This is a genomic window from Vibrio sp. B1Z05 (assembly GCF_052955985.1).
Window position 1 is genome coordinate 980,410 of sequence record NZ_CP130464.1, and the last position, 57,671, is coordinate 1,038,080.

General features: G+C 43.1%; 50 protein-coding genes and 2 pseudogenes (2 of these 52 only partly in view). 29 read left to right on the plus strand and 23 right to left on the minus strand.

Annotation, left to right across the window (positions count from 1 at the left end; genetic code table 11):
- Positions 1 to 297, plus strand: the final stretch of a protein-coding gene (locus tag QV280_RS16910; RefSeq protein ID WP_152820149.1) for a class I SAM-dependent methyltransferase. Its footprint begins 501 nt before the window's first position; 297 of the gene's 798 nt are visible here — the last part of the coding sequence; its start codon lies off the left edge, out of view; it ends in the stop codon at positions 295 to 297.
- Between the two features lie 146 nt (positions 298 to 443).
- Positions 444 to 1,040, plus strand: coding sequence for a class I SAM-dependent methyltransferase (locus QV280_RS16915; protein WP_152820150.1), 597 nt, complete (start codon positions 444 to 446; stop codon positions 1,038 to 1,040).
- Between the two features lie 25 nt (positions 1,041 to 1,065).
- Here the strand turns inward: QV280_RS16915 and QV280_RS16920 are convergent, their stop codons facing one another.
- Entirely contained in the window at positions 1,066 to 2,034 is a 969-nt protein-coding gene (locus tag QV280_RS16920) for an IS30-like element ISVa6 family transposase (RefSeq protein ID WP_152820151.1), read from the minus strand.
- 211 nt (positions 2,035 to 2,245) lie between these two features.
- Here QV280_RS16920 and QV280_RS16925 point away from each other — a divergent pair, with 211 nt between their 5' ends.
- The 3 genes from QV280_RS16925 (at position 2,246) to QV280_RS16935 (ending at position 3,900) form a co-directional block, all read left to right on the plus strand.
- The gene (locus QV280_RS16925; RefSeq protein ID WP_152820153.1) at positions 2,246 to 2,641 is read left to right on the plus strand and encodes a DUF3465 domain-containing protein; all 396 of its coding nucleotides are present in this window, start codon (positions 2,246 to 2,248) and stop codon (positions 2,639 to 2,641) included.
- 150 nt (positions 2,642 to 2,791) lie between these two features.
- Positions 2,792 to 3,277, plus strand: a complete 486-nt coding sequence (locus tag QV280_RS16930) for a GNAT family N-acetyltransferase (protein ID WP_152820154.1) — start codon at positions 2,792 to 2,794, stop codon at positions 3,275 to 3,277.
- 140 nt (positions 3,278 to 3,417) lie between these two features.
- The gene (locus tag QV280_RS16935) at positions 3,418 to 3,900 is read left to right on the plus strand and encodes a protein-tyrosine phosphatase family protein (RefSeq protein WP_152820155.1); all 483 of its coding nucleotides are present in this window, start codon (positions 3,418 to 3,420) and stop codon (positions 3,898 to 3,900) included.
- A 443-nt stretch (positions 3,901 to 4,343) separates the two neighbouring features.
- Here the strand turns inward: QV280_RS16935 and QV280_RS16940 are convergent, their stop codons facing one another.
- Both QV280_RS16940 and QV280_RS16945 read right to left on the minus strand, forming a co-directional pair.
- On the minus strand, positions 4,344 to 4,805 hold the full coding sequence (locus QV280_RS16940; RefSeq protein WP_152820156.1) for a hypothetical protein: 462 nt from the start codon (positions 4,803 to 4,805) through the stop codon (positions 4,344 to 4,346).
- Between the two features lie 9 nt (positions 4,806 to 4,814).
- Positions 4,815 to 6,740, minus strand: coding sequence for an alkyl/aryl-sulfatase (locus QV280_RS16945; RefSeq protein WP_447026286.1), 1,926 nt, complete (start codon positions 6,738 to 6,740; stop codon positions 4,815 to 4,817).
- 707 nt (positions 6,741 to 7,447) lie between these two features.
- On the opposite strand from QV280_RS16945, the gene QV280_RS16950 reads away from it, so the two are divergent.
- From QV280_RS16950 to QV280_RS16965, 4 genes and pseudogenes are all read left to right on the plus strand, one after another.
- Positions 7,448 to 8,485, plus strand: coding sequence for an IS110 family transposase (locus QV280_RS16950; protein WP_152820158.1), 1,038 nt, complete (start codon positions 7,448 to 7,450; stop codon positions 8,483 to 8,485).
- 268 nt (positions 8,486 to 8,753) lie between these two features.
- Positions 8,754 to 10,289: pseudogene (locus tag QV280_RS16955) on the plus strand (IS3 family transposase).
- A gap of 176 nt (positions 10,290 to 10,465) precedes the next feature.
- Positions 10,466 to 11,017: a YeeE/YedE thiosulfate transporter family protein gene (locus QV280_RS16960; protein ID WP_152820159.1), complete on the plus strand. Its 552-nt coding sequence runs from the start codon at positions 10,466 to 10,468 to the stop codon at positions 11,015 to 11,017.
- Positions 11,017 to 11,550 (plus strand): DUF6691 family protein, encoded by a 534-nt coding sequence (locus QV280_RS16965; protein WP_152820160.1) that lies wholly within the window; start codon positions 11,017 to 11,019, stop codon positions 11,548 to 11,550. Before QV280_RS16960 ends, QV280_RS16965 begins: the two co-directional genes overlap by 1 nt.
- A 233-nt stretch (positions 11,551 to 11,783) precedes the next feature.
- On the opposite strand, the gene QV280_RS16970 is transcribed toward QV280_RS16965, so the two are convergent.
- From QV280_RS16970 to QV280_RS16980, 3 genes are all read right to left on the minus strand, one after another.
- Complete coding sequence (locus QV280_RS16970) at positions 11,784 to 13,244, minus strand: alkaline phosphatase (RefSeq protein WP_152820161.1); 1,461 nt, start codon at positions 13,242 to 13,244, stop codon at positions 11,784 to 11,786.
- A gap of 199 nt (positions 13,245 to 13,443) precedes the next feature.
- Positions 13,444 to 13,824: a VOC family protein gene (locus tag QV280_RS16975; RefSeq protein ID WP_152820162.1), complete on the minus strand. Its 381-nt coding sequence runs from the start codon at positions 13,822 to 13,824 to the stop codon at positions 13,444 to 13,446.
- A gap of 78 nt (positions 13,825 to 13,902) precedes the next feature.
- Positions 13,903 to 14,802, minus strand: coding sequence for a LysR family transcriptional regulator (locus tag QV280_RS16980; protein ID WP_152820163.1), 900 nt, complete (start codon positions 14,800 to 14,802; stop codon positions 13,903 to 13,905).
- A gap of 120 nt (positions 14,803 to 14,922) precedes the next feature.
- Here QV280_RS16980 and QV280_RS16985 point away from each other — a divergent pair, with 120 nt between their 5' ends.
- Positions 14,923 to 15,867 carry an NAD(P)H-dependent oxidoreductase gene (locus QV280_RS16985; protein ID WP_152820164.1) on the plus strand — a complete coding sequence of 315 codons (945 nt, stop codon included), beginning with the start codon at positions 14,923 to 14,925 and terminating at the stop codon, positions 15,865 to 15,867.
- 122 nt (positions 15,868 to 15,989) lie between these two features.
- On the opposite strand, the gene cyoE is transcribed toward QV280_RS16985, so the two are convergent.
- From cyoE to QV280_RS17005, 4 genes are read right to left on the minus strand one after another with little or no spacing between them, the layout of a single operon-like run.
- A complete protein-coding gene (gene cyoE / locus QV280_RS16990; protein ID WP_152820165.1) occupies positions 15,990 to 16,886 on the minus strand; it encodes a heme o synthase in 897 nt (298 codons plus the stop codon).
- Positions 16,883 to 17,953 carry a COX15/CtaA family protein gene (locus QV280_RS16995; RefSeq protein ID WP_152820166.1) on the minus strand — a complete coding sequence of 357 codons (1,071 nt, stop codon included), beginning with the start codon at positions 17,951 to 17,953 and terminating at the stop codon, positions 16,883 to 16,885. The genes cyoE and QV280_RS16995 overlap by 4 nt, the downstream gene beginning before the upstream one ends.
- Positions 17,954 to 17,960: 7 nt before the next feature.
- Positions 17,961 to 18,581, minus strand: coding sequence for a hypothetical protein (locus QV280_RS17000; protein WP_253912535.1), 621 nt, complete (start codon positions 18,579 to 18,581; stop codon positions 17,961 to 17,963).
- A 2-nt stretch (positions 18,582 to 18,583) separates the two neighbouring features.
- Entirely contained in the window at positions 18,584 to 19,303 is a 720-nt protein-coding gene (locus QV280_RS17005) for an SURF1 family protein (protein WP_253912536.1), read from the minus strand.
- A gap of 76 nt (positions 19,304 to 19,379) precedes the next feature.
- Here QV280_RS17005 and QV280_RS17010 point away from each other — a divergent pair, with 76 nt between their 5' ends.
- Positions 19,380 to 19,601, plus strand: coding sequence for a DUF2909 domain-containing protein (locus QV280_RS17010; protein WP_152820168.1), 222 nt, complete (start codon positions 19,380 to 19,382; stop codon positions 19,599 to 19,601).
- Positions 19,602 to 19,608: 7 nt separating this feature from the next.
- Here QV280_RS17010 and QV280_RS17015 read toward each other — a convergent pair whose 3' ends face one another.
- From QV280_RS17015 to coxB, 4 genes are read right to left on the minus strand one after another with little or no spacing between them, the layout of a single operon-like run.
- Positions 19,609 to 20,484: a cytochrome c oxidase subunit 3 gene (locus tag QV280_RS17015; protein ID WP_152820169.1), complete on the minus strand. Its 876-nt coding sequence runs from the start codon at positions 20,482 to 20,484 to the stop codon at positions 19,609 to 19,611.
- On the minus strand, positions 20,481 to 21,107 hold the full coding sequence (locus QV280_RS17020; RefSeq protein WP_301539985.1) for a cytochrome c oxidase assembly protein: 627 nt from the start codon (positions 21,105 to 21,107) through the stop codon (positions 20,481 to 20,483). The genes QV280_RS17015 and QV280_RS17020 overlap by 4 nt, the downstream gene beginning before the upstream one ends.
- Before the next feature lie 7 nt (positions 21,108 to 21,114).
- The gene (gene ctaD, locus QV280_RS17025) at positions 21,115 to 22,761 is read right to left on the minus strand and encodes a cytochrome c oxidase subunit I (RefSeq protein ID WP_152820170.1); all 1,647 of its coding nucleotides are present in this window, start codon (positions 22,759 to 22,761) and stop codon (positions 21,115 to 21,117) included.
- Positions 22,761 to 23,906, minus strand: coding sequence for a cytochrome c oxidase subunit II (gene coxB, locus QV280_RS17030; protein ID WP_216643778.1), 1,146 nt, complete (start codon positions 23,904 to 23,906; stop codon positions 22,761 to 22,763). The genes ctaD and coxB overlap by 1 nt, the downstream gene beginning before the upstream one ends.
- Positions 23,907 to 24,292: 386 nt before the next feature.
- Here coxB and QV280_RS17035 point away from each other — a divergent pair, with 386 nt between their 5' ends.
- On the plus strand, positions 24,293 to 25,894 hold the full coding sequence (locus tag QV280_RS17035) for a mechanosensitive ion channel family protein (RefSeq protein WP_152820172.1): 1,602 nt from the start codon (positions 24,293 to 24,295) through the stop codon (positions 25,892 to 25,894).
- A gap of 1,102 nt (positions 25,895 to 26,996) precedes the next feature.
- On the plus strand, positions 26,997 to 28,382 hold the full coding sequence (locus QV280_RS17040) for a YjiH family protein (protein WP_152820173.1): 1,386 nt from the start codon (positions 26,997 to 26,999) through the stop codon (positions 28,380 to 28,382).
- A 66-nt stretch (positions 28,383 to 28,448) separates the two neighbouring features.
- Here QV280_RS17040 and QV280_RS17045 read toward each other — a convergent pair whose 3' ends face one another.
- Positions 28,449 to 29,282 carry a methylated-DNA--[protein]-cysteine S-methyltransferase gene (locus QV280_RS17045; RefSeq protein ID WP_023404275.1) on the minus strand — a complete coding sequence of 278 codons (834 nt, stop codon included), beginning with the start codon at positions 29,280 to 29,282 and terminating at the stop codon, positions 28,449 to 28,451.
- The gene (locus QV280_RS17050; protein ID WP_447026287.1) at positions 29,272 to 30,171 is read right to left on the minus strand and encodes a DMT family transporter; all 900 of its coding nucleotides are present in this window, start codon (positions 30,169 to 30,171) and stop codon (positions 29,272 to 29,274) included. Before QV280_RS17050 ends, QV280_RS17045 begins: the two co-directional genes overlap by 11 nt.
- A 414-nt stretch (positions 30,172 to 30,585) precedes the next feature.
- Here QV280_RS17050 and QV280_RS17055 point away from each other — a divergent pair, with 414 nt between their 5' ends.
- The 3 genes from QV280_RS17055 (at position 30,586) to QV280_RS17065 (ending at position 34,347) form a co-directional block, all read left to right on the plus strand.
- On the plus strand, positions 30,586 to 31,143 hold the full coding sequence (locus QV280_RS17055; protein WP_023404277.1) for an outer membrane beta-barrel protein: 558 nt from the start codon (positions 30,586 to 30,588) through the stop codon (positions 31,141 to 31,143).
- Positions 31,144 to 31,215: 72 nt separating this feature from the next.
- On the plus strand, positions 31,216 to 32,178 hold the full coding sequence (locus QV280_RS17060; protein ID WP_216643772.1) for a hypothetical protein: 963 nt from the start codon (positions 31,216 to 31,218) through the stop codon (positions 32,176 to 32,178).
- 87 nt (positions 32,179 to 32,265) lie between these two features.
- Positions 32,266 to 34,347, plus strand: a complete 2,082-nt coding sequence (locus tag QV280_RS17065) for a YjbH domain-containing protein (protein WP_152820174.1) — start codon at positions 32,266 to 32,268, stop codon at positions 34,345 to 34,347.
- Between the two features lie 133 nt (positions 34,348 to 34,480).
- Here QV280_RS17065 and QV280_RS17070 read toward each other — a convergent pair whose 3' ends face one another.
- From QV280_RS17070 to lamB, 3 genes and pseudogenes are all read right to left on the minus strand, one after another.
- Entirely contained in the window at positions 34,481 to 35,122 is a 642-nt protein-coding gene (locus QV280_RS17070) for a tetratricopeptide repeat protein (RefSeq protein ID WP_023405098.1), read from the minus strand.
- A 271-nt stretch (positions 35,123 to 35,393) separates the two neighbouring features.
- Positions 35,394 to 36,218, minus strand: a complete 825-nt coding sequence (locus QV280_RS17075; protein ID WP_152820175.1) for a MalM family protein — start codon at positions 36,216 to 36,218, stop codon at positions 35,394 to 35,396.
- A 140-nt stretch (positions 36,219 to 36,358) separates the two neighbouring features.
- Positions 36,359 to 37,598: pseudogene (gene lamB, locus QV280_RS17080) on the minus strand (maltoporin LamB).
- A 600-nt stretch (positions 37,599 to 38,198) separates the two neighbouring features.
- On the opposite strand from lamB, the gene glgX reads away from it, so the two are divergent.
- From glgX to QV280_RS17095, 3 genes are all read left to right on the plus strand, one after another.
- Positions 38,199 to 40,199 (plus strand): glycogen debranching protein GlgX, encoded by a 2,001-nt coding sequence (glgX, locus tag QV280_RS17085; RefSeq protein ID WP_152820176.1) that lies wholly within the window; start codon positions 38,199 to 38,201, stop codon positions 40,197 to 40,199.
- Between the two features lie 236 nt (positions 40,200 to 40,435).
- The gene (locus QV280_RS17090) at positions 40,436 to 42,316 is read left to right on the plus strand and encodes a sensor domain-containing diguanylate cyclase (protein ID WP_152820177.1); all 1,881 of its coding nucleotides are present in this window, start codon (positions 40,436 to 40,438) and stop codon (positions 42,314 to 42,316) included.
- 155 nt (positions 42,317 to 42,471) lie between these two features.
- Positions 42,472 to 44,298: an ABC transporter ATP-binding protein gene (locus QV280_RS17095; protein ID WP_152820178.1), complete on the plus strand. Its 1,827-nt coding sequence runs from the start codon at positions 42,472 to 42,474 to the stop codon at positions 44,296 to 44,298.
- A 101-nt stretch (positions 44,299 to 44,399) separates the two neighbouring features.
- Here the strand turns inward: QV280_RS17095 and QV280_RS17100 are convergent, their stop codons facing one another.
- Positions 44,400 to 45,140 carry a type 1 glutamine amidotransferase gene (locus tag QV280_RS17100; protein ID WP_152820179.1) on the minus strand — a complete coding sequence of 247 codons (741 nt, stop codon included), beginning with the start codon at positions 45,138 to 45,140 and terminating at the stop codon, positions 44,400 to 44,402.
- A gap of 387 nt (positions 45,141 to 45,527) precedes the next feature.
- On the opposite strand from QV280_RS17100, the gene astA reads away from it, so the two are divergent.
- From astA to QV280_RS17130, 6 genes are all read left to right on the plus strand, one after another.
- A complete protein-coding gene (gene astA / locus QV280_RS17105) occupies positions 45,528 to 46,565 on the plus strand; it encodes an arginine N-succinyltransferase (RefSeq protein WP_152820180.1) in 1,038 nt (345 codons plus the stop codon).
- A gap of 16 nt (positions 46,566 to 46,581) precedes the next feature.
- A complete protein-coding gene (gene astB, locus QV280_RS17110; RefSeq protein ID WP_152820181.1) occupies positions 46,582 to 47,937 on the plus strand; it encodes an N-succinylarginine dihydrolase in 1,356 nt (451 codons plus the stop codon).
- A gap of 289 nt (positions 47,938 to 48,226) precedes the next feature.
- Positions 48,227 to 48,781: a carboxymuconolactone decarboxylase family protein gene (locus QV280_RS17115; protein ID WP_023405107.1), complete on the plus strand. Its 555-nt coding sequence runs from the start codon at positions 48,227 to 48,229 to the stop codon at positions 48,779 to 48,781.
- A gap of 140 nt (positions 48,782 to 48,921) precedes the next feature.
- Positions 48,922 to 49,563 (plus strand): DsbA family oxidoreductase, encoded by a 642-nt coding sequence (locus QV280_RS17120; protein ID WP_152820182.1) that lies wholly within the window; start codon positions 48,922 to 48,924, stop codon positions 49,561 to 49,563.
- A gap of 41 nt (positions 49,564 to 49,604) precedes the next feature.
- A complete protein-coding gene (locus QV280_RS17125) occupies positions 49,605 to 50,285 on the plus strand; it encodes a haloacid dehalogenase type II (RefSeq protein ID WP_152820183.1) in 681 nt (226 codons plus the stop codon).
- A gap of 125 nt (positions 50,286 to 50,410) precedes the next feature.
- Complete coding sequence (locus QV280_RS17130) at positions 50,411 to 50,995, plus strand: TetR/AcrR family transcriptional regulator (protein WP_152820184.1); 585 nt, start codon at positions 50,411 to 50,413, stop codon at positions 50,993 to 50,995.
- A 326-nt stretch (positions 50,996 to 51,321) separates the two neighbouring features.
- Here QV280_RS17130 and QV280_RS17135 read toward each other — a convergent pair whose 3' ends face one another.
- Complete coding sequence (locus QV280_RS17135; protein ID WP_152820185.1) at positions 51,322 to 51,765, minus strand: carboxymuconolactone decarboxylase family protein; 444 nt, start codon at positions 51,763 to 51,765, stop codon at positions 51,322 to 51,324.
- Positions 51,766 to 51,906: 141 nt separating this feature from the next.
- Here QV280_RS17135 and QV280_RS17140 point away from each other — a divergent pair, with 141 nt between their 5' ends.
- Positions 51,907 to 53,511, plus strand: coding sequence for a sensor domain-containing diguanylate cyclase (locus tag QV280_RS17140; RefSeq protein ID WP_152820186.1), 1,605 nt, complete (start codon positions 51,907 to 51,909; stop codon positions 53,509 to 53,511).
- Positions 53,512 to 53,851: 340 nt separating this feature from the next.
- Positions 53,852 to 54,904, plus strand: a complete 1,053-nt coding sequence (gene aroG, locus QV280_RS17145; protein ID WP_023405113.1) for a 3-deoxy-7-phosphoheptulonate synthase AroG — start codon at positions 53,852 to 53,854, stop codon at positions 54,902 to 54,904.
- Positions 54,905 to 55,014: 110 nt separating this feature from the next.
- Here aroG and QV280_RS17150 read toward each other — a convergent pair whose 3' ends face one another.
- Together QV280_RS17150 and chrA are read right to left on the minus strand one after the other, a co-directional pair.
- Positions 55,015 to 55,206, minus strand: a complete 192-nt coding sequence (locus QV280_RS17150; RefSeq protein ID WP_023405114.1) for a hypothetical protein — start codon at positions 55,204 to 55,206, stop codon at positions 55,015 to 55,017.
- Positions 55,207 to 55,347: 141 nt separating this feature from the next.
- On the minus strand, positions 55,348 to 56,502 hold the full coding sequence (chrA, locus tag QV280_RS17155) for a chromate efflux transporter (protein ID WP_152820865.1): 1,155 nt from the start codon (positions 56,500 to 56,502) through the stop codon (positions 55,348 to 55,350).
- Between the two features lie 133 nt (positions 56,503 to 56,635).
- On the opposite strand from chrA, the gene QV280_RS17160 reads away from it, so the two are divergent.
- Both QV280_RS17160 and QV280_RS17165 read left to right on the plus strand, forming a co-directional pair.
- Positions 56,636 to 57,571, plus strand: coding sequence for a LysR family transcriptional regulator (locus QV280_RS17160; protein ID WP_023405116.1), 936 nt, complete (start codon positions 56,636 to 56,638; stop codon positions 57,569 to 57,571).
- On the plus strand, positions 57,571 to 57,671 hold the beginning of the coding sequence (locus tag QV280_RS17165) for a mechanosensitive ion channel family protein (RefSeq protein ID WP_152820187.1). It continues 982 nt past the right edge of the window; the window shows 101 of its 1,083 coding nt (coding positions 1–101); its start codon is at positions 57,571 to 57,573; its stop codon lies off the right edge, out of view. Before QV280_RS17160 ends, QV280_RS17165 begins: the two co-directional genes overlap by 1 nt.

Below are 57,671 nucleotides of genomic sequence, written 5' to 3' on the forward strand. Positions count from 1 at the left end.
GTGCTTATCGAATTAAATAAGCACGGCACAGTTTCAAATTCAAAAGCAGATAGTTTCTTTAATGTAGGGTACTTCGCCACACCAGCTGAAATTGAATGTTTGGTTCAAGACAATGGTTTTGGTGTTATCGGTCACTCCGCAACAGATGGTTTTGGACGTTATATTTCTAATGGTGTTAATGGCTTTACACCATCTCAATATCAAACTTGGTTAGATTATCACTTAATAAATTGTGATGAACCTAGTTTATTAGGTTCAAGTAATCATGGTTTAGTGATCGCTAGAAAAGCCAGTTAACAAAGCATTTAAGAGTGATTCCCAACGCATGGTATTTTTCATTCCATCGTTGGGTCTTGTGTTTACGGTGGTCTGGTTAAGTCTCATGGTAGCGTTGCTCACACCTTAATGCGGCGTTATGTACTTTTACGGAAAATTAGAAACTGATGGATGAAAATACTGAAATTTGGCGTCAGTACTACGAAAAGGCACTGTCTCGCCCACATTCAAAGCGTACTGAATTTGCAGCCCAACTAAATGAATCAAACCTCAAAGTAGCCACTGACTGTGGTTGTGGAACAGGCAGTGATATCGAATACCTAGAGCAACAGGGTTTTCAAGTTCATGGCTTCGATATTAATCCTGATTCGGTCGCTATTTGCAGAGACAGATTTGGGTCAAACTCATTAGTGGATATTGCAGAGTCTTCGTTTGAATCGTTCAACTATCCAAAATCTGGTGTAGTTATCGCAAATTCCAGTTTGTTCTTCGCTGACCCAAACCAATTTGAATCGACTTGGAGCAACATTAAATCTTCAATCGAAATTGGTGGGGTGTTTGCTGGTGACTTCATGGGTTTCAAAGACAGTTGGGCTCACAACTATCGTAGCCCTACAACACCGTTATCGGAATCAGAAGTAAAGGCTTTGTTCTCAGGTTTTGAAATAGTCAGGTTCTTTGAGCGTGATGAAAAAGCAAAAACTTCATTGGGTAGAATGAAGCACTGGCATACATATTCCGTGGTTGCGGTGAAACGTACTTAGTATCAAGTTTGAAGTGCGACACTTTTTACAGATGCGCATGAATATACTCCGTTGGTGTCCTATACCCAAGTCTTTTGCGTGGGCGCGTATTTAATTTGTGTGCAATTTCATTGCATAGCTTCTGTGTCACGTGTGACATAGAAGTTCGTTTTGGTAAGTATTGTCGTATCAAACCATTGGTGTTTTCATTAGTGCCTCGCTCCCATGAGTGGTATGGATTTGCAAAGTAAAACAGACAGTTATGATGTTTTTCTAATTGTGCATAACCATGAAATTCAGTGCCGTTATCCGCAGTTATCGTCTTAAAAGGTAAATCAGAGCGGGTCATTATTTTGCTCATTCTTACGTTGAGCGACTCGCTTGTTCTGTCGTCCATTTGCCCAATAAAAGTGTAGCCAGTCATTCTGTCGACTAAAGTCACGATACAGTGCTTGGTTCCGCGGCCAACGACGGTATCAATCTCCCAGTGACCAGGCTCTTTTCGATGCTCAGCATTCTCTGGTCTTTCGGTAATATGGCGCTTATTTGCCAGCCGTCCTCGGCTGTCTTTTGAGTTATACCTTTTACGCCTTTTCTTAGTGGATTGGCGTAGGTGTTTCCATAGGGTTCCACCGAGAGTTTTGTCGTTCCAAATATGCTGATAAATGAGCTCGTGGCTCATTGTTGGATAGCCTCTTACCCTTAGGTATCCGACGATTTGGTCAGGGCTCCAATCCAGTCGCAGCAGGGCCTCAGGTAACCTAAAGTCGATTTCGCTGTAGCGCTTATTCCTGCGCGAGCGACTCAGCCGGTTGCGAGCCATTTGTTGGGCTCTCCACGCCTGATAGGAGTACCTTTTAAAGTGTCTGTTGTATCGGGAATTGCGTTCAATTTCTCGATAGATGGTGGCTTTGTGACGACCCAGTTGTTTAGCTATTTTAGCGGTACTAATTCCTTGCTTTCTGAGCGCAGAAATCATATACCTTTCGTTCTCAGTGAGGTGCGTGTATTTCATGTTTTTTACTTCTTGGCGGGAGCAAAGTTCATGATTATCGCATCTCACTGTTTTTATGTTCAGAGGTGTCGCACTTCGTACTTGAATCCAAGGCGCATAACAAATTGTTCAAGAGTGATTCGCAACGCTTGGCAGTTTCGCTTCGCTCAAGTATAGCCAAGCGCTGCTCACACCTTAATGCGGCGTTATGTGAATTGGAGAAATTGAGTATATGAAGAAGTTCTTCGCAATATTTATAGCAGCTATTTACTTAGTTTCATTCAGTGCTCTAGCGAATGACTACGAGCTCGGACAGGCGTTTGAAAATCATCAAAGTGACTTTCAAGTTCGTGGTTCAGGAACAGTAATTCGCCTATTGCCAGATGACAACAAAGGAAGTCGACATCAAAAATTCATACTCAAATTAGATAGTAAGCAGACTTTACTTGTTGCTCATAACATCGACTTAGCACCAAGTATTCTCAATCTAAAAGTCGGCGACCGAGTTCAGTTTTACAGTGAATACGAATGGAATAAAAAGGGTGGTGTAATGCACTGGACACACCACGATCCCAACAATAGGCACCCACATGGTTGGTTAAAGCACAACGGTAAAAAATACGAGTAAAAATTCACATAACAAAGCGTTTAAGGCAGATTCCCAACGCTTGGCGGTTTCAGTTCAAGGTTTGGTTTAAGTGTTTATGGCACAATAGGTTAGGTATAGTGGTAGCGTTGCTCACTACTTAACGCGGCGTTATGTTCTAGGAGGAAATTCATGATTAGGGAAATCACAAAAGCCGATTTTGAGTCGTTTTGGCCAACATTTTCTGCGGTAATCCAGGCACAAGAAACTTATGCCTTTGACCCAAATATGACGCTAGAACAAGCATTTTCTTTATGGTGTGAATTTCCCCTGAAAGCTTTTGTTTTCGTAGAAAATGACGTTGTACTGGGCTCTTACTACATCAAGTCAAATGCAATGGGGCCAAGTAGCCATATATGTAATTGTGGATACATGGTTTCTAGCGAAGCTAGAGGTAAGGGCATTGCACGCCTTATGTGTGAACATTCTCAAGAAACTGCTCTAGAGCTTGGCTTTGATGCCATGCAATTTAACAGCGTGGTCTCTACCAATGAAGTTGCGGTGAAGCTTTGGGAGAAGCTAGGGTTTCAAATCATAGGTACAATTCCCAAGGCATATAAGCATGCTCATCTAGGGTTAGTTGATAGCCACGTCATGTACAAATGGCTACGAACATAACAAGCAATTTTAGAGGGATTCCCAACGCTTGGCATTTTTGTTTCTACTTCATTTTTAGTGGTTACGGTACAATGCGTTAGGTCGAGTGGTAGCGTTGCTCACCCCTTAATTGGGCGTTAGGTGTCTAATGGAGAACTATCTTGCAGCAGTTATTTTTTATCGAAAAATCAGTGGCTGGTAGGTGTGGTCCTGACAACTGTATGTGGGATCTTAATGAACTACACAATAACAACGTAGTTGCCATACTATCTGTGAATGATGGTGAGATGGTGCATGTTTCTCTTCTGGACTCATTGGGTATTGCCTACAAAAACGTTCCGCTTTCAAGTAATGCACCTCCTCTCGATGGTGATTTGGCTCTTTGCTTAAAGACTCTCCCACAAATACTCAATTTCATTAAACAGCACGAGCGCAATGGTGTGGTTGTTATTCACTGTAAATCAGGTAAAGATCGCACTAGTCTAGCTTTGGCTGCATATTTAATGAGCACCAAAAAACTGTCTCCTATAGAAGCCATTTATGCTGTTAAACAGGCAAGGAGTATTGCCTTTACTGCGCCTGGTTGGGACGAATTTGCGCTAAAGGTACTGAGCGCGTTGAGAGACACCCATACAAACGTTTAAGGTTTCAAGATATTTTTTCTAATCTGAACGAAATGGTTTAGAGCAGCACACCTAAAACGTTTGTGTCCAGAGGTGTGCCAGCGCCGATTACGGCAAACACACCTTTGCCCCATTCGTTGCTAGAGTAAAATAGCAGTAACTAGTTACTCATACGAATTTGCCTTACCAAAAATTATCCGAATCAGCATGTAAATTTGTACTGCTCATTCTATGCGATACTTCAAAATCAATAGGATGTAAGCAATGAATGACCGAAACGCTAAAGGTTTTAATTGGACATTAAAGGTTTGAGAGTACCAATCATATTCTTAGATTGAGTTTAAAGATGTATTAGGCTTGCTCGGAACAAGTCGATGGCTAAAGATATAAAGGCTTTCCAGTAAGATAAGAAAGCCTTGATATCACATTCAATTGAATAAACACCAAAGATTAGTTATCGGTGTTTAGGTTTCACTCAATACCCCAAGCTCGCGAGCTTGATCGATCGTTATCTGGTTTGATATCAGATTGTGCAGAGCGGCTTCGGATATTTGCAGTACTTTGACGTTATCGGTAGGAGGTGAGACGTGAACTTTAATTGAATTGTCTGTCTCACTAATGCGTGACCACAGCTGGCGATCAACCACGTAGACATAAGAACCTTTAGGTAAGTCTGGGTGTGCTTTGGTCATCAAGTTTAGCCACCAACTTGCTCTTCGTAGCCCTGCTTCACCATCTATGACTTCTAGAGGCTGCATGGATTGAGATCTAACGGCTAGCTGAGTGGCAATGGATACATCCAATGCTCCGGGGTAGCTCTCGCTAAATGGGTTGGTAAACAACCCATCATATGAGCAAGCCCAACCAGTTGGGCTTGCTAATGCGATAACACCAGAAGCGATGCAGGTTATTACTCGCTTCGTCATAATCACTCCCTAAGGTGTTACAATATTGAACCAGAAGTTGAAGTTATCCAACATTCCTACAAAGTCTTTCAATACCTCTGGGTCACCATCCAGTTTGATAGAGCCGTCTGCAATCGCCTTCTCTAAGGTGATGTTACCAAGCTGAACGTCATCTAACGTAGCTTTAGTCAGTTCCAGTGAAACGTCAGGCTTTTCAGCGAGCTTCTTCGTATGATTAAGGACTGAGTTTTCAACATACAAAGAGTATTTCTCGTCGAGATCGGTGAAATTCATATTCATTACAAATGCTTTACCAGCTGCTTTTTCTGGCAAGATTCGAACGGCTAAATAATCGAATAGCATTTCTGGTGGCATGTTTTTAATAATGTCTGGTGACGCAGTTGTCAGTCCACCACTACCAGGAACCCCGTTTCTCAACTCATAAGCCCCTTGTAAGTAGACCGAACGCCAAGGACCTGACTCGGCTTGATAACCCATTTGTTCATAGGCATCCGCTAATAGTGCTTTCCCTTTTTCACTTTCGGGGTTAGCGAACACAACATGTTTAAGCACTTCGGCTACCCAGCGATAATTACCTTTATCAAAGTCAGCTTGCGCCTTGTTGATGGTTGCTTCCTCACCTCCTATATACTCAACATACTTATCCGCAGCATCTGTTGGTGGTAGGTTGTTTAGATCAGAAGGGTTACCGTTATACCAACCCATGTAGCGCTGATACACTGCGCGACTATTGTGGCGTAAGGTGCCGTAGTAACCTCTTGAACTCCAAGTATTATTAATCTCGTTTGGAAACTCAATCATCTCTGAAATTTCTGAGCCAATGTAGCCTTGGTTCATCAAACGAACGGTTTGGTCGTGAGTGTATTTATACATATCACGTTGTGTCTTAAAGTACTTAACAATGTCTTCCTGACCCCACATTGGCCAGTGATGACTTTGGAATTTCACTTCGACATCATCACCCCACATATCAATGGTTTCTTGTAAGTAGCTTGACCATTTCAACGCATCTCGAACCTGTGCTCCACGGAGAGTGAGGATATTGTGCATCGTATTAGTGGTATTTTCCGCCATCCAAAGGGCTTTTTTATCTGGGAACCAGATGTTCATTTCGGTTGGCGCTTCGGTACCTGGCGTATATTGGAAAACCATTTTTACACCATCAATGGTACGCTCTTCACCGGTTTTCTCGATGATGTCTGTTGGCTTGATCATCGTAGCCATACCAGTAGAGGTTGTTTGACCCAAACCACCATTGACACCGCCTTTTTCATTTCTTGGTAGCATTGAGCCATACATATAAACGGCTCTGCGCCCCATTGCGTTACCCGCAATCACGTTCTCAGACACAGCATGTTCGGTAAAACCGAGAGAGGCAACAATAGGAACTTTACCTGAAATCACGTCTTTCTCATCAACAACACCTCGCACTCCGCCAAAGTGGTCAAGGTGACTGTGGCTGTAGAAAACGCCAGTAACCGGCCTTTCACCTAACTCTTTGTTGATAAAGTCAAGTGCCGCTTTGGCGGTTTCTTGTGAAATGAGAGGGTCAAATACAATCCACCCCGTATCGCCTTTAATAAATGTGATGTTGGATAAGTCGTAGCCACGAACCTGATAGATACCATCGGTAACTTCAAACAGGCCATTGATCATGTTTAATTGGGCGTTACGCCATAAGCTCGGATTAACAGTGTCAGGAGAAGGTTTGTCTAAGCCTATGTACTTTTTATACGCTTCAAGGTCCCAAACAACGTCGCCTTTTTCGTTTTTGATTGTTACCACATCTTGCTTGGCGATAAAGCCTTTTTGAGCGTTCTCAAAGTCCTTCTTATCACTAAACGGTAAGTCTTGTTTGACTTGGTTGTTTACATCTATTGTGGATTGAGTTGCGTCTTTAGGATCGGCGGCATTAGCACTCAGCACCACTAACATAGCAAGTCCCAGCGTTCCAAGTTGTCGCATGTCATTTCTCCTTATATAAAAACTACTTACTAAGGATAGACGAATAAAAAGATGTCAGACCATGAAAAAACGATGAACTATGCTGCGTACCTAGCAGGAGTGCGAATGGTTACTTTTATCCATTATAATTCATTGATTCATAAGATGTTATTTGGGTGTTGCTTGTCTATCAAAAAATCCATGATGACAGTAAAGATCGTTTTTGTGATTGAAGTCGTGATTTTTATCCAGTATCAACAATGACTTTGGATAAACAGCCTTGACCATCAGAACGTTGGCTAGCAGATATTAGGAAAGGTGAACTAGGTGTCGAAGTCTATCTAAATCGGGATAAGTAACGCTGATTAATAAATAAGCAAGTGATAAGAGCGCTCTTGAAAAGTTCAGCTGTTCATACTTAATTAAAGTTAACCTAGTCGCATAGCTATAACACTTCTACATAAATGTTGCGAAAAGCAGTGGCCTTGTAAGCCATAGACTCATTGAGGGAGAACATATGCAACCCCCAAAGATACCTTACAACGAAGCAGAACGCTTACATGCATTAAGAGCGCTTGAGGTATTAGATACCACGCATGAAAGAGGAGTGGATTCCACACATCAGGATAGATAATTGGACTCCCCTCCTCATAAGTCGTAGCCTCTATTTGCTGCTAGAAAAATATTCGGAGTTCAACATGATGAAGACAATTGCTGGTGTAGATTTGGCCAAGAAAGTGATTCAAGTTTGCGTTTATGCGAACAAAAAAGTGCATTCCAATACAGAAATGACACCGAACGAGTTTACTTGCTGGTTAGCTAACTCAGAGTCAGCGACCGTCATATTTGAAGCCTGTGGTACTTCGAACTACTGGAAGCAGCTTGCAGTCTCCCTGGGGCATGATGCTCGATTAATTTCCCCTAAATTAGTCGCTTCAGTGAGGCAAAATCAGAAAACAGACAAAAATGATGCTTTAGCCATTATTCAAGCGTCGTTGCTACCTGATGTTGCCTTCATTTCAGGGAAAACAATGGATCAGCAACAATTACAATCAGTCATGCGACTGAGGGAACTAAGCGTCAGGCAAAAAACAGCAGCAAAGAATCAATTAACAGCCCTGTTGACCGAGTTCAATATTAAAGTGTCTCACAAGTATGGTGGTTTGAGGGGAAGTATTGAGTCAACCTTAGAAGATGCAGAGAATGGATTGTCGAGTGAGTTTCGCATGGCTCTTTCTGTTGCATGGGAGCAGTATTTATCGCTTGTTAATGCTGTAGATACTTATGACATATGCCTGGAAAAATCATTACAGTCTCAGTCTGACTGTAAAAAGCTGCTAAAAATTGAAGGCGTTGGAATGTTAAATGCTGTTAGCTTGTACATTGCGCTAGGGTGTGCGGATATTGGTACGTTTACGAAAGGGAAAGATGCTGCGGCCTGTATAGGTCTAACCCCCATCCAACACTCCACTGGTGGCAAAGTGAAATTAGGCTCTATAGGCAGACGTGTAAAGAATAATATTTTAAGAAGTCAGTTAATCACAGGGGCAATGGCTGTTGTAAGCCACTTAGCTAACAGGCCAGCCAGAACTAAAAAAGAGCTATGGCTAAAAGCGTTAATAGAACGCCGTGGCAAAAAGTGTGCTGCTGTGGCATTGGCAAACAAAAATGTAAGAACGGCTTTCGCCATACTGACACAAGGTACAGAATATAAAGCTGAGCCTATTGTGGCTTGATTTGAAAAGTGTCAAAACAGTAAAAATGCATAAAGTAAGATGAAAAATCAGCTAGTCAAAGCAGCCGACAACGAAGAGTCTCGAACTCGCAGGATAGAATTGCCACTAGCTCGCGTAAATATCACTGAGTCTGAGTTAGCTACTCACTAGAACTCGTACATAAGTGCGCATTTATTTCTTATTTTGAATTTCTTGCTGTTGACAACGGGGAGTCCACATAAGTTGTCACTGTTAAAATTTAACCAGTTTGGGTGGTAATGAGTAAGCTTTGAATCGCATTCCAACAGAAAGAAAAGAAGCCATATTGAAGAAGCTACTACCTCCTTATTCAATGTCTGTAAGCCAAGTAGCAAAAGAGGAAGGTATTAGCACAGCAACCCTGTATCATTGGCGGCAGCAACTTAGACGTTCAGGAGCCGCTGTGCCGAATAGTAATACTTCATCAGAGCAGTGGTCTGCTCAAACTAAACTCGCCATTGTCGCTGAAACTTACTCGATGACGGAGAATGAACTCAGTCAGTATTGTCGAGAGAAAGGCTTGTTCCCTGAACAAGTGCAAGATTGGCGAAGTGAGTGTATGCAAGGGTTTATGTCTGCTAAAGAGCGTGAGGCTGAAGCAAAGAAACAAGCTAAAGCTGACAAGCTTGAAATTAAAGAGCTGAAAAAAGAGTTACGCTTTAAAGAAAAAGCCTTAGCTGAAACCGCAGCACTCTTGGTTCTGCGAAAAAAGCTGAGAGCCTTTTACGGGGAAGAGCCAGAGGACGACTAACCTCAACCGATGAAAGGCACTACTTGGTTACTCTTATCCACGATGCTAAGCAAAGTGGTTGCCGATTGGAGTACGCTTGTCATGAAGTTCAAATCGACTTGAGAACGTATCGACGCTGGTATCAGCAAGGTGAAATACAGGCAGATAAAAGACCGACATGCGTTAGGCCTGAGCCTGAGAACAAACTATCGCAACAAGAGCGAGACGCGATTATCGAGATGTGCAACCGCCCAGAATACGCGAGTTTACCACCAACTCAAATCGTTCCGACACTGCTTGATAAAGGTGAGTATATTGGTTCGGAGTCGAGTTACTATCGGGTTTTGAAAGCGAAAGGTCAGCTTCATACTCGAGGTCGTCAGCGAAGCCGACAGAAGCGATCAAAACCAACGAGTTATACGGCAACAGGTCCCAATCAAGTCTATACGTGGGACATCACATACTTGCCGTCTATGGTTAAAGGGCAGCACTACTATCTGTATGTCATTGAAGACATCTATAGTCGCAAAGTTGTCGGCTACGATGTGTATGAAAGAGAATGTGGAGAGCTAGCATCTGTTCTATTGCAGCGTACGCTGATGCGTGAGCAATGCTTTAATAAACCGTTGGTGCTTCACTCAGATAATGGGGCTCCAATGAAGTCTCTGACCTTCAAAGCAAAGATGGAGGAGTTAGGTATCACTTCATCGTACAGTCGTCCGAGAGTAAGTGATGATAACCCTTATGTAGAGTCTTTGTTCCGCACGGTGAAGTACATGCAGAATTGGCCCACAAAAAGGCTTTGAATGCGTTGAAGATAGTCGCTCTTGGGTAGAGGCGTTCGTGCGTTGGTACAACACCGAACATAAACACAGTCAGTTAAATTACGTCACGCCATCAGAGCGCCACAATGGTCAAGATAACGAGATATTACGACGCAGAGCGGGCGTGTTGTCGATAGCAAGAGAACGACACCCTGCACGTTGGTCAGGCAAGATTAGGAACTGTGAACCAGTTGGTGAGGTTCATCCAAATCCTGAAAGAGAAGCCGCTTAATAAGTAAGCGAATGATGACAACTACCTTGAAAAACGCCGATCTGGCTTAGTATATCTTCTGGTATATCTCTCGATTATAGACATGAATTAACAAGCTCTAAATTAGATGTTGCTAAATCAATAAGCACTGATATTATTCTTAGTGTCAAAACATTCACTCACCTAAGGAGATTGTTATGCCTCTGGATTGGAAAAAAGGAGCACTTGCATTAGCGGCAGTGTTTTTACTCGCCATCGTTTTAGTTAAACCAATTGGCGTCTCGACCCAATTTGTTATCTTTGATGGCGTGATTGCTAGCGCGATTGATGAAAACTTGATCGAACAAAATGCCGATACAAAAACGGGCTACAGCAGTACCAATGAGTATTTAGCAAAATCGGATGGTAAGTACGCAAAATCGATCGCAAACCCAGTTAATTATGGCTTGATCTTTGTGTTTAGTATGATTTTTGGTGGCTTCTTGGCATCGAGAAAACACAAAGAACCAGCGTTACCTAAAGCGCATGTACGTCGCTTTGGCAATAGTCCTGTCATTCGCTATACATTGACTTTTATTGGTGGCTTTATTGCCTTGTTTGGGGCTCGTTTGGCGGGTGGTTGTACCTCCGGTCATATGATGAGCGGTATGATGCAAACCTCAGTCAGTGGTTATCTATTCGCCTTGGCAGCATTTGCTGTGGCTATCCCGACTGCGATGATTATCTATGGTAAGAAAGGAGCAAAATAATGAGCATTATTTTATCAATTGTTCTAGGCACTTTATTTGGCTTTGCTCTTTATCGAGTAGGCGCAACGCATGCAGATAAAATTATCGATATGCTGACGCTCAGAGATCTAGGTTTGGCGAAAACTATCATGGCCGCGATTGGGTTGTCCTCTTCGCTCTTCTTTGCTGGGATCGCGCTAGGCATTTTTGACCCTTCACATATGAGCATTAAAGGTATGTACCTTGGGGTCATTATTGGTGGTTTGTTACTCGGCTTTGGCTGGGCATTATCAGGAATGTGCCCGGGTACTGGCGTTGCCAACCTAGGGGCAGGCCGTAAAGATGCTATGTTCTTTGTCGGCGGCGGGTTAATTGGTGCGTGGGCGTTTACCCTTGCGTATGAATGGCTAGCGACATTTGGTCTTTTTGAACCTATGCTTGGTGGAAAAGTGAGTTTAGCTTCTGGCGTTCATAACATCTGGCTAGCGATTGTTATTGGTGTTGCGATGATTGCGGCGGCGTTTGTATTACCAAAGCAGATCATCAAAGACTAATCTGCGCAGTATGTCTGATAACGGCTCTGTCGCAAATTTTGATCTGCTCCAGCCAAACTGGACTCTTACACTAAGCGATTTTCCGATACCAAAAGTTATCCGCACTTTTCTAATTTAAGTGATTACTCTAAGAAGGTTTTGTCCAAAAATCAGTTATACAGTCACAGTGCTCACCCCTAAAACAAAAAACGGGGCTACTAATAGCCCCGTTATAAACCAATTCCCGCTGATCTCTACTTCAAATTCACCGCATCAGCAATAACATGGTAGATGTAGTTCTGCTCTACAACGCCTTGGAATAACCATGCTTGTGGGCCACGGGCGAAGATGGCTACGTCTTCACCTGAGTGTGTTTCTGATTTTAGTTTAATCATGGCTTGCTGGATGTAATCAGGGCTTGCCACTTCTTTTGCAGTTACGTCTGGACGAGCGCCTTCGATGCCACCAGGGCCGTTACCGTACATTAATGTGGTGTATGACTTGCCTGTTAGATCTTTGTTTGGCTTGCCGCCAGACATAGATAAACCAAGGATGTCGTTACCACGTTCAGCGTAGCCATTCGCTACGAAGCTATGGGCGTGATCGGCAGTTACAATGATTAGCGTATCTTTAGGATCGGTTTTTTCGATTGCGGCTTGAACGGCTTTATCAAATGCGATGGTATCTTCTAGTGCACGTGCTGCGTTGCCTGCGTGGTGAGCGTGGTCAATACGTCCGCCTTCAACCATCAACAAGTAGCCGTCTTTGTTTTTTGATAGTACATCTAGCGCTTTGCTGGTCATTTCAGCAATGGAAGGTTCGATGTTTTCTTTTACGCGATCTAATTCCCACTCAAGGTGGTTTGAGTTAAATAAACCCATTACGCGAGATTTGTCGTCAAGCTTTTCAAAGCCTGCGCGGTCATAAACGTAGTTGGCTTCTGGGTAGCGTTTTTGCCACTCTTCGATTAGGTTTTTACCGTCGCTACGCTTACCTGCAAAGCCTTGCTCATCTTTCATGTCTTTGTCGATGAACTCTCTACGTCCACCAGCGAATACAACTTGGATGCCATCACCGTGGTCAAAATTAACCAGCTGATGTGCAATGTCTGTACAGCCGTTGTTTTTGTTGTAGCTTGAGATAGAAGAATCACTTTCCCAGTTACGGTCTGGGCTATGAGCGTAAGCGGCCGCTGGTGTTGCGTGCGTAATACGAGTTGTTGTTACAAAGCCAACTGACAAGCCTTTTTCTGCTGCTGATTGGAAAGCACTTTTTACTTTGTTCTCTTCAACGTTGTTACAGAAGCCACGTTTGATGCTCTCATTCACACCCAAAACGCCAGAGCTTGTTTTTACACCAGCAACCATAGCGGTTGATGTACCTGCTGAATCTGGGGTTTGCATGTTGGTGTTGTAGGTTTTAGACAGAGCCATGTGTGGAAGTGCTTCCATACTTAGTTTGTACTCTTCGCCTTTCAAACCTTGTTGCTGTCCCGCATAAATACGAGCCGCTGTGATTGTTCCGACACTCATACCGTCGCCAACAAATAAAATTACATTCTTTGCAGGACCTACAATTGGTTTAACTTTTTTTGCTTGCTCTAATGCTGATTGGCCTTCTTTAAACCATTGGTCAGCTTGCTGAGGCAATTGAGCATAAGCTGATAAAGAAGCGCAACCAGCGATGGTTGCCAAAACTAATCCACTGCGTTTCATTCTTATTTCTCCGTGAGATTGGGATATTTTAGGATTGATTTACGAGTTTTTAAAACAGTGGATAATCTATAGATTGCATATGACAACAAAAGGTTACTGCATGAAATATTTCTTAACTTTTAATGACCAAAAGATGACAAAAGCCCCAGTGGTAGGCTCCACTGGGGCTTTTGTCATCTTTTGGCTAGTTTCTACTCAACTAAGAGATAAGGTGAGTAGTACAGATTTTATTGCCAGACGGGTCTCTTAAATAAGCCATGTACAGTTGACGCTCTGTGTTTCCGCGAATACCCGGAGGATCTTCACACTCTACACCACCGTTTTCTAAGCCGACTTGATGCCACTTATCCACTAGCTCAGGGCTAGCTGCTCTAAAGCCGATGGTTGTGCCATTTCCATGTGTCGCCGCTTCACCATTGATGGGCTTGGTTAAACAAAAAACACCGCTATCTGAGAAATAAAAGCAGCGGCCCTTTTCATCAATAACACCAGCGTCATAGCCTAGCGTTGCCAGAACAGCATCATAAAATGCTTTAGATTCATCCATATTATTGGTGCCGATCATTACATGACTGAACATACAATTTCCTTTTTGGTTTTAGTGTATTCAATGTGCTAGATTCAGCCGTGATTGTCTAGTTATGTTGCCTTAAATCAGCTAATGCGACATTTTTTCTACTAAGTAATCTATCAGCACTTTAACTCGCCTGATTTTCTGGCTGTTTTGTACATAGTATAGGTATAGCCCAGGATAACTTGCCCATTGTTCTTGCATAACCGGCATTAATTCACCGCTATCAAAATAACCTTGTACGCACGGCTCAACAATACTGCCCATTCCGACACCTTTGATGGCTGCATCGATCTCTAGATCAGTATCATTCACAATCATGGTACAAGGCATTTCAACGATGACCCTTTCACCGTCCTGCATCAGCTCTAAAGGGGCTAATTGATTGGAGGTAATATAACGATACTGAACGTATTTATGCTGTTTTAAATCATCAATGGTCTTTGGCATGCCATGCTGTTGTAAGTACTCACTTGAGGCAAATAGTGCACCTCTTAGTGGTCCGGTGAGTTTTTTCGCCACCATGTCAGGAGAAACCCTATCGCCAAAGCGGATGCCCAGATCAAAGCCTTCTCTCACAATATCTACCGCAGCATCGGATACGGAGATCTCTAGTTGAATATCTGGATATTCGGCGCAAAAATCTGCGTAGATAGGACACAAATAAACCTGATACACAAAACGAGGCACGGTAATTCTTACTATCCCTGATGGGGTTTCACTCAGGTCGTTGACGCTCTCAAGGGCATTACTTAAAGAAGAAAGTGCCTCTTTGGTTCTTTCATACAACAGTAAACCTGCATCGGTTAAATCCATTCGTCTTGTCGAACGATTAAACAGTGTCAGCCCAACATTAGACTCTAGTAACTTCAAAGACTGGCTGACCGTAGGCGGGCTCATTTCTAGCTTTCGCGCCGCTGAGCGAATGCTCCCTTCTTCAACGATAGTCTGAAAAGCAACTAACTGATTGTATGTTGTTCCTTTCATTAATCACACCATTGTTAGGTTTATACTAATTAAAAAATAGCATAAGTGGCACTACTCACCTAACAATCTGAAGCCTAGAATACTCCTAAATCAAGCGTAACCCATTTACGGAGTAGAGCAATGAGCAAAGTTTTAGTTATTTCTGGCCACCCTAATCTAGATGAATCATTCACCAATAAGGTGATTTTAGAGCAGTTGGAAAGTCACATAGATGACGTTCAGGTTCGTCGTCTTGATACGCTATATCCAAACTATCAAATTGATGTCGCTACAGAACAACAAGCATTGTTGGATGCTGACATTATTGTTCTACAGTTCCCATTTTTCTGGTATTCAATCCCAGCGCTATTAAAGAAATGGATTGATGATGTATTTAGCTACAACTTCGCATACGGTTCTAAAGGCGACAAGCTAAAAGGCAAAGACTTTTTATTGTCGTTTACCATTGGTGGGCCAAGCGATTCTTATGATCCTCTAGGCTACAATCACTTTAGTATCGAACAATTAATCGCACCGCTGCAACAAACTTGTTATCTAACGGGAATGAATTTCCGTAAGCCATTATATTCGCATGGTATGGTCTTTATTCCGGGTGTTTACAATACCCAACAAGGCGTTGAGGCAAATGCAATGGAGCATAGCGTTAAGTTAATCTCCCGCATTAACACGCTAGCTCACTCCACCGAAAACCGCGTAAAAAAGCTGGTGAAGGAGTGGTTTGCCGGATTTGATAAGCTGCCCGAAAGTGGTGAGCAATTTTTACAATCACTATCGCATGATATTCAGTGGAGCTCTCCAGAGGGTGACTTCACCGGACATGCAGGCTTCAATAATTGGTATCAAGTGGTGCGTGGCCTCTTTAAAGCAGATTGCCAACACATAGTGGAAAATGTTGAGGTTATAGAAGGCGATGATGATATTAAAGCAAGCCTGCGCATTCGACTGATTGCAGATACGCTAGATGGACAATCGGTCAATATGCTCATTAATGAACAGTGGTCTCTGCTTGAACAAGACGGTCGTCTGTTAATCACACATTACAAGGTGACTCCAGTTCAAGGATAACCGTTCGTCAACAGACCACGCCAGCAAGAAGTGGCTTATTAAGTCACTTCTTGCTGGCGTGGTTTAAGTTTTTAGGGGCTTAAGTTTTTAGGGGCTTAGAAAAGCATTAAATTGCATCGCAACTAAACATAGTGATCCACCAGCAGAGCAATAAATAGCAACATTAAATGATAGATTGAAAACTTAAAGGTTTGCATGGCTTGTTTGGCATCGGCTCTGTATTTGAGCTTCCACGCATGATAAATAAATCCGGTACTCAATATGGTTGAGCTAGCCAAATAAATTTGCCCGCTCATGCCCACTAACACCGGCATAGCGCAGACCAAAGCCAATAAAATGGTATATAACAGAATGCTGGTTTTGGTGTATTCAACGCCATGGGTAACAGGCAACATCGGGATATCGGCTTTGGCATAATCGTCTCTGCGATGAATAGCTAGCGCCCAAAAATGCGGCGGCGTCCAAATAAAGATGATCATCACCAATAGCCAAGCGTTGGCATGCAACTCTCCTGTTACCGCCACCCAGCCCAGCAGTGGTGGCATTGCTCCGGCGATGCCTGCAATTACAATATTTTGCGGGGTGGCACGCTTTAGATATAGGGTATAGATCAGCGCATAACCTAGCAGACTGGCAAAAGTCAGCACCGCTGTTAGCCCATTTACTCCAACAAACAAAATGGCAAAACCCGCCAAACCAATACTAGTGGCAAACAAAAAGACGTTCGCCGAAGAGAGCTCTCCAGAGGGAAGTGGGCGCTTATATGTACGAGCCATAATCGCATCAATACGCTGATCAATAAGGTGGTTAAACGCGGCCGCCGAGCCTGCCATCAAGCCAATACCAAGTAGCCCTAGCAAAGATTGTTGCAGTGGCAACGCTCCCGGCATCGCCAGACACATCCCCACCACTGCGGTTAGCAACATCAGTGCTACGACTTTAGGTTTGGTCAGTTGGTAGTAGCTGTGTAATACCTGCTTACTGCTCACACGTGTTTGCGAACCGATAAGATGACTCATACCGAATACTCCCTTTTCGAATCATGAGCTTGCGTGCGACTAGATTGCACTTTGACCCACACAAAATGATTGGTGGCGATTAATGTCACCAGTAGCAACGCCGCACCAAGGTTGTGCATGACTGCGTTGAGCAGTGGCAGATGAAAGACGACATTCGCCGCGCCAAGTAATACTTGCACCATTAAGCCTAAGCCAATGACTTTCACGTACGCTTTCGCCGCAGGTAAGGCACTTTTATAAAGCAGTATCATTAATAGTAATAACACTAAGGTGGTGATGAGCGCCCCGACTCTATGGGTTACATGGATGGTCATTCTTGCGCCGTAATCCAATACGCCAAATTCATAATCATCAAATCCAGATTGGATCAAATTAAACGCATTGGCAAAATCGAGATGGCTTTGCCAGTCGCCCTGACAGATGGGTAAAGAGGTACACATTAAGGCGGCGTAGTTTGATGAAGTCCAGCCACCAAGCATGATTTGCAGTATAAGTACGGCGGTGGAAAAGACAGTAAAGCCGCGCAATACACTGAGCGATGAGGTCGATAAATAATCGATGTTTGCGGTGCGCTGTTTTGGAATAAAAGAAGCGCTGCGAAGATGGCACATCAGCCATGCCAGTAAGCTAAACAGGGTGAAACCGCCAAGTAAATGCAGCATGACAATCACTGGCATTAGCTTTAAGGTGACAGTCCACATGCCAAGGGCGGCTTGGGCAATAATGACGGTGCTAAGCACAACGGCAAATGGGCGATACGTCACCGAGCTTTTCCATATTAAATAGGACAGAGCGAACACCACAAGTCCGAGTGTCCCCGCAAAATAGCGATGTATCATTTCAAGCCACGCTTTACTTGGCTCAACCGCTCTTTGTGGAAACAATTGCTCCGCTTTGGCAATGTCTTCGGCTTGCATTGGCACGCCGATTTGCCCATAACATCCGGGCCAATCGGGGCAACCTAAGCCTGCATCGGCCAATCGGGTGTAGGCGCCAAGCGCTATCACCACTAGGGTCATAAACAGCGCAACCCAAGTTAATCGTTGTAATGAGATGCTTCCTTGCATAACAAAATTACCCCACTCTAGATAACTTTAAGATTTTTCGCACATCTGAGATAAGCCCTTTGTTTTGCGACACTTGCTGATCTGCCCCAATATTGGAATAACGCATCACCCACTGCCCTAAAGGATCGATAAGCACATAATCTTGCGCATGCACCGGAGCGCTTTTCTGGTCGATAAGTAAGGTTGGTCGCCCTTGCCTGTTTTGTGCAAGCCACGTTTGATCTGAGGTCGGCGTAGTGTAAAGAGAGACCACTACTCTTTCGCTATAGGCGCCAAGGGCGATGTAACTTTGATTCAGTAGATGCCATCTTTGATTACATGCGTCATCGCATTTATCTGGCACGATAAACACCAACTGCCAACGCTCAGAGACGGGGTTAACTAAATTGGCAGATTCAAAGGTAAACCTTGGCTCTATTAATACGCCTTTATTGGTTACGCCTGATTGATACCAGCCTTGATGTAAAATCAAATGCGCGGCAATAACCGGCACGGCAAAAATCAGAATCAAAGCCAGCAGTTTTGCTCGACCTTGTTTTTGCAGAGCCTTATTCTGCTTATCTTTATTCTGCTTAGTCTTATTCTGCCTGGCTTTTCCCTTTTGCGAACAAAGTGCTTGGCTTTGCATAGTCATTCCTTAACTTTTCTCTTTCTTAACACAAATAAAATCACCAGTAACGCATACACTCCAGCCATGCCAAACCACTGAAATGCGTAACCAAAGTGTTTCTGGGAGGTCATTGGATACGGCGACCACATCATAGGTAAATCACTATTGACAATCACCTCAGGCTGAAACACAAACGGTAATAGTGGCGCATCAAGCGCTGCCGCAAGTTGGCTTAAATTCAAGTTTTGAATGCGCATTCCTTCTGGCATATTTTCTAGCATCACATCCGAGCTTAAAGGGTTGGTGCTTTTTTGATATACCTTGCCCGTAAAGCGTTGCGCCTGCCCAATGGGTGTCACTTTAGGAAGCTCGTCTCGGGTTATGGATGCCACTACAAAACCGAGTTCCACCAACACTAGTTCAGAAGACAATAGGGATTTTTCTCGCTTCACAACCACCGCCATAGGTTGCAACACTCGATAGCCAACCTTGGAGTCATGGGTCACGTTATCTAAATACACCAAAGGTAACGGCTGCGGTTTTACGTCTATTTGTAATGGAAAGCCTGTGACATTGAGTTCGGCGTCCATAGCCGATAACTGCTGTACGCTAAGGGGCGACATTTGCTGTCTGTCCAACAACTGCTGTTCTAGCTGTTGCTTTTCTTCGCCTCTGGATAATTGCCAAAAACCCAATTTGACCAATACCACAAACACAACCACAGTTAATACTGATGCCATTAACCAAAACACTTTGCACGCTATCTTGTTAGAGACCGCGCTTTTAAGACTCAAAGACGAAGACTTAGGAGATTGAATGTCACCACTGCTTTTCAAATCCATCATCATCCTGTTGTTGCTGTTTATTATCTTCAACTTGGTTCTCGCAATGGTGCGTATGGTGCGAGAAAACGCTGATTCAAAAGTGCCAATGAGTCGCTATTTAGGACGCCGCGTAGCGTTATCTGCGATAGTGATCATCTTTCTCATCCTTGCCTTAAAAATGGGCTGGGTTATGCCTAATCCAAGGCCGTATTAGTGCACGGCTAAAGCACGTATACAAAGACAAATAAACACAGCCACACCACATCCACAAAGTGCCAATACCAACTGCCTGCTTGAAACCCAAAATGATCTTTAGCGGTAAAATGGTCTTTGCTGATCCTAAATAAAAGCACAATCAGAAAAATCGTACCAATAAACACATGCATGCCATGAAAGCCGGTCAGCAAGAAGAAGGTGTTGCCGTAAATTCCAGATTGCAGAGTCAGCCCCATATCTTGATAGGCATGGATGTACTCTTCTGCTTGGAAGAACAAAAAAAACCCTGCTAACACTATGGTGAGCTCTAGCCATACCACCAGCGCCATGCGTTTATTTTGTTCAAGGCTGACATGCGCCATGTGCAAAGTGACCGAAGAGAGTAATAAGATGATGGTGTTTTTTAATGGCAATCCTTGCCAGCCCATCGCTTGGGTGGTGTCCCCAGCAGGTGTTGTAGTTAAGGGCCAGATCGCCTCAAAGGTGGGCCACAATACTTCGTGAGTCATCACGTTATTATCGGCGCCGCCAAGCCAAGGCACGGATAACATTCGAGCGTAAAATAGCGCGCCAAAGAAAGCGCCAAAGAACATCACTTCCGAGAAGATAAACCAGCTCATTCCTTGTCGAAAAGAGCGAGTTATTTGCGCACTGTAATAGCCAGATAATGACTCTTGCACCACATTGGTAAACCAACCCGCCAATACCACCAAAAGAGCAATAGAACCTAAAGCCAACAGCCAAGGCCCTAACAAGCCTCCATCGTGCATGGTCTGTACGGTTAACCCCGCTCCCACGGCAATAAAAAACAGAGCAAATGCTGCCACAAGTGGCCATTGGCTTTGTGCTGGAACGTAATAAGCTTGGTGCTTGTCACTCATAACGCATCTCCTTGCGTGTCATATGACGACGTCAGTTGCCCCGATACAGCAGAGGACGCGAGTTTAGGATCATCAACGCTGTCACTGATGTCGTATAAGGTATAAGACAGAGTCAGCGTATGGATTGAATTAGGCAGTTCATGTTCTACATAAAAAATTAAAGGCAGCTCCGCTTGTTGCTGAGCATTGAGTGGTTGCTGATTAAAACAAAAACACTCAATTTTATTAAAATGGGTCGCCCCTAAACCAGGGCTGACTGACGGCACAGCTTGCGCCACTAGCGCCAGTTGCGATTGATTCGTCGCAATGTAGGCGGTGCGGATAATTTCACCCGGATGCACGTGCATCACTTTTTTCTGCGGCTCAAACGCAATCGGTAATCCCGGAGGAATATGCGATACAAACTCCACCTTGATTGTGCGCGACTCATCCACTTGCATCGTGGTCGGTTGCTCGGCAGCCAAGGTTGAAGTCTTACCGTTGATACCTAGTTGTTCACACAAAATGTCGTACAGCGGCACTAACGCAAAGCCAAAACCAAACATACCTAACGTAGCTGCGCACAGTATTAATGTGAGCTTTTTATTCGACATGCGTTGCTTGGTAGAGGCTCCCTTAGACATAAGCGCATCAATCCACTTTCGGAGGCGTAGAAAAGGTGTGGTGAGGCGCTGGGCTTGGCACTGTCCACTCCAAACCTTCGGCTCGCTCCCAAGGTTTGGCCGGCGCTTTTTCGCCGCCTCGTACACATTTGATCACTACCCATAAGAAAAGCAGTTGTGATAAACCAAAGGCAAATCCGCCAATTGACACTATCTGATTCACATCGGCAAATTGAATCGCATAATCAGGAATACGCCTTGGCATTCCCGCCAGTCCCAAGAAATGCATCGGGAAGAACAAGATATTGACCGACACCACTGATGTCCAAAAATGCCATAAGCTAAGGCGCTGGTTGTACATATTGCCGGTCCATTTTGGCAGCCAATAATATGCCGCCGCCATAATGGAGAATACCGCTCCTGAAACCAATACATAGTGGAAATGCGCCACCACAAAATAGGTATCGTGATACTGAAAATCCGCAGGCACAATCGCCAGCATCAACCCAGAAAAACCGCCAATGGTGAAAAGCACAATAAAGGCTATCGAAAATAGCATTGGGGTTTCAAAAGTGAGTGCACCGCGCCACATAGTTGCTACCCAGTTAAACACTTTTACCCCTGTCGGCACCGCAATCAGCATGGTGCAGTACATAAAGAACAGCTCGGCAAACACAGGCATACCTGTGGTAAACATATGGTGCGCCCATACCAAAAATGACAGCAAAGCGATGGAACAAGTGGCGTACACCATAGAGTGATAACCAAACAACTTTTTACCGCTAAACGCCGGCACAATTGCCGAGATAATGCCAAACGAAGGCAAAATCATGATGTACACCTCTGGGTGACCGAAGAACCAGAAAATATGTTGGAACATCACCGGATCGCCGCCACCTGCGGCATCAAAAAAGCTCGTGCCAAAGTATTTATCGGTCAGCACCATAGTCACTGCGCCCGCTAACACAGGCATCACCGCAATGAGCAAAAAGGCCGTAATTAGCCAAGTCCATACAAACAGCGGCATTTTCATCAATTTCATGCCCGGAGCACGCATATTGAAAATGGTCACGATCACGTTGATCGCCCCCATAATTGAGCTGATCCCCATGATATGCACCGAAAATACAAATAGTGCGGTACTGTCAGGGCCATAAGTGGTAGAAAGCGGCGCGTAAAAAGTCCAACCAAAATCAGGGCCGCCGCCGGGCATAAACAATGAGCTTAATAAAATTAAAAATGCAAAAGGCAAAATCCAGAAACTGAGGTTATTCATGCGTGGCAGCGCCATGTCCGGCGCACCGATCATCATCGGGATCATCCAGTTCGCAAGCCCAGTAAAGGCTGGCATGACCGCGCCAAAGACCATTACTAGTCCATGCACTGTGGTCATCTGATTAAAAAACTGCGGATCAACCAGTTGTAAGCCCGGCTGAAATAGCTCGGCGCGAATGATCATTGCCATTGCGCCGCCAGTAAAGAACATGATCAAGCTAAACCACAAATAAAGCGTACCGATATCTTTATGGTTAGTAGAATAGATCCAACGAGCTAACCCTTTGGCTGGGCCGTGATGATCATGATCTGCGGTATCGGCCGTTGTACCTGCGCTAACGCTTTGCAGTTCATCACTAGCAGTGCTCTTGTATGTAGAGGCTTTGTCGTACTCTTTCATCACTCACCCTCCACATTAGTTTGTGCATTTATTTGCGTTGCCACATCAGACGCTTGTACAAGATCGCCGGTGTTGTTGTCCCACGCATTGCGCTCGTAAGTCACCACAGCGGCAATTTCTTCGGCAGTGAGTTGAGTGCCAAAGGCTTGCATAGCCGTACCACTCACCCCATTGACGATAATGTCGATATGTCCGTTTACGTCACCCAGTACCACACTGCTGCCTTTCATAGCTGGGAACACATTGGCTACACCTAAACCATTGCTTTGATGACATACCGCACAGCGCCCTTCGTATACCTCTTTTCCGAGTGTCATGAGCTCATCCATACTCAAGGTTTTTTGTAATGCTTGTTGCTGCTGACGTTTTTGCTCCGCTAACTGCTGCTCTTTATCGGCAATCCAAGCGTCAAATTCATCGGCCTGCACCGCCTTCACCACAATCGGCATAAAGCCATGGTTACGTCCGCATAGTTCGGCGCATTGCCCACGATAAATGCCCGGTTTATCAATTTTGGTCCACGCTTCGTTTATAAACCCGGGAATCGTGTCTTTCTTGACTGCAAAATCGGGCACCCACCATGAATGAATCACATCATCAGAAGTCATTAAGAAACGGATTTTTTTACCTATTGGCAACACCAGAGCGTTATCCACTTCCAGTAGGTAGTGCTCGCCTTTTTTATCAGTACCTTCGATTTGTTCATTGCTGGTAGAAAGGTAACTAAAGAACTCCACATCATGCTCAAAGTAGCTGTAATGCCATTTCCATTGTGAACCGGTAATTTTAACGGTCAGCTCTGATTCACTGGTGTCTTCCATTTCAATCAAAGTTTTGGTGGCAGGAATTGCCATACCGATGAGGATTAAGATGGGTATCACGGTCCAAATAATTTCCACTTTAGTGCTTTCGTGAAAATTGGCCGCGACTGCGCCTTTTGATTTTCGATGCTTAATGATGGAGTAAAACATCACCCCAAATACCACCACCGCAATCGCGACGCAGATATAGAAAATAAGCATGTGTAAGTGGAACACCTTACCGCTTATTTCCGTGACCCCTTGGGTCATATTGAAGGATGAAGAGGAACTTGGAGAAGGCTCTGATAGTGGTGCAATTTCAGCAAAAGCGGATGACGATAACATCAATTGCACACCCACAACAACGCTACAAGAGCGCAGTTTTAGACTAGTGATGATTTGCTTAAATGATCGCATTACTGTGTGGTCATGCATTAGCGTATCACCCTCCTGGTGAACTAATTCATTTGCCTCAATGCATATCTGAACGGCTATCATCAGGTATGCGCACCCTAAAAAACCCCACATGCTCTATAGATTATCTAAGTAATCCTTCGAGACCACCATGTTACATTTATGTTAATAAATGCTAGTTTAGATTAAATAACAATCAAGCAATCTGTGAAATTACATTTCAACATCAGCAAAATACACCTTTGTTAACTATACTGATTTAGATATTGATAAATCTGTAACCCTATATTTTTAAACCACTTTTAAGAGACCTCCACATGAGTAAAGGATTACTGCTACTTGTACTGTTGTGTAACGTCTTTGCCGGTGTCGCCACCGCTGCTGAGACTAACCAACTATTGAAACAACAAGATAAATTTTCACAACAAATAGATAAAATTGAAAACTCAACTGGCGAACAAGCCCTATTTCTAGAAGATGTATTGCGTCGAAAAAATGGGGTTTTGCGAGATGAAATCGCCAATCTAGTGGTTCAATCTCCAGACTCAGAAATATTAAAAACTCTGATCCCAGCACAAGCCACCATGCTACAAGCGTTAATTGTTCATGCCGATGGACAAGCACAAGAATTGTTTAAACAAGCAAGGGATGCGAATGAAGCTGACAAAGCCGAATATCAGTTTTTAGCTCAGCAACGAGTAGGTAGTGTTGATATCTATTACACCGAACTTGCCACCACCTTCAACTGGGCAGAAAAACTCAATATCAAACTCGACCCAACGAGTTTTAAAGATGACTTACAAAAGCGCAGTGATGTTTTATATGACATTGTTATTTATCTAGATAGCCGCAAAAAAGCGTTAGATCAACGAAAGTTGTATACCACCGAAGAAGATAAACCGGCACTGGAAAAGCAAATCGTTGCCTTAGCACAACTGCAACGCTACCTACTTGCTAGCATGAACAACACCGTAACTCTTATGTCTGATTTTGGGCTAGATGTGACGGAATATAAGCAAACCCTATTTGCCATGACCGGAGACATCAATGCTGATATTTTGGATGTGAATGTGGCGCTAGGTCTATTCCAAGAATGGCTAGACTCTTTTAAAGACTGGGCATTTGATAACTCACCGTCCATATTGGTGAAGCTACTGGTGTTCTTGGGCATACTTTGGGCTACGCATATTCTGTCTAAACTGGTCGCTAAACTGGTGAAAAAGAGCGTTTCGCACTCGAAAATGGATTTCAGTGTGTTAATGCAAGATTTCTTTATTTCCATTGTCTCCAAGGCTGTGACCTTTATTGGTCTGCTTATCGCCCTATCGCAAATCGGCATTAACTTAGGCCCACTACTAACAGGCTTTGGGGTAGCGGGTGTCATTATCGGTTTTGCCTTGCAAGATACGCTGTCTAATTTTGCTTCTGGTTTGATGATTCTGATCTATCGTCCTTTTGACGTAAAAGACTTAGTACAGGTGGCAGGGATACAGGGTACGGTCAGCCACATGAGCTTAGTTTCGACCACCATACGAACGTTGGACAACCAAACATTAGTCATTCCCAATAATAAAATCTGGGGTGACGTTATTAACAACATGACTTCAGAACGTGTGCGCCGCGTGGATATGGTGTTTGGTATTGGTTACTCTGATGACTTTGATTTTGCTATCGAAATTTCGAAAAAGGTACTGCAAAACCACGACAAAGTGCTGAAACATCCAGAAATGAATGTACGTGTGCATACATTAAATGAATCGTCGGTTGATCTGATTGTACGCCCTTGGGTAAGAACCGATGATTACTGGGATGTGTATTGGGATGTCACCGAAGAGATAAAACGTCAATTTGATGCAAATGGCATTACCATTCCTTTCCCACAACGAGATGTACATATCTATAAAACGGATCAAGCGTAACTAGAAATACAATGATGTGAAAAAGCAAAATGGTGAGAATTTATTCTCACCATTTTTATTTTCTAAAGTATTTAAACTAATCGTACTAAATAATGGGTCATTCTAGCTTGTTAAAATGCTCGGTAACTGCGTTAGTTCTGATCACTTACTTAGTGAGATTGGTGTTATTTGAGTGTTCAAAAACAGCAAAAATACAAAAGAAAAACCCCGAGAGCTTTCGCTCTTCGGGGTTATGACCTTACTTGCAGCAATCCGGCTACTAAAAGTGCTCCATGCATCTATTCCATGATAAGTATGCTTATCCTAAGCTTAATCCTTTCACGCCTTCCTAGCGGTGTCCAAAGCCCTATCCTGGCAGACCAATATCCTTACTGGTATTACTCACTTGTTCCTTGAGCGTTGTCCCTTACATCATCCTGATGTTAATCCTTCCTCTATCCTAGAGGTGTCCATTGCTGTCCTTTGCAAGTTACCATCCTAGTAACTTCTGTGTCCGTACAATGTCCTAAATCCTTTTCAACAACCTTCCTAGCTGTTGCTCTTCATCCTGAAGATTCCTTAATGTCTGCTCCTTGCCGACAACTAAAGTTTCGCTCTTTTTTGCCTTGCCCACAATAGACATAGGACTTTGTTAACCTGCTTATTTTATCGACATTATAATTAAACTGTTATTTTTCAATTACTTAAGTGATTTGAACGGCTTTTTCTGGTTAATATAGTCTCATTGTCTCACGCATTTGTGAGAGATCTCTTACAAACAACGTAGTCATTTGAGCGATAAATGCCTAAACATCCATTTCCAAAAACGCATTTTAATGCTCTTTATTAGATGATTTACTCTTATATCAATACATTTTACGTTGCAATATGGTGGCTAAATAACCTAAAACTCGCTCTTCTTCGTTAAAGTTGCATCTTATTTGCATCAATACAAAATCTCGCATATGTCGCAAAAACTAGAAACTTCATCATGAATAAATACATATTACTACTGAATAGTATTGCTATTTGCCTAGCTAATACCGTATTCTTCCACCGCTAAATATGCAAAAAGTAAAACTAAGATTCCACATCAACAACAGTAGCAAGCGTGAGCCTAATAATGCAGCAAAATAACCATAATCAATCGATATATAACAGCGACAACCCGCCGAAAAAAGGCAACTTCTGGATGTTCTTTATTCCCTCTATTATAGGGTTATTCTTATTTATGGCTCCCATTAGCTTCGATGGGAACTTAACCATACCTGTTGCTGTACTCGCTAAAACTCTGCAATCTGTATTAGAAAGCCAGTTAATTGCAATTATCACACTTATCATCGCTAGCATGGCCATCGCTTCACTACTGTGCGCCATAAAAACGCCACGTTTTATTGCGGAAAATAGCTTTCTTAACGGCTTATTTAAACCTTCTCCTTTATGGCTAACCGTCAGAGTGATTGGTGGACTAGCCGTTAGCATGACCTATTTTCAAATAGGTCCAGAAGCGATTTGGGAAGAAAATACCGGAGGATTAGTCTTAGATGGACTGCTGCCAACGCTATTCTCTGTATTTATTTTTGCTGGATTATTACTGCCATTGTTACTGAACTTTGGCTTACTTGAGCTATTTGGCACTCTGTTAAGTAAAATCATGCGTCCTCTTTTCAATCTGCCTGGACGTTCTGCGATTGACTGTATCGCCTCATGGTTAGGTGATGGCAGTGTCGGTATTTTGCTAACAAGCAAACAATATGAGAAGAAATTCTATACCCAACGTGAAGCGGCAGTGGTCGGTACTACCTTCTCTGCGGTCTCCATTACATTTAGCTTAGTGGTTATCGCCCAAGTGGAACTAGAACACCTGTTCTTACCTTTTTACGGTGCAGTTTGTTTAGCTGGCTTAGTTGCTGCGGTAATTATCCCTCGCTTACCGCCACTGAGTCGCAAAAAAGACCTTTTTATTGATGGCACAGCGCCCGATCATGATGCAAATGCAATCCCAAGTGGCCACAGTACGTTTTCTTGGGGGCTGGATTTAGCGCTTTACAAAGCAGGTCAAGTAACCTCAATCAGCAAAGTTGCCAAAGAAGGCGTTAAAAATGCAGTAGATATGGTGTTTGGCGTATTACCTGTAGTGATGGGGCTTGGCACAATTGCCTTAGTTATCGCCGAATACACCTCTATATTTGCGATTTTGGGTAAACCTTTTGTCCCTTATTTAGAGTTGCTGGCTATTCCTGAAGCGGTCGCGGCTTCGCAAACTATCGTGGTTGGTTTCGCAGATATGTTTATCCCTGCCATTCTTGCCGCTTCTATCGATAGTGAATTGACTCGTTTTGTTATCGCAGCCATGTCAGTGACACAGCTCATTTATATGTCTGAGGTAGGCGCATTGCTACTGGGTAGTAAAATCCCCGTGAATATTGGCGAGCTATTTGTCATTTTTATTTTGCGTACCTTAATTACCTTGCCGGTGATTGCCGGTGTCGCGCATCTGATTTTTTAAATCTGTCATGATAAAAAAACGCCCGCATATCGGCAGATATACAGGCGTTTTGCTTTTTCTATGAGATTAATTATTGGCATCCATACGAGCTGCTTCCCAACCTTGTATGGCCACTTTTCTATCACTGCCCCAACGGAATTGTCCTACATCACCATCACCACGAATGACGCGGTGACAAGGAATTAAAAAACCTATGGTATTTGAGGCGACCGCACTTCCGACGGCTCTTGATGCTTTAGGCGAACCGATTTTTTGCGCTACTTGTGCGTAGGAAAGTAGCTGCCCTGATTGACTATTTACCAGCGCTTCCCACACTTTTACCTGAAAATTGGTTCCTTTTACAATCAGATGGATTTTATTGCCTGACCCTGAGAATACCGACTCCGATATTGGCTGAGCGTCGCTCTGATGAAAACTTGCTAGCGGCCATTGCTGCTGCAAAATAGCAACGGTTTGTGACACATCTTGATCGACAAATTGTAAAAAGCAGATGCCTCTTTCTGTCCAACCTATCACCGCAGTGCCAAATGGCGTTGTTGCACAACCATATTTAATCACCAATTCAGCACCTAGATTTTTTGCTTCGCCTGGCGTCATCGCTTCACAGGAAACCAGCAGATCATGCAATCGTCCCGTGCCAGACAAACCTACATTATCTGCTACTTCTAACAGCGTATCTGAGGTTTTTAACACTTGCAGTGCACGCTGCTTGGTCATTGATTGCATAAATCGTTTCGGTGAAATACCTGCCCACTCAGTAAATATTCGTTGCAGATGAAATTCACTTAAATGAACATGCTCAGCGATTTCAGACAAACTCGGCTGATGCTGTAAATGCTGTCGAATATAGACAATCGCTTTTTCTACGGTTTCGTAGTGTCGCTGCTGGCTAATGTTCATGTTGTTCCTTTCGCTTTAAATTCAACATATTTTTGACTGAAAATCCGGTGACTAGCATAGTTCCACCAATAACAAAGAGTGCGCCTAAAGCGGTGTTCCACCCTACGCTCTCGTTCAAAAATAGGTATCCCCAAAGAATACCAAAAAGAGGAATTAGAAATGTCACTGATAATGCTGATGGTGGGCCCACATCTTCAATCAATCGAAAATACAGTAAATACGCCAGCCCTGTACACACAACCCCAAGCAATATTACCGAGATCGATATTTGAAGATCGGGCATTTCGCGAATGGGCATAAAGGGTAACAAAGGTAATATAATCAAGCACGCTGCCCACATACTGCCATGCGCATTATCAAACGACGATATTTTGGGAGCATTCTTCGCATAGTTGCTGGCAATCCCATAACAACATGCCGCCATCACTCCAGCCAACATTGCCATAGTTGAGTCTTGCGCCAAATGGTTGCTATCAAAGCCTACTAAGATAAACACCCCAATGACACCGCAGAGTAAACCAATAACAATCTTAAAGGTTGGCATGCTACGTGACCATACAATCGCAATTGCCGCCCCCCATATTGCCGCAGTTGAGTTAAGAATAGACAGTATCGAAGCTGGTAAAGTTTGCGCCGCATAAGCGAACAAAAGGAAAGGCAACGCCGTATTAAAAAAACCAATAATGAAGAAATGTTTTTTGTGTGATGAAAAATTGATGCTTTTCTTCATATAGACCGCCACTAATAACAAGCTGATGGCCGCAAAAAACACCCGTGCTTCCATTAAATAAGCCGGTCCTAGGGCATTAGCGGAGATTCGCATAAACAAAAACGAGCCTCCCCATATGGCCGCAAGGCATATCAGTCGTAGCATACTTGGGATAGTCAAAATAAGTCGCCTTTCAATAATGATCCGATTGTAAACATATAGCCATTCTCCTGTAGCGCCCTGCAAATGGCTCTTAGCCAAACAAAATAAAGGCAATATGAATGGCATATTGCGATGCAGTGAGTGTGGGTTCAAACCTAATAATACTCAACCCGATTCTTGCTCAATTGATTTGTTCTTATTCAAGAAGTTTTTTCATCAAGCACAGCAAATAAAGCAACAAAATGTAGACATAAAAGCAACAAACGTGATGTAGATCCTATTTGCAAACAATTGATTTACAGTTTTCACATATAATTAAAATTAATGAAACCTTTTGGTTTAACAATAAGTTAATATGAATATTAGCGCACAACATACGCACTTTTTCATATTAAGACTTAACTTAATATCTACTGATAGGGATTTCAGCCGATGAAAAAACTCTGCTTAGCTGCTTCACTGATTTTGGCTATACCAACTGCTTCACTTGCAACAGAAAGTTCAACATTTCACTCCCACTTATACGGTGGTGTAAACATGGGTATGACCAACTGGGGCGGACTTGGTGCTGGTGTTACCGATGTAACTGGTGTCGACGACCCTAACTTTGCATGGGGTGCATTTGTAGGTCTACATACGCTTCCATGGCTTGCATTCGAATTAGGCTACCAAAATCTTGGAGAAGCCGATCTTACCGATGTTTCGGGAAGCTATGATGCGCAAACTATTAACTTTACTGCTAAGTTTTCTCATACGGTTGCTGAAAATACCTCTATCTACGGCAAGGTAGGTACGCAATGGTATGACTGGAATGCGAATGGCTCAAATGTCGCTGAAAGTGATACAGGATGGACTCCTCATTTGGGTATGGGGGTTGAGTATAAATTTAATAAACACTGGTCCGGCGCTTTAGATTACACGTGGTATAACGACATTGGTGGTCCCGACATTAACTATTTCGGCATCGCAGCAATCTACCACTGGCACTAACCACCACACATATACCATTTAATTGCTCTCCAAAATGGATGGATAGCACTTATTTCACACAGGAGGAATATCGTGAAATATAAACTAATTGCATTAACTGTCAGTGGCGTTCTACTCGCTGGATGTGGCAGTGACAACGAAAACCGAGTCGAGCCTACTAGCACATCAGTTCAAGCATTCGACGGCGCTATTCGATACTTAGATACTTACATGGATTGTGCTGGCGGCGGTTGGGACTTCGTTGGCGAAACCGGTGGTAAAGGTCTTATCAATATCGGTAAAGGGAACTACCCACTATTTGATGAAGATCCAACCCAATGTGATATTGCCTTTGGTGAATCTCGCTTTGCTAGCGGTGGTGGCACTAATGACGCTATCGATGAAAGCAACAGTAAAGACATGACCAAAGTGTTGTATACGGTTCCTGGAGAGTTAATGACTGCAGGTCAACCGATTGTAGGCACACCATATACCACGCTTATCGCACAAGCCATTGAAGAAGATACATCTGGCCTATCGGTTACCGAGATCATTGATAAAGTGTTTGCTGATACCCTGCCTGAAGGTACAACGCTATCTAGTGAGCAAAAATCACTACTACTGAGCGATCCACAAGCGGCGCTTGATAGCATGGATGCGGCAACGTCAACCAGTGTACAAGCATCGACTATGATTCTTTCTGATGCCATTGTAGGCGCAGAAGCACAAGGCGGACGCGATTCTGCTGATATCGCTAATGTCACCAAAACATTAGCGACTTCGCTAGCAGCGCAAGATAACTTCCCAACCAATGCTGCGGGTGAGCCAACGTATGTAGATTATACCGAAGATCTTGATGACGAAGCTACCTTCGACGATACCGTGGCAACTGAACCTAACCCAGAGACTCCTCTTCCACCAAGTACAGCCGCGGGTGGGGATGATCCTATACAAGAAGGTGAAGTAATCACTGAAGAATTACCACCAACAGATATTCCACCAGTAGATGAAGAACTGCCACCAGCCACCGGTGGTACTGGCGGTAGCGAAGGCTAATCTCACGCCCCACAATAACGCCTCTTAACGGAGGCGTTATTTATTCCATCGACACACCCATTAATACCCTAGGATATGGATGTTCCTATGCCCACAGATTCTATCCCTGCAAAGGTTTCTCGCACAGTTATCGCGTCTCTCATCGCAACTCTCAGTTATCCTGTGTTCGCTCAAGTGGATATTCTGCCTTCTCAACAAGGTTTTAGCGGTCTCATTTTTACGCCCAATGCACAAACGTTAGCAACGGGTCGCGGCAGTGCGCAATTTGCTCAAGGCGTGCCTTATAAAAATAGCATTGCCGAGCTTGATAGCTGGTATGTCAATGCCGGTGTATTTCCTCATTTAGAAGTAGGCAGTCGTATCGTTACTGCAGAATACGATTCCAACTGTTATACCGACGGATGCGGCATTCGTGATCTATCGGCTACCGCTAAACTTCAGATGCCATATTTAGAAGAATTTTTAGGCTTTAATCTGGCATTCGGCGCCCAAGATATCGGAGGCGCTGCCAGTAACTTTGATGCCTATTTTGTGGTTGCCGATACTGAAATAGACGCGTTTAATCTTCGCCTTAGTGGCGGTTATGGTAAGTCTGAGCTCAGTTTAGGGGTACTTGATGGACCGTTTGCCGGGGCTGAATGGCAACCGTTTGAATTTATTCAACTCACTGGTGAGTATGACGCTCAAGAATTTAATGCTGCTGTGCGTCTGATGACACCCAGAGATATGCTGCCTTATGGCGCTCAGCTAGCGGCTCAATATCAGCTCTATTCTGGACATGAAAATAAAGACCAAACCCTATGGGGCGTGAGCGCGTCTGTGCCCTTCTTTGGCGATACCTTTACTCGCCAAAAATACTCCGACGTTAAACCAAATACTCAAACCCAAGTACAAAGCCAACTTGCACACAACGAGGCGAGCAGTCTCACGCAACTTATTGGCAAGTTAGAGCAAGAAGGATTCGTCAACATCAGTGTCGGTAGCAATCTCGATACACTGGTTATTGCTTTAGAAAATAAGCGTTATCAACACAACGCTATGGACGGTGCAGGCGTCGCGTTAGGGATTATTTCTGCCTACTCAGGTGAAGGGGTATTTGCCGACCTTCCAAGAGGGACCAGCAAAGCGCAAAAAGTAGATTTGGTGCTACTTAAAAACAAATTACCTATGTTAGCAATTAACACAGAGTTGCAATGCTATCGTGATTTTCTGCAAGTCGGCACTGAGTGCTCACACACGGCATTCTCCACTGAAAACCTCACAGATAAACTGGCAATGACCACTTGGATTTATGAAGTCAGTAACGATGGATTTGGTTATAGCGAGATCACTTTTGCACCGATAATGAATTATGCCGTGGCTACCGAGTACGGTTTTTTTGACTACTCCATTGGCCTCGGAACCAATTTGTATACGCCATTATGGAAAGGAGGCGCTATCGATGTTCGTCATATCCTGCCCATTGCTAATAGTGATGATTATGACGAGGGGTATTACGCACGAGGTGCACTGGAAAACCAAATTGACCGCGCTCTACTTCATCAAGCCTTTAACCTTCCTGCCGATATGATGACGCAATTCAGCTTAGGTTTAATTCGTGGTGATTATTATGGCGGACAAAATGAGACTCAATGGTATAGCGCGCAAGGAATGCATAACTTAGGCTTTGAAGTGGGATACTTTACCGCTAGCGAAAGCACCGACCCAGAAGCCCGTACTCCGTTATTAGCGCATTATCGCTTATCTGTTGCGCAATGGAATTGGCAGATGCAAGTGCAAGGCGGCGAGTTTTGGGGTGGCGATCAAGGCGTTAAGGCCACCTCTAGCCATTGGCTTGGTGATACTCGTTTAGATGCCAGTTATCTCAACAGTGAAAGAGAGCAGTTTGTCACTTTTAATGTCTCAGTCCCTCTTACCTTCTGGCGTGGAATGCAACCACAACCCATCACAGTACGGGGCACCAGTGAGTGGAACTTTAGCGTACAAACTCGAGTGGGTGAATCCCATAATCAGCTCAATACCGGTTTAGGGAAAACGGCCAGTAACTATCATAATTTAGACCGACAATATTTTGATAGAGCTCGACTTAACCCAAATTACTTTGAACACAACCCTATCCGTCTTAGAAACGCTTACCTGCGCTACTTAGATGAAGTCATTTACGAATAGTTTTATTGATCAATAAATACGTCAGAAAATTATAATGACTGTCTCGTCCTCAATGTGTAAACACATTTCAGGACGAGACAGACAATAGATAAAAGCCCTTTACGTTACTATATATAAAATGTATGGGCTTTTATCATTTTGATTCTCCATCTAAATTGATGCGCTCCGCCCTGCTTTCCCACATTTTAGCTTTTTCATTATCGGCCATCGGGTTCTCTGACGAGCGATACCACTGCGCCAAAAACATTTGTGCTCTAAAGCAACGTTTATTGGCGGCATGCTCTATCAATTGGATGCCTTTGTCCATATTACTGGCGATACCAAAACCCTCAAATAAGGCAATGCCTTGCTCGTATTCCGCTTGCTCATCGCCATTGTGTGCGTCAAACGCATTTTGCCAATAGCGATGCTTATCTTGGGTAATAAGCTCATCAGAATACTGCTCACACACTCTAAGAATGCCTTTAATGCCGTCGATACTGTCTTGCTCGGCGGCCCTTTCATACCAATATACCGCTTCTTTGGGATGCTTCGCTTCGTTCATTTCAGCTAATTCTAATTGAGTTGTTAGATGCCCGTTATCGGCTAAAGCGATTTTTTCTTTATGTACTCTCACACGCTCAGCTTCAAGTTGTTTAGCCTGATCTTCCGCTTCTAATCTGCGCTGTTCAGCACGCTCAGAACGTTTTGTTGACCATCGAGCAATACTTAAAAACATAGCCATGAACAGTAAAATTGCTATCCCTGAAGCCATCATTTCTGTGACTGTTAACATACAAAACCCCTATCCCTATAAGTCTAGCAACACATCGCTCGTGATTCCTTTTCACTGTTTCTAAAACGGCTTTCGTTAACACACAGCGAGAATGCGCTTGCTCTGTACTGTATATAGCAATGATACCTATACACATCTATTATAGTTCAAGCCTGCTCATACTTTGTACAACCTATTGGTAAGCATTATATGAAGACAAAAAAAGCCAGAGTAAGGTCTCCCTTCTCTGGCTAATAGGACAGAACAAATTGTCATGTTGCTTTATGCAGTATTACTTACTTCTGTGCTGCTCAAGGGCGTCAATGTAAGCTTGTTGCGCACCTTGTATCTGCAAATCTTTGGCTTCTTCTAACAGAGCAAGGGCTTTGGGCATATTATCTTCATCAACGGCTTTGCGAATTGCGTTGTGGTAATAATTCTGCGTAGATTTTTCAACCGTTGCATCTAGCTCATGTTGATGTTTTTTCGCATCATCATTGGCATCTAAGCCAGCATTTACGCCTGTCACTTCCACCAGTAACTTACCAGTATTTACATGTGGCGTTGGGATGTCTTTCACCTCAGGCAGATAGTTACCTTTGCCTTCGGCCATCGCTCTGGCTGGATGGATTCGATCCGTTGTTTTTGCAAGCTCATCTTTGGTGGTATAGATAAGCATAGTCACTGTCTTTTGATCCACTGGCGGTGTGAATCTAAGCTCAGCTACCAAACGATCTCCCCATGCTAAACGAGGGCGTCGGTATTCAAACGCAGAAGAGTCGTATTTTTCAATAACGTTACCCTTGTTATCAACAATCATAATCTGCGGAGAAAAGAAGGCTTCATCGGTCATGTTACTAGTGACCGAAATATCTAACGGACCGCGGTTAGAAGGAAGATCAAACGCCACCACTGGGCTATCTATTAGCTTGTTATTTAATACTTGAGTATTTTTATCAATCGTTACTAATGCTTGTGTATCAAGTTTAAAAGGCGATTTATTCAGAGACGCCACTGACGTTACTACAGGCTCTGCCCCAACTTGGTGGAGTGTTTCTTGAGTAGCACAACCCGCTAGAGCCACACAACAGCTTAAGAATAAGGCTCGAAATTTCATGGGGTATCTCCTTTATTATTTTTTTAATGACTTTTAGAGGTAATGCCTTTTATAACAAATACTTCACGCGAAAGCCCTTAAAAAAATAGCCGACAGCATGCCGGCTATATCATAAACCTATTTAAGGTTAAGAGGTGTGATTACCACCATGCTTCTGCTTGGATACCAACAACGTATTCAGTGTCGTTGTCTTGACCAAATGCATTGTCATTTTCAGTATCTAGGATGTAAGAACCGTATACGCGGATCTCAGGACGAGCCCAGAAGCTGCTTCCCATTGCCCAAGCTTGAGCAACGGTGAATTTAGCATTGCCGAAGTCTTCAGTGCTGCCGTTACCTAGGCGTTCACCTGCGTTATAGCCACCTTCAAATACTGTACGCATAGTGTCGTTCCACTTATACATAGGACGAACAACAACTGAGTATTGATCGATATCGTATTGTTGGCCTGTGCCATCACCGATATCTTGACCTGCTAGGTATGCCAACTGGTGACCCATTTCCCAAGAGTCGCCCATTGAGATAACACCCCAGTTAAGCAAACGGTAACCGGTTGAATCATTGTATTGGTCAGTACCACGTGCGTAGTATGAACCTGAACCCCAGAAGTTAGCCAGCTTGTACACCGTAGCCTGCAGTACCGTACTGGAATACAGTTTGGTTAAAGCCGTTGCTTAGGCCTTGTTGAAGAATTGCAGTTGCAAGTAAACCATCATCAGCTTGTTCTGAAACAGCGCCGCCAGTGTCTTTATCAATGGCAAAGTTATATGCCAATGCAATTTCTAAGCTCGCATCAGACCATAGGCCAATGTTAGCTAAACGTGCATCAAAGATATAACCTGAAGAATCACTATTGCTTGGGTTTGCACCAGCAGTTGTATTGTCACCATCTTGCACTAAAGCAAGAGACAGTTTTTGGTTACCCACTGACAAGTTTTCAATACCACCACCAGTACCTGATGTGTTTAGGTAGTAGAAGTCAGTGATGTGGATGTCTTTACGTTGGTAGTAAGTTTTACCAGCCCAAAGCGTTGCACCGCGATCAAATGCTAGAGCGCCTTTTGCTTTAACCGCAAACTGTGCCACGTTAAAGTCAGCATCTTCCCAACCGTTCGCACCTGGGGCACCAGATGCAATCATTGATTCAATACGCCAGTTAATCTCGCCAGTTTGCAAATCTTGAGAAAGACCAAACTCAGAGTAGTTGTCGTTTTCGTTACCTAGACGACCAATACCGTTTTTATTTACTGATACATCAGAACCACTGTTACCGCTGATGCCAGTACCTGCACGCATGTAACCATTGAAATCTACAGCAAGTGCTGACGTTGAAAGTAGGGCAGCAGAGACTGCAGCTGTTAGTAGGTTTACCTTTTTCATTCTCGTTAACTCCCGAAACGATTATTATTTTTCTAGTTCATTCTTCATTGATTAACAGTCCATCTGTTAACGCAGCCAATTTAGAATGTTAGTGTGAAACTGTTTTATTCGACGAAATGATAGTAATGCGATTTGGTATTAACGGAGTCCTCCTCCTCCTTTTAAATGGTGGGGGAAGTAGAGAAACTGAGAAAGGCGTAGTTTAAGTGATTTGTCGCCCAGATCACGTTTTTGAGGGTGAGATCCTTGTTTTAAAACGATAATGATCACACTCATAAAAGTACAAACATAGATCCAGATCTCTATTTAATTAGTTCCCTGATTTTTTAACAAAATCGCCGTAAAAGTGTAATCCGTGATGTAGATCGTTTAAGGCCCTACAATCAACCAGTAACGCTTATTGATATAAAGAAAAGCTTACATTAGAAAAAATCAGCTGCATTTTTGCGGTATCAGGCATAAGGGATATGTAACTCAATATTTTAAATAAAATACCCCTTAGAACAGCGCCAACAGCATGTTCCCTATTGCGTTCATGGGGTAAACCTTTTAACGTATCACCCAAACCATTCACAAAATAAACAAAAGATATAAAAAAGAATGAGTAGCAATAAATCACGCCCTTATCCGCTGGGTGCCGAGTTAGATAAATGTGGATGTAACTTCTCTATTCATGCCCCAAGCTGTAAAGAGATCTCTTTGGCTCTTTTTAATGCCAAGGGAGAGTTTAAAACCTATCCCATCACAAATAGCTATGCGGGTATAAAACACATTTACATAGAGGGGGTCTCACACGGCCAAGAATACGGCTTTATCGTTTATGACCAAAATGATGAAAAAATTCTCCTTTCAGACCCTTATGCTAAAGCAATAAGCAAACCACTGACTTACCAAGCGCCTTTTTCAAATGATAAAAGCTGGTCAATGGCGAAATCCGTGGTTACCTCTTCTGAGTTTGATTGGCAACAATCGGAGCATCCTCGTCTGACACGCTCTGAAATCGTCTTGTTTGAAACGCATACCAAAGGCTTAACTAAGCTAAATCAAAACGTCCCAATGCAACACCAAGGCAAGTACCTTGGCCTGATCAGTGACGAAATGCTCAGCTTTTATAAAGAGCAAAATATCAATTGCTTGCAGCTATTGCCTATTGCAGCCTGTATGCATGAACCACACTTGCTGAATATGGATAAGGTCAATTACTGGGGTTATAACCCATATGTCTTTATGGCTCCTGATCCAAGGTACGCCGAAGTCGATGCCGTACATGAATTAAAAACCACTATTCGAGAGCTACATAAAAACGGCATTGAGGTGATTTTAGATGTGGTCTACAACCACACAGCAGAAAGTGGTGATGGCGGCCCAGTATTCAACCTAAAACTGCTTGATAACCAATACTACTTAAAACACGGTTGTCACTACGCCAACTTCACCGGGTGTGGTAATACGGTCGACTTGAATTATCAACCAGCTTTAACACTAGTCATGGATACACTTCGTTACTGGGTGCAAGAATTTAAAGTTGATGGTTTCCGCTTTGATCTGGCGGCGACACTAGGACGCAATGGCGACAACTTTAATCGTGAAGCGGCCTTCTTTAAAGCAGTCGCGCAAGACCCTGTGTTAAAAGAAACCAAACTGATTGCTGAACCTTGGGATATTGGCCCAAATGGTTATCAAGTAGGTAATTTCCCTGATGGTTGGAATGAATGTAACGATAAATTCCGCGATATTACGCGCAGTTTTTGGCGTGGCGACCAAGGGTTTTTAAAAGAGTTTGCCACTCGTATGATGGGCTCAAGAGACATCTACAGCGCCAGTCGCTGGCCGCATAAAATGACGGTCAACTACATCACTTATCACGATGGCTTTACCATTCAAGACTTGGTCTCCTATCAACTAAAACACAATGAGGCAAATGGTGAGCATAATCATGATGGTCACGGTGATAACCGCTCAGATAACTTAGGAGTAGAAGGGGCAACACGATGCCCTGAAACACTGTTATTGCGAGAAAAGCGTAAACGTAACTTTATGAGTAGCTTGCTGTTCTCATTTAGCATCCCACATATATTAACGGCGGATGTGGTTTCTCATACTCAGCAAGGCAACAATAATGCCTATTGCCAAGACAATGCCATTAGCTGGTTAAATTGGGATTTGGGTGAGCACCAACAGGCTTTCAAAAAATGGTTATCTGAAATGGTTGCCGCCCGCCGCGAACATATGATTCCTTTTATTGAGGCATTTAGTGGCGAAACTCGCAATGATAACCGCGTCAGTTGGCATCGTCCCGATGGTAACTTAATGGAGATGAATGATTGGAATCAACTGAATGCCGTTTCCTTAAAGCTCGGTATAGGTACTGATGGCGCAGAGTTGCTCTACTATATTAACCAATCACAAACACCCGCTCGATTTAGAGTGCCAGAAGGGGATATCGAACGCTGGGTTCTCATCTGTGATACTGCCGAAGCGGAAGTTGGTAAAGGGAAGGTTGATAGAGATATGTTATTGCAACCTCAATCAATGGTGATCTTAAAAGCGCAAGGGCCGGCTAAAATTCTGCCTATAAAACAAGAAGTTTTAGAAGCCTAACAAAGTAGCGAACAATGATCTCGGTGCAGTGCTGAGATCATTGCTGAGAAGCAGGTAAAATGACATACAATTGCACTCTAGCTAAATATTGTAAATATCATTTTGCGCCAATCGGAATAAACAGAGCTTGATCAGCTATTAAAACTCTATATTATTGCCAGTCGTTGCAAGTTGGACAAAAAACAACCGGTTCATATTTTGACGTTGACCGTCAAACACAATAGACAACAAAATATATGGCTTTACCAAGAACAATCATCCGTCTTTTACGTCCCTACGTAATTGTACTCGTTGCCATTCTAATTTACGTGGCTTATCAGCATTATCACAAAGTTGAAAACGAAGTTATTACTCAGTCGCACGCTAACTTGCGAACTGCGACAAAGCTCATCCAAGGACAGTTAAATACTAGCCTTAGTAGCATTGCATCCCTAAATAAAACGCTCTCAATAAAAGACACTAAAGAAGCTAACCAACTGGCGATTGAACTTATTTATAGCACTGAAAACTATAATGATATTCTTCGATACAACCACAAAAATCATACCGCATTCTCAGAAACTGACATTGATATAGCCAAGCACAATAACAGTCATCCTAAACGCATTGATCTAACTGCGTTAACTTGGACTGACATGAACTTCATGCACAACAACTATCAAGTTTCTAATTTATATCAAAGCCGTAATAAACGCTGGGTAATTGCAGTACGCGAAAAACACCCTAAACAGGTAGAACAATACGTTATCGAATTCGACCTATGGTACATGAGCCAATCTCTAATTGATTTGCAAACCATGAGTAGCGGTAATGTATTCGTGGTGGATCGCACTACAGGACAAATCATTCTGCACCCAAACCCTGATCGTATTGGCAAAAGTGCCAGCGTATATCGCTATGCCGTGGCAGGAAAGGTCATCCAAGATGATCGCAGCGCTCCGGTTAGCTATTACTTTGCGGGTAAACCAACCTACAAATTCGACACTAAAGACAATATCGTTAACAGTCATCCATCCGGTGAGGTGACTTACTTCTTTAAAAATGACCCTAAACTGGCGGTTTACAATGCAAGAAACAGCTTAAATTGGATCTATTTTTCGTCAACATCACGTTCAACGCTATTTTCTCATAGCTATTCACTGTTATTGGTTGCGGTACTTGCCGCGACCCTGCTTTTAGTGGTGTTTGTGTTTAACTTTATCAACAAAGAGCTGCAACTAGAGCTTACCAAACTGGCACGATCGACGGATTTATTTGAATTTAGAAACCAAGTTAACGTATTGCTTTCAAGATTTTGCTCACACAATCGAATCCAACTGTGCTTATACAATCATGACAGTCATACCTTTTATAGCATTGGCTATTCTGGTGAAGAGCACGCGATCAGCGTCGATAAAGACTACGCCATAAACCTGCTTAGTAGTGATGTCACCTATATTCGACACACCAAAGACGATCTCCTTGCTAATCAAGTTCAAATCGATAAACCTTTCTATCGCTTGCCTTTGCAAGGATACAATGGATTGTTTGGGGTTATTTTTGTCGAAAGTCGCACCCGCACCTATGGCAGTTTAATGAAACTACTGCAGACTTACATTGAAACCGCGCTAAGCAATGTGTTGTTTCATCGTCAATTATCACTGCGTGATAGTGCTACTAATCAAGATAACTTGTTTACTTTACGCAATAAAATTAACCGCTATAAAGATCATAAAGATGTCTATTTGCTGACCATGGATGTGGATGATCTAAAAGTCATTAATTACCAATATGGTTATACCTGCGGTGATCAGTTGATTTTAGAAATGACGGACATCGTCAATACCCATTTCCCCATCGCTTCTACCTTATCTACAGCAAGGGTAAGTGGTGATGAATTTTGCGTTCTGTATCATGCCGATGATCAGCAGATGGCTTACGCACTGGCTGACGATTTACGCGATGCAATCCAAACGCACCGCTTTAAGTTTGATAGAACCGATATCCACTTTACGGTCAGTATTGGTATCTCTCAGCTACAAAGTTCTGTCGATAAAACCCTTGCCGCATCGCTACAAGCCACCGACCGCAGTAAGAAAAAAGGTAAAAACCTTACCATCATGAACGTCACCATCTAATCTAATGATTCACCTTGTGCGATATTTCTGATATCACACAAGGTGCTAACAGCAATCATCGTAATTTATGCGTTCAGCAATAACGCAAGAAAAAGCTATCAAACCCTTGCTGTGACTAACCTTCTCTTCGCAAGGCGACATTTTAGGATCAATACATGTATAAACTATTCGAAGGATTCACCAAAGCCTTCCCTAAGCAAGAGCCCGAACAACCACCCAATACTGTGTTCGCTTTTTGTCGGTACTACACCAAAGGTTTTGAAAAACCTCTACTACTAATGGCACTTTTAAGTACCATAGTGGCAATTGTAGAGGTTTCTCTATTTGGCATGATGGGGAAACTGGTTGACTGGCTCAGTTCGAGTAGTCCAGAAACCTTCATGCAAGACAACGCCAATACACTGATTATCTATGGTGTACTGGTGCTCATTGTCATGCCAATTCTGGTGATTTTACATTCACTGATTCAGCATCAAACATTGTTAGGTAACTACCCAATGTCGATTCGTTGGATGGCGCACCGCTACCTATTAAAGCAAAGCTTATCCTTCTATCAAGATGATTTTGCGGGCCGAATCGCCACTAAGGTGATGCAAACCTCTCTGTCGGTACGCGAAACCGTGATGAAGTCGCTAGATGTGTTTGTGTATGTTTGTGTGTACTTCACCTCAATCATCGTATTGCTAGCGCAAGCGGACTACCGTTTAATGCTGCCTATGTTGTTGTGGCTGTTCGCCTATATCGGCATTCAGTGCTACTTTGTGCCGCGCCTGAAAAAGGTCTCCTCAGAGCAAGCCAATGCCCGCTCAACCATGACCGGACGCATCGTTGATAGCTACACCAACATAGCCACTGTAAAGCTGTTTTCGCACAGCAAACGAGAAACCGAATACGCCGAACAAGGTATGGAAGGTTTTCTTGATACCGTTTACCGTCAAATGCGCTTGGTGACTGGCTTTAATGTGATGGTGGAAGTGGTCAATTACTTCCTGGTGTTTGCCATTGCCGCAATTTCTATCTACCTATGGACCGAGAGCGCTATTAGCGTGGGTGCTATCGCCATCGCCATCAGTTTAGCGCTGCGTTTAAATGGTATGTCGATGTGGATCATGTGGGAAGTGGGGGCACTATTTGAAAATATGGGCACAACGGTGGATGGTATGGCAACCCTTTCTAAGCCGATTGATATTCAAGACAAGCCAGATGCTAAACCTATCAAGGTTGAACACGGCGGCATACAGTTTGATGATGTGAGCTTCCACTATGGCGAAAATAAAGGGGTTATTAGCAACCTAAGTCTCAATATTAAACCGGGTGAAAAAGTCGGTTTAGTGGGTCGCTCTGGCGCCGGTAAATCGACGTTGGTGAACTTACTGCTGCGCTTTCACGATGTGGAAGGCGGCAAAATCAGTATTGATAACCAAGATATTGCCTCCATTACCCAAGATTCATTGCGCAGTAAAATTGGTATGGTGACTCAAGATACGTCACTGCTACACCGCTCTATTCGCGACAACATCTTGTACGGCAACCCTGATGCCAGTGAAGAAGCCCTTATTGCCGCAACCACACAAGCACACGCACATGAGTTCATTGATACTCTAACCGACCCGTTTGGTAATGTCGGCTATGACGCACAAGTGGGTGAGCGCGGCGTTAAGCTATCGGGTGGGCAACGCCAACGAATCGCCATTTCTCGGGTACTGCTAAAAGATGCACCTATTTTAGTGCTAGATGAAGCCACCTCTGCGCTGGATTCAGAAGTGGAAGCGGCGATTCAAGAGAGCTTAAATGAGTTGATGCAAGGTAAAACCGTAATAGCCATTGCCCATCGCCTATCTACTATTGCCTCTATGGATAGATTGATTGTATTAGACAAAGGGCATGTAGTGGAACAAGGAACTCACCAACAACTGATTGAAGGTAACGGCATTTACGCTCAATTATGGGCGCATCAAACTGGCGGCTTTATCGCGCAATAGATCGCGCAATAGGCTGTCTGTTAGCAACTAAAAGTGCTTAAAAGTAAAAAGGTTAGAAGCTGTGCTTCTAACCTTTTTTTATGGCTAATTTGCAGAGCGCGTTACACTAACTGAGCAAAGCTCGGGTCTTGAATCGATTCAGTATTAAACACAAAAAATGAATCAATCCAGTGCAATACAATAGCTGAATCAAGCACCTCTTTGGCTTGCTCAAATGTCGCTAAATACTGCTCTTCACTAATAAGATGCTTACGTTGTTCCACCAATTGCGACATAAAATCTAAGGTAAATTCAGGATGTCCCTGAATGGTAAAAAGATGGTTATCTTTGGCAAGCATAAAGTTGGGACAAAATTCATTGGATGCGATTACTCGCATCCCTTTTGGCACGGTAATCACTTGGTCTTGATGGCTGACTAGCATGCGCAATCGATCAATAGAAAAATTCATCCAACGCTTTTGCACCACGACATTGACCTCATAACTGCCCAATCCCCAGCCTTTTTCGGAACGACCAACAGTGCCACCCAGCGCTCGAGCAATCAGTTGATGACCGAAACAAATACCCACTAATGGGATACGACGCGCTTCGCAACGCTGTACCCAACTCATCAAATCGACAATCCAAGGGGCATCATCAAAAGCATTACACACACTGCCAGTGACAATATAACCATCACACTCATCTAAATTGGGAAGTTGCTGATTAAACGCTTCATATTCTGCAAATATCATCTCATCATTTACGGCTTGAAAAGCAGTTGCAATCATATTTGAGTATTGTCCATATACTGCGGCAAGTGGCTCAGAAAGATGCCCACACACTAATATCCCTATCTTCATCCATCGTCCTCTTTTGCTCAATGAGAATTCAGTTTTACAGTTATCAGTATAGGTGCTTCTTCAAGCTCGCAAGCCATAAAACAAAAAATCAACGATATAAACCACCAGCAAATGAATAACTAAACTTAGAGATTGATCACACTTCATCAAAAGTCACTAAAATAATGCCAGTAGTGAACCTATTTTCATAATTAGTCATCTCTGGGTGAGGTCATTCCGAGTTAACGACTCAATAAGTGAATATACAGTCACACAAAGCGAATATCAGAGGCTAAAAAATTGCATATATGCAATAAACTCATCGAACAATTGAATATTCCATGCTTGATCCCCCCGCCTTTGCCTGTATTGTGACTGCATATTTAAATGGCAAGGAATGCATTATTTATGCTGTTAATACGCCCTATTACAGCCAATGATCGTCAAGGATTGGCGAAGTTAGCAAAACAAACCGGCACTGGATTCACCTCAATGCAGGACGATCCCAAACGCCTCGATGAAATGGTCAAACAAGGCTGCGCTGCGTTTAATAGCGACACGCCATTACCAGACGGCTACTACCTGTTTGTTGCCGAAGATTTAGCGCAAAAACAGTTGGTCGGAACCTGCGCTATACAAGCGGGTATAGGTCTGCAAGACCCTTTTTATAGCTACCATCTCGATACTACTGTGCACTCATCTAGAGAGCTGGATGTATACAATAAGATCCAAACACTCAGCTTGAGTAACTTTCACACTGGATGTACCGAGCTTTGCACTTTGTTTCTGCTACCGGATTCAAGAAAAGGCTTCAACGGCCACCTGCTTTCTAAAAGCCGTTTCTTATTTATGGGACAAAATGCCAATCGCTTTGATTCTACCGTCATTGCTGAAATGCGAGGTTTTAGTGACGAAGAAGGCAACTCGCCGTTTTGGGAAGGGTTAGGCAGACACTTTTTTAACTTAGACTTTGCTATCGCCGATAAACTCTCAATGCATGACAAAGTGTTTATCGCCGAATTAATGCCGAAAAATCCGATTTACACCAATTTACTGCCCGAAACCGTACAAGAAGTGATAGGTCACACTCATCCGCACACCTTGCCAGCTAGAAAACTATTAGAAGCAGAAGGATTTCGTTTTAATCATTACGTGGATATTTTTGATGCCGGTCCCATGTTGGAATCTCAGCTATCCGACATTCGAGCGGTCAAGGAACAACAAACAGCAATGGTGCGAATCTCCCAGCACATCAACCACTCAAACACGCCCTATTTAATCAGCAACGGACAAGTTAAGCACTTTCGAGCTTTAGCAACCAAAGCGATACAAATTGAAGACAATACTCTGATAATAGATGCACAATTAGCCGACACCCTACAATTAAAAGACGGCGACGTAGCCGCGTATGTGCCCCTATTTGGCCCTTTGTCAGAGCAAGAATAGTAATCAAGGAATGAAGATGAAACACTCAACTCAATACGTTGAAGCTAACTTTGATGGACTTGTCGGCCCTACTCACAACTACGCCGGCCTGTCTGATGGTAACCTTGCCTCAAAAAATAATAAAACCAAAGCCTCTAGCCCTAAGCTTGCCGCTAAAGAAGGCTTGAAAAAAATGAAAGCCTTGCATGATCTGGGCATGACTCAAGGGGTGATAGCTCCGTTAGTTCGCCCTGATATTGGTGCGTTACGCCAGCTCGGTTTTACTGGAGATACTGGCTCTATTCTCAAGCAAGCCGCCGCTCACTCTCCGGCACTTTTAGCGGCCTGTTGCTCGGCCTCAAGCATGTGGACCGCCAATGCCGCTACCGTATCACCCAGTAGCGATACCGCTGATGGCAAACTGCATTTCACACCGGCAAATTTGATCAACAAATTCCATCGCTCTATCGAACATCCACAAACCGGGCGAATTTTAAAAGCCATGTTTAGTGATGCAAGCCACTTTGTTCACCATGATGCCCTGCCTGCAAGCCCTTACTTTGGTGATGAAGGCGCAGCCAACCATACCCGTTTTTGCCGTGAATACGGTGAACAAGGGGTTGGTTTTTTTGTTTTTGGTGAAAGTGCTTTTAACCGCGCTCTAGCAAAACCTAAAAAATTTCCGGCGAGACAAACTCTAGAAGCTAGCGCTGCAATTGCTCGCACTCACTCATTAGCCGACGATAAAGTGGTTTTTGCCCAGCAACACCCTGATGTGATTGATGCTGGCGTATTTCACAACGACGTTATTGCCGTTGGCAACCGCGATATCATGCTCTGCCATGAAAAGGCGTTTTTAAACAAAGACAGCGTTTATCAAAGGCTAAACGAGGCGATGGATAAGCCACTCAATATTATTGAAGTGCCGCAATCTGCTGTGTCGGTAGAAGATGCAGTAAACAGCTACCTATTTAATAGCCAACTGCTCACTTTGCCAAATGGCAAAACCGCTTTAGTCGTGCCAAGAGAATGCGAACAAAACCCGCAAGTATCGGATTACTTACACTCTTTGATCTCAAGCCAATCAGGCATAGATAAATTATTGTGCTTCGATCTAAAACAGAGCATGCAAAACGGCGGCGGACCAGCATGCCTACGTTTGCGCGTGGTCTTGTCACCAAAAGAACTCAGTGCAATGAATCAATCAGTGATTATGACCGATGAACTTTTCAGTCAATTAAATCACTGGGTAGAGCGTCATTATCGAGACTCTATCACCGCTCAAGATCTATCCGACCCTATGCTGCTGAGTGAAAGCCAAACCGCTCTTGATGAACTGACCCAAATACTCCACCTTGGCAGTGTGTATGATTTTCAAAAAACCGGTGAGTGAGCATCAATTTATTCCCCTTTATAAATGAGTTTAGTGATAGAAGGCAAAGTAGTACTACTTTGCCTTGTGCTTTTTATCGAATAGTAACTAATAAAAAACACATAAAAACAACAACCTATGAAAACCTCACCAAATAATTGAACGATCACTCAATAATTAACTTGAACGATCGCTCAATAGGCACTATAGTTCTCTCCATCGACGGGAAACACGCCGCCTATCAGCTGGGTTTCATTAATGAGATACCTGACGCTGCAATCAAGCACAATTAATTTATTGGGGTAATACAATGAGCACATTCAAATTCCACACAGTAGAGACAGCACCAGAAAAAAGTAAACCAATGCTAGAAGGTGCAATTAAGCAAGTGGGCGCCATTCCTGGGTTATATGCGGTCATGGCTGAGTCTCCAGAAACATTCAAAGCGTACCAACAAATTCACCAACTCTTCACTAACACTTCATTTGATGCAGAAGAGCTCACTGTTGTGTGGCAAACCATCAACGTGGAACATGAATGCCAGTTTTGTGTACCGGCACATACCGCGATTGCACATTCAATGAAAGTTGATCCTGCGCTAAGCGAAGCACTACGTAATCAACAAGCAATGCCAACGGCTAAACTGCAAGCGTTGCACGACTTTACTTTGGCTATGGTACGTGAGCGTGGCAATGTCTCTGATGCGCAAATGGAAGCATTCTTTGCCGCAGGTTATGGTCAGCAACAAGTGCTTGAAGTGATCCTTGGTTTATCACAAAAAGTGATCAGCAATTACGTAAATCACGTTGCAAAAACACCAGTAGATCCTATGTTTGAGCAGTTTGCTTGGACTAAAAAAGCATAATTGTTGTGTCTAAAGCACATAATAGAAAATAAGGAATAGAAGATAAGACACATCAACAACGTCTTATTGGCTATTCCTTGATTAAATAACTTAGTTAAATACCTTAAAAGCACAGCATACTTCCAAAGCGGAGACTCATTATGAGCAACAGAATCAAACTCGACATTATTTCTGACATTGTCTGCCCTTGGTGTATTGTTGGTTTCAAGCATCTTGAAGCCGCCATTAACGAGCTTGGCATTCAAGACCGCGTTGATATCGAATGGCAACCCTTTGAACTTAACCCTGACATGCCAGCAGAAGGGGAAAACCTGCGCGATCATGTTGCACGCAAATATGGCGCATCACGCGAAGACAGTGATAAGGCACGCAACAATATCGCCGAGCAAGGGGCTCAATATGGCTTTAAGTTCGATTACTTTGAAGAGATGAAAATGGTCAATACTCGCGATGCACATGTTCTTTTAGAGCATGCCAAGCTATTTGGATTACAAAGTAAACTTAAAATGCGTCTGTTTTCCGCTTTCTTTACTGAACACAAAGATGTATCAGATCGCGAAGTGCTACTCAATGAAGCACAAGCGGTCGGTATTGCTAAACAAGGTGCGGCATTGGCACTTGATGATATTGAGCTTAAAAATTCAATTCAAGCTATCGAAGAGCAATGGCATCAAATGGGCGTAAGCGGCGTTCCTACTGTGGTATTTAACCGACAAAGCGCTATGACTGGCGCACACCCACAGCAATCATTTAAACAAGCGCTGCAAGAACTTATAAAATAAATACAAATTGCTATAACAGCTAACGAGAGTGAGTACCTACTATGAATTCCGAGATTATTCTATTTGATATCAATGAAACTGTTTTGGATCTGAGCTCACTCAAACCCGGTTTTATCACAGCGTTTGCTCAGCAAGATGCCTTGTCACTGTGGTTTTCACGCCTGCTACACACCTCTACGGTATGCATCGCTACTGGAGTCCGTAGCGATTTTGCCACGCTAGCGGCAATAACACTCGATAACGTAGCAACGTATTACAAAGTCACTTTAAGTGATAAACAAAGAACTGAATTGCTAAAAGGATTTGCTAACTTACAGGCCCACTCAGACATTAAGCCGGCACTGAGCAAATTAAAACAACATGGCTTTAAAACCGTGGCTTTTTCTAACTCATCGTCTGCATTAATCAATCAACAAATTGCCCAAGCAGATTTAGCTGAGTATTTTGATGAGGTAGTTTCTGTTGAGAGCACTGGCAGCTTTAAGCCAGATGCAACGGTGTACCAATTTGTCGGCCAACAACTGGGCGTTGCCAAAGAGAATTTACGTTTAGTGGCGACGCATGATTGGGATACGCATGGTGCAATGTCTCAAGGACTAAAAGCCGCATATATCGCTCGCACTGCAGCCTTCTATAATCCGCTCTATCTCAAACCGGAGATACAGGGAGATAACATGCTGGAGATCGTCGAGCAGATAATTTCGGCATACAAGCCCGCTTAAACATTAGTGTGAGTAAAGCAACTCTGTGACAATAATGTTCAACGCGTTTATCTGCGGCGTTTTCTTTACCCATCCATCAATACTCTTTAAGATTGAACATACGTTCAAAGAAATGGGCATCATCAATGGCAAAAACGGCACAGTTCGATCGCAATGAAGTGATTGAAAAGGCAACAAATCTATACTGGAAAAAAGGCTACCATGCGACCTCTATGCGCAATCTTCAAGATGAAATTGATATGCGACCAGGTAGTATCTATGCCGCTTTTGGTAGTAAAGATGGCTTATTTAAAGAGGCACTTAAAAACTACACCCAACATGGATTGGCTAGCATTGAATTGTGTCGTCAGGGTAACGCTTCTCCATTAGGGGCGTTGAAAGACTTTGTCAAAGCGCAAGTCATTGAAACTGCACAAGGCGCACCCAATGGGGTGTGTATGTTAGCGAAAACGTTAAGTGAACTGACTAGCGAACATCAAGAATTACTTGATGAGACTAAAGCTCATCTTAGTAAAGTGGTGGATGAATTTGTCAAACTCATCGAGCAAGCTCAACAAATGGGAGAGTTGGATAAAGAGAAAAGTGCGACAGATCTTGCCAACTATCTTCAAATCCAAATAACAGGGCTACGCACCTTTGCAAAAATGAACAATGATAAGGTTGTGCTTGAAAGTATTATTGACGATATATTCGCGCATCACCCATTTTAATTTCCGAGTTTTATCACGCGTAAATGCCCAGCAAATCTTAAGAAAAGAGTTATAAAAGACTGATTTTCTTATTTCTTATTGGCATGACTAAGCATTTACAAGTAGGCTTATTGAGTAGTCATAATAAATATCAATAATTGCTCACTACGAGAAAGGCTTTTTAAAGCCTCATATCATTAGGTCTACTTTGTATCAGTTGGCAAACTTACGCATCTCAGGCCCACTCTCCAAACCCAAGACTATCCATCTTGGGTTTTTCTTTTTCCGAGCGATTTCTAGAGACATACTGATATCAACTTCATTAGCAAATAATCACCGCAAACAGACTAGTACTTAGTCTGCTCATTTGCATGAGTGGCGACTCCAAGTCGGTTCCATGCGTTCATCATGGTGCAAAGCACCAATAACTGCGCAATCTCATCCTCTGCAAAATATTTCTGTAATGTTAGATAAGTAGCATCAGTGACTCCTTGAGCGGAAATGTGCACCATCTCTTCGACAAGGGATAAAACAGCCCGTTCTTTTTCAGAAAATAGAACTGATTCCTTCCACACACTTAACGCAAAAATACGCTCCCGAGATTCCCCACGTTCAAGCGCTGCTTGGGTATGGATATGAATACAATACGCACACCCATTAAGTTGAGATGTTCTCACTCGAACAAGCTCTTCTAAGATCGAATCAAAGCCACATTGTTTTAAATAGGCCTCGACAGCAAAAAATGCTTTGTAAGCCGCTGGTTGGCTCGAATAAATATTAACCCTACCCATTGTGATCCTCGTTACATATGCACGTGATTATTGTTCGCTGTTATTTATATTAGACTATGATAAAAATTCACTGAATGATGAATGTTTTCAAGTATATAGCCATAGTCATTTTATACCTATTCTTCAGTATGTAAGAGCCAAATGTCATTATCAAAAAAAATTGTTTTTACTTTATTGCCTCTTCTCATAGCAATAATCGCGATAAGCTTTTATGGTCAATGGCGATACGTCCTACCTACCTTTCAAAAACTAGAGCAGCATGACGCTATCACCAACTTTGAACGCGTTGCTGCCAATCTTAATAGTGATATTGAAATGTTAGACTTACTCAATAAAGATTGGGGGGCTTGGGACGAAACCTACTCTTTCATACAAGGGCACAACCCTAAATATATCGCCTCCAATCTAGGTATAGAATCATTTCGCAATGGTAAGTTTGACTTCCTGTTTTTTTTCAATGAAAGTCATTATCTTATATGGCAAGGCATATACGACAGTAATCGCAATACCTTAGTCAGCGATGATCGTTTTACACAAAGCGTCATTGACCGACTGCAAACTAAATTTGCCAATGTGACCTCTCCAACAATCAATGCCGACGCTAATTACAAAGGGCTCATTTTACTCAACCAAAGACCGGTGGCCTATTCTATTCGTCCTATTTTAATGTCGAATGAAAGCGGCCCATCGAAAGGATTAATTGTTCGCGGACGCTATGTTGATACCGAATTAGTTTCAGATATCATTGAACAAACTCATGTTCGATTCCAACTGATCCCCATAGATAATAAATCTATTCAGGTGAATAACGAGTTTCTAATTGAAGAGTTGGGCAACCATACGCTTGAAGTTTCTCGCTATCTCTTTAGTGATAACAAGCCCATTATGTTAATGAAATCCTACTTTCAAAGGGATATTAGCCAGCAAGGTACCGTGGCTATTCAATCGGCGATCATAATCAGTACTCTACTTGGTATCCTGCTGTTAATCGCGGTTTGGTTTATTCTTAAAAAGATCGTTATTGCCCCTATCACCCAATTGACGGCCAGTGCCACCTCCATTACCTATACGCGAAACTACCAACAACGTACCCACGTAAAATCAGACGATGAGATAGGTAAGTTATCGGAACAACTCAATGAAATGTTGCATGCTATAGAAAACCGAGAGCTTCAACTAGAAGAGATATTGAGTAAAGTGAAGCGCTTATCGATGACCGATTCTTTGACCAATATTGCCAACCGCTTAAAATTTGATTCGGTATCGGATATTGAATGGCGCAGAATGAAGCGTGAAAGAAAGCCGATGTCCATTATTATGTGTGATGTGGATTTTTTTAAGCAATATAACGATCACTATGGGCATATTAAAGGAGATGAGAGCCTAGTTTTAGTAGCCAAAGCCCTCAACGAAACGTTATCTCGCCCAGCCGATTTGGTGGCTAGATTTGGCGGTGAGGAGTTTGTATTACTGCTACCTAACACCGAAATTGAAGGGGCTACTCATATCGCTGAAACTGCGCTGAATAAAATCTTATCACTCAAAATCACACACCCAAATAGTGAGGTCTGCCCTTATCTGACCGCCAGCTTCGGTATCGCCAGCATGGTCCCTTCGGTAGAAAACTCCATACTGCAATTAATTAGTGATGCCGATAAAGCTTTGTATCAAGCTAAGCAAAAAGGGCGTAATACTATTGAGGTGATCGCAAGTTCTCGCGCCGAAAATATAAAACCCAGCGCGTAATATCAGAACCAATAAATCTCGACAATCCGTTTGATAGGTGTTAAAAATTTACATGCACAATGAACAATAACTGCCTTTAAGTCATTAAAAATAAACGTATTTATCATTATTTTTAAACACAAAGGCGCTACATTCACTCTGATGTAAGAAATTATTTACGCATTTTGTAAATTTTTTCTACTTGCAATATATTGCTTTTCATTGAAAAAAGTGATTGAAAGTCATTTTTATCTTAGATAAGTTGCATGGAAGCAATAAATAAAAGACGTCGTTTCTGTATTTACACGCCAATGAAAATAAGTACAGATGTTATAGCGACAATTAATAAGGATTATTAAACATGTACCAAACTGATGACGTTCGCATCAATCGAGTAAAACAACTGCTGCCCCCTATCGCTATTTTGGAGCGCTTTCCCGCAACCGAAACTGCGACTCGCACCACCTATGAGTCTAGACAGTCGATTCATAATATCCTCAACGATCAAGATGACCGTTTACTGGTCATTGTTGGTCCATGTTCAATCCATGACCCTAAAGCAGCACTGGAATATGGCGAGCGTTTAAAAGTATTGCGTGATGAGCTTGGCGACCGCCTTGAAATCGTTATGCGCGTCTATTTTGAAAAGCCACGTACCACAGTCGGCTGGAAAGGCCTGATCAACGACCCATACTTAGACGACACTTATAAATTAAATGACGGCCTAAGAATGGCTCGTAAACTGCTTTTAGATCTTACAGATATGGGGCTTCCGACTGCGGGTGAATTCTTAGATATGATCACACCGCAATACGTGGGTGATTTGATCAGTTGGGGCGCAATCGGCGCACGTACCACAGAATCACAAGTACACCGCGAGCTAGCCTCTGGCGTCTCTTGCCCAGTTGGATTTAAAAATGGTACTGACGGCAATATTAAAATCGCCACTGACGCTATCCGTAGCGCAGAAGCTCAGCATCACTTCTTATCAGTAACTAAGTTTGGTCATTCTGCGATTGTAGAAACAGCCGGTAACCCTGATTGCCACATCATTTTACGCGGTGGTAAAGAGCCAAACTACAGCGCAGAACATGTTGCTTCTATTAAAGGGCAGCTGAACGCCTCTAAACTGCGTGAGAAGGTGATGATCGACTTTAGTCATGCCAACAGCAGTAAGCAATACCAACGTCAAATCAACGTTTGTCAGGACGTATCAGCGCAAATTGCTGGCGGCGAACAAGCCATCTTCGGTGTCATGATTGAATCGCACCTGGTTGAAGGCCGACAAGATCTGGTTGACGGTAAAGTGGACACGTACGGGCAGTCTATTACTGACGGATGTATTGGTTGGCAAGACACTGAAAAAGTACTGTATCAATTAGCCGATGCGGTAGCTCTGCGTCGTCAGAACTAAACCCCTTTTAAGCAAAATAAAACGCCCTAGCACAATAATCTTAGTGCTAGGGCGTTGTTTATTCAGTCTCTGTTTTATCACATATCACGCTTTGTTGTTGTCGTGATTCTCTATTTCACGCTACCCAGTGCCTTGATCAGCGCAACTAACTCATCTTCCGTTTTCGGCTCTTTATGAAAGTCTACCTCAGGTGCTGCGCCACCTTTTAAGATATACGCTTTTGTGCCGCAATGATCATAGTGATACCAAAGTCCATCTACGCATACGTCCGTGTAACATCTAGGGTCTTGTTTTAGTTCCATGCGAATACTCCTTTGTTCACACTTTATTAACAACTCCACCTTAGTTCAGATATCTATTCAAAAAAATGATCTAGATCAATAGCGAATCAATGATGTTAATCAATTGTAATAAACAAGCGCAAACTCTAATTCATTAAAAATCTACAGTAACGAAAGCAAAACACCATAACCAATAAAGCTTGCCACTAAAGCAACGATGGGCAGTTTTAATTGTTTCAGCAAAAAATACCCAATCAATACAATGGCAAAATCTTGCGCTCCAACAACTGCACTGACAAATATCGGTTGATACAGTGCGGCTATCAATAAGCCAACCACCCCAGCATTCACCCCTTTTAGTGCAGCCGCAACACGAGGGATTGACGCCAAAGATTGCCAATTGTTGATTACGGTTAAAATCAATAAAAATCCCGGTAAAAATACCGCTGCAGTTGCCACTACAGCGCCAAGGATAGGTTGCTGCGGAAGTAACTCATAGCCTAAATAGGTGGCAAAAGTGAACATGGGTCCCGGCACCGCTTGCGCCGCCGCATAGCCCGTTAGAAAAGTGTCTGTGGTCAGTTGCTCTCCCACCACATTTTGCAACAAAGGCAACACCACATGACCGCCACCAAACACTAACGATCCCGCATAGAAAAAATCATGGAACATCAGCAATATCGGTGTTTGTGACGCCACAAATGGGCCAACAATCAATACCGTGGCAAACACAACTAATGGCATGATAGAAAGCTTGCCTGTATCAAGCCTTGCTGTTGCGCTCTCTAGGGCTTGCTCCTTAAACCACAGCGAACCCAACACGGCACATACCAATAACGTCACCACTTGCGCCATTATTCCGCTAAATAGCAACATAGAAACTGCCACAAACAAACACAACATAATCGCGCGTTTGCTTTGGCAGAAATTTTTATACATGCCAACGATGGCATCCGCCACTACCACTACTGCTAGTAATTTTAGGGCATGCATAATGGCGATAAACACAGAGGTTTCCAACAAACGACTGCTTAACAACGCCAGCCCTATCATCAACGCAATAGAAGGCAGTGTAAAACCCAAAAATGCAGCAAAAGCGCCTGAGATGCCGCCTTTTTTATACCCTAAAGCAAAGCCAACCTGACTTGAACCTGGCCCAGGAAGGAACTGACTTAAAGCCACCAGCTGAGCGTATTCTGCATCTGTTAGCCATTGTTTTTGTTCAACAAAGGTTTTCCTAAAATAGCCAATATGAGCCGCTGGCCCGCCAAAACTGACCCAGCCTAAAGCAAAAAATATCTTAAAAATTGACAACATACCTAACCACTCACCATTAAAGTCAGGCATACAATATGCGACTCACCACTATGATTCAAATTAATAGTATTGATATATACTATGAACAAAATAGGATTAGATAATTAATCAATAGCCGTTCAGGGAGCAGTGTGTGAGCGAAATTAATTGGAAAGGTGTCGACCTTAATTTGTTGATTGCTTTTCAGGTATTATTAAAAACTCGAAGCGTATCGCAAGCGGCAAGCGAACTGCATATTAGCCAGTCGGCGATGAGCCATACCCTTGCGCGACTGCGTAAATTGTTGGGCGACCCCTTGTTCCATCGCCGAGGACATACCATGCAACCCACAGAGCGCGCATTGTCTGTGGCTTCTAATGTTGAGCAGATTTTAGCGATCGTTAAAAACAACATCTTACAACCAGAAGCCTTTTGCGCTGCAACCTTTCAAGGAACCTGTCGCATCGGCATGACCGACTATGCTGAATTTGTGTTTGCTCCAGTGCTATTTGATGCTCTCACCCAACAAGCGCCGCATGTACGAGTCAGCTTTATTAATGTTAATCGACATAACTTCTCAGAAATAATGGAAAAAGAACGCCTAGACTTAGTGATAGGCAGTTTTCCAGAGTTAGACACGCGTTTTCAGTCTGCGACCTTATATCAAGAAAGCCATGTTTGCTTATTTGATGCCAACACTACAGGCCTTAGTGCGCCACTCAGTGTCGACGATTTTTGCAAGGTGCCGCACGCCTTAGTCAGCGCCGATGGCAATTGGAAAACCCCCATTGATGCAGAGCTTGCAACACTCAACCATCAACGCCAAGTGCAAGTGATCTCACGAAATTTTTTAACGATTGGTCAACTCATTAAAGGACGAAATTTAATCTGTATCGTGCCAAAACTGATGTCGTTAATTCCATTTATTGCGCAAGGGTTAACGCGCACAGAGCCCGCCATTAAAGTGAATGATTTTACTATCAGCATGGTGTGGAAAGACAACCCGTTAAATGATGATAAACTACAGTGGTTACAGTCTTTAGTAACCGATGCCGTACAAAACAATAAACTCAAGGAAACCCATCCATAATGGAATCAACCAATAGCCAGTGGTTTAATTTTTTTAAGATCACCGAAAGCTCAATTTTAAATGAAATCCTGCTGATCACTATCTTGAGTTTGATCTTTTG

Bases quoted from the DNA above. Each gene is read 5' to 3' on its own strand.
- QV280_RS16915 (WP_152820150.1), top strand. From the start codon at position 444: ATGGATGAAAATACTGAAATTTGGCGTCAGTACTACGAAAAGGCACTG.
- QV280_RS16920 (WP_152820151.1), bottom strand. From the start codon at position 2,034: ATGAAATACACGCACCTCACTGAGAACGAAAGGTATATGATTTCTGCG.
- QV280_RS16925 (WP_152820153.1), top strand. From the start codon at position 2,246: ATGAAGAAGTTCTTCGCAATATTTATAGCAGCTATTTACTTAGTTTCA.
- QV280_RS16930 (WP_152820154.1), top strand. From the start codon at position 2,792: ATGATTAGGGAAATCACAAAAGCCGATTTTGAGTCGTTTTGGCCAACA.
- QV280_RS16940 (WP_152820156.1), bottom strand. From the start codon at position 4,805: ATGACGAAGCGAGTAATAACCTGCATCGCTTCTGGTGTTATCGCATTA.
- QV280_RS16945 (WP_447026286.1), bottom strand. From the start codon at position 6,740: ATGTTAGTGGTGCTGAGTGCTAATGCCGCCGATCCTAAAGACGCAACT.
- QV280_RS16950 (WP_152820158.1), top strand. From the start codon at position 7,448: ATGATGAAGACAATTGCTGGTGTAGATTTGGCCAAGAAAGTGATTCAA.
- QV280_RS16960 (WP_152820159.1), top strand. From the start codon at position 10,466: ATGCCTCTGGATTGGAAAAAAGGAGCACTTGCATTAGCGGCAGTGTTT.
- QV280_RS16965 (WP_152820160.1), top strand. From the start codon at position 11,017: ATGAGCATTATTTTATCAATTGTTCTAGGCACTTTATTTGGCTTTGCT.
- QV280_RS16970 (WP_152820161.1), bottom strand. From the start codon at position 13,244: ATGAAACGCAGTGGATTAGTTTTGGCAACCATCGCTGGTTGCGCTTCT.
- QV280_RS16975 (WP_152820162.1), bottom strand. From the start codon at position 13,824: ATGTTCAGTCATGTAATGATCGGCACCAATAATATGGATGAATCTAAA.
- QV280_RS16980 (WP_152820163.1), bottom strand. From the start codon at position 14,802: ATGAAAGGAACAACATACAATCAGTTAGTTGCTTTTCAGACTATCGTT.
- QV280_RS16985 (WP_152820164.1), top strand. From the start codon at position 14,923: ATGAGCAAAGTTTTAGTTATTTCTGGCCACCCTAATCTAGATGAATCA.
- cyoE (WP_152820165.1), bottom strand. From the start codon at position 16,886: ATGAGTCATCTTATCGGTTCGCAAACACGTGTGAGCAGTAAGCAGGTA.
- QV280_RS16995 (WP_152820166.1), bottom strand. From the start codon at position 17,953: ATGCAAGGAAGCATCTCATTACAACGATTAACTTGGGTTGCGCTGTTT.
- QV280_RS17000 (WP_253912535.1), bottom strand. From the start codon at position 18,581: ATGCAAAGCCAAGCACTTTGTTCGCAAAAGGGAAAAGCCAGGCAGAAT.
- QV280_RS17005 (WP_253912536.1), bottom strand. From the start codon at position 19,303: ATGGCATCAGTATTAACTGTGGTTGTGTTTGTGGTATTGGTCAAATTG.
- QV280_RS17010 (WP_152820168.1), top strand. From the start codon at position 19,380: ATGTCACCACTGCTTTTCAAATCCATCATCATCCTGTTGTTGCTGTTT.
- QV280_RS17015 (WP_152820169.1), bottom strand. From the start codon at position 20,484: ATGAGTGACAAGCACCAAGCTTATTACGTTCCAGCACAAAGCCAATGG.
- QV280_RS17020 (WP_301539985.1), bottom strand. From the start codon at position 21,107: ATGTCTAAGGGAGCCTCTACCAAGCAACGCATGTCGAATAAAAAGCTC.
- ctaD (WP_152820170.1), bottom strand. From the start codon at position 22,761: ATGAAAGAGTACGACAAAGCCTCTACATACAAGAGCACTGCTAGTGAT.
- coxB (WP_216643778.1), bottom strand. From the start codon at position 23,906: ATGTTATCGTCATCCGCTTTTGCTGAAATTGCACCACTATCAGAGCCT.
- QV280_RS17035 (WP_152820172.1), top strand. From the start codon at position 24,293: ATGAGTAAAGGATTACTGCTACTTGTACTGTTGTGTAACGTCTTTGCC.
- QV280_RS17040 (WP_152820173.1), top strand. From the start codon at position 26,997: ATGCAGCAAAATAACCATAATCAATCGATATATAACAGCGACAACCCG.
- QV280_RS17045 (WP_023404275.1), bottom strand. From the start codon at position 29,282: ATGAACATTAGCCAGCAGCGACACTACGAAACCGTAGAAAAAGCGATT.
- QV280_RS17055 (WP_023404277.1), top strand. From the start codon at position 30,586: ATGAAAAAACTCTGCTTAGCTGCTTCACTGATTTTGGCTATACCAACT.
- QV280_RS17065 (WP_152820174.1), top strand. From the start codon at position 32,266: ATGCCCACAGATTCTATCCCTGCAAAGGTTTCTCGCACAGTTATCGCG.
- QV280_RS17070 (WP_023405098.1), bottom strand. From the start codon at position 35,122: ATGTTAACAGTCACAGAAATGATGGCTTCAGGGATAGCAATTTTACTG.
- QV280_RS17075 (WP_152820175.1), bottom strand. From the start codon at position 36,218: ATGAAATTTCGAGCCTTATTCTTAAGCTGTTGTGTGGCTCTAGCGGGT.
- glgX (WP_152820176.1), top strand. From the start codon at position 38,199: ATGAGTAGCAATAAATCACGCCCTTATCCGCTGGGTGCCGAGTTAGAT.
- QV280_RS17090 (WP_152820177.1), top strand. From the start codon at position 40,436: ATGGCTTTACCAAGAACAATCATCCGTCTTTTACGTCCCTACGTAATT.
- QV280_RS17095 (WP_152820178.1), top strand. From the start codon at position 42,472: ATGTATAAACTATTCGAAGGATTCACCAAAGCCTTCCCTAAGCAAGAG.
- QV280_RS17100 (WP_152820179.1), bottom strand. From the start codon at position 45,140: ATGAAGATAGGGATATTAGTGTGTGGGCATCTTTCTGAGCCACTTGCC.
- astA (WP_152820180.1), top strand. From the start codon at position 45,528: ATGCTGTTAATACGCCCTATTACAGCCAATGATCGTCAAGGATTGGCG.
- astB (WP_152820181.1), top strand. From the start codon at position 46,582: ATGAAACACTCAACTCAATACGTTGAAGCTAACTTTGATGGACTTGTC.
- QV280_RS17115 (WP_023405107.1), top strand. From the start codon at position 48,227: ATGAGCACATTCAAATTCCACACAGTAGAGACAGCACCAGAAAAAAGT.
- QV280_RS17120 (WP_152820182.1), top strand. From the start codon at position 48,922: ATGAGCAACAGAATCAAACTCGACATTATTTCTGACATTGTCTGCCCT.
- QV280_RS17125 (WP_152820183.1), top strand. From the start codon at position 49,605: ATGAATTCCGAGATTATTCTATTTGATATCAATGAAACTGTTTTGGAT.
- QV280_RS17130 (WP_152820184.1), top strand. From the start codon at position 50,411: ATGGCAAAAACGGCACAGTTCGATCGCAATGAAGTGATTGAAAAGGCA.
- QV280_RS17135 (WP_152820185.1), bottom strand. From the start codon at position 51,765: ATGGGTAGGGTTAATATTTATTCGAGCCAACCAGCGGCTTACAAAGCA.
- QV280_RS17140 (WP_152820186.1), top strand. From the start codon at position 51,907: ATGTCATTATCAAAAAAAATTGTTTTTACTTTATTGCCTCTTCTCATA.
- aroG (WP_023405113.1), top strand. From the start codon at position 53,852: ATGTACCAAACTGATGACGTTCGCATCAATCGAGTAAAACAACTGCTG.
- QV280_RS17150 (WP_023405114.1), bottom strand. From the start codon at position 55,206: ATGGAACTAAAACAAGACCCTAGATGTTACACGGACGTATGCGTAGAT.
- chrA (WP_152820865.1), bottom strand. From the start codon at position 56,502: ATGTTGTCAATTTTTAAGATATTTTTTGCTTTAGGCTGGGTCAGTTTT.